The 57,009-nt window shown below is 50.5% G+C and carries 56 protein-coding genes (1 of these 56 only partly in view); 36 read left to right on the forward strand and 20 right to left on the reverse strand.

Features of this window, described 5'->3' with window-relative positions:
- Positions 1-205 precede the first annotated feature (205 nt).
- Positions 206-691 carry a (2Fe-2S)-binding protein gene (locus ACYVBJ_RS10630; RefSeq protein ID WP_460982277.1) on the forward strand — a complete coding sequence of 162 codons (486 nt, stop codon included), beginning with the start codon at positions 206-208 and terminating at the stop codon, positions 689-691.
- A 2-nt stretch (positions 692-693) separates the two neighbouring features.
- A complete protein-coding gene (locus tag ACYVBJ_RS10635; RefSeq protein WP_460982453.1) occupies positions 694-2,850 on the forward strand; it encodes a xanthine dehydrogenase family protein molybdopterin-binding subunit in 2,157 nt (718 codons plus the stop codon).
- Positions 2,851-2,934: 84 nt separating this feature from the next.
- Here the strand turns inward: ACYVBJ_RS10635 and ACYVBJ_RS10640 are convergent, their stop codons facing one another.
- Positions 2,935-3,309: a hypothetical protein gene (locus ACYVBJ_RS10640; protein WP_460982278.1), complete on the reverse strand. Its 375-nt coding sequence runs from the start codon at positions 3,307-3,309 to the stop codon at positions 2,935-2,937.
- A gap of 241 nt (positions 3,310-3,550) precedes the next feature.
- Here ACYVBJ_RS10640 and ACYVBJ_RS10645 point away from each other — a divergent pair, with 241 nt between their 5' ends.
- Both ACYVBJ_RS10645 and ACYVBJ_RS10650 read left to right on the forward strand, forming a co-directional pair.
- Positions 3,551-4,069: a GNAT family N-acetyltransferase gene (locus ACYVBJ_RS10645; RefSeq protein WP_460982279.1), complete on the forward strand. Its 519-nt coding sequence runs from the start codon at positions 3,551-3,553 to the stop codon at positions 4,067-4,069.
- A gap of 75 nt (positions 4,070-4,144) precedes the next feature.
- Positions 4,145-4,666, forward strand: a complete 522-nt coding sequence (locus tag ACYVBJ_RS10650) for a RidA family protein (protein WP_460982280.1) — start codon at positions 4,145-4,147, stop codon at positions 4,664-4,666.
- Between the two features lie 101 nt (positions 4,667-4,767).
- Here the strand turns inward: ACYVBJ_RS10650 and ACYVBJ_RS10655 are convergent, their stop codons facing one another.
- Positions 4,768-5,088, reverse strand: a complete 321-nt coding sequence (locus ACYVBJ_RS10655; protein ID WP_460982281.1) for a 2Fe-2S iron-sulfur cluster-binding protein — start codon at positions 5,086-5,088, stop codon at positions 4,768-4,770.
- A gap of 61 nt (positions 5,089-5,149) precedes the next feature.
- A complete protein-coding gene (locus tag ACYVBJ_RS10660) occupies positions 5,150-6,154 on the reverse strand; it encodes an NAD(P)/FAD-dependent oxidoreductase (RefSeq protein WP_460982282.1) in 1,005 nt (334 codons plus the stop codon).
- Positions 6,155-6,710: 556 nt separating this feature from the next.
- Here ACYVBJ_RS10660 and ACYVBJ_RS10665 point away from each other — a divergent pair.
- Positions 6,711-7,475 carry a cupin domain-containing protein gene (locus ACYVBJ_RS10665; protein WP_460982283.1) on the forward strand — a complete coding sequence of 255 codons (765 nt, stop codon included), beginning with the start codon at positions 6,711-6,713 and terminating at the stop codon, positions 7,473-7,475.
- 17 nt (positions 7,476-7,492) lie between these two features.
- Here ACYVBJ_RS10665 and ACYVBJ_RS10670 read toward each other — a convergent pair whose 3' ends face one another.
- Entirely contained in the window at positions 7,493-8,638 is a 1,146-nt protein-coding gene (locus tag ACYVBJ_RS10670; RefSeq protein ID WP_460982284.1) for a glycoside hydrolase family 5 protein, read from the reverse strand.
- Between the two features lie 72 nt (positions 8,639-8,710).
- Positions 8,711-10,846 carry an alpha-amylase family protein gene (locus ACYVBJ_RS10675; protein ID WP_460982285.1) on the reverse strand — a complete coding sequence of 712 codons (2,136 nt, stop codon included), beginning with the start codon at positions 10,844-10,846 and terminating at the stop codon, positions 8,711-8,713.
- Positions 10,847-11,143: 297 nt separating this feature from the next.
- On the opposite strand from ACYVBJ_RS10675, the gene ACYVBJ_RS10680 reads away from it, so the two are divergent.
- Positions 11,144-12,511 carry a PQQ-dependent sugar dehydrogenase gene (locus ACYVBJ_RS10680; protein ID WP_460982286.1) on the forward strand — a complete coding sequence of 456 codons (1,368 nt, stop codon included), beginning with the start codon at positions 11,144-11,146 and terminating at the stop codon, positions 12,509-12,511.
- Between the two features lie 81 nt (positions 12,512-12,592).
- On the opposite strand, the gene ACYVBJ_RS10685 is transcribed toward ACYVBJ_RS10680, so the two are convergent.
- The gene (locus ACYVBJ_RS10685) at positions 12,593-13,237 is read right to left on the reverse strand and encodes an HAD hydrolase-like protein (RefSeq protein ID WP_460982287.1); all 645 of its coding nucleotides are present in this window, start codon (positions 13,235-13,237) and stop codon (positions 12,593-12,595) included.
- Positions 13,238-13,668: 431 nt separating this feature from the next.
- On the opposite strand from ACYVBJ_RS10685, the gene ACYVBJ_RS10690 reads away from it, so the two are divergent.
- Entirely contained in the window at positions 13,669-14,046 is a 378-nt protein-coding gene (locus tag ACYVBJ_RS10690) for a T9SS type A sorting domain-containing protein (RefSeq protein ID WP_460982288.1), read from the forward strand.
- A 276-nt stretch (positions 14,047-14,322) separates the two neighbouring features.
- Entirely contained in the window at positions 14,323-14,574 is a 252-nt protein-coding gene (locus tag ACYVBJ_RS10695; protein WP_460982289.1) for a hypothetical protein, read from the forward strand.
- 63 nt (positions 14,575-14,637) lie between these two features.
- On the opposite strand, the gene ACYVBJ_RS10700 is transcribed toward ACYVBJ_RS10695, so the two are convergent.
- A complete protein-coding gene (locus ACYVBJ_RS10700) occupies positions 14,638-15,048 on the reverse strand; it encodes a DoxX family protein (RefSeq protein ID WP_460982290.1) in 411 nt (136 codons plus the stop codon).
- 225 nt (positions 15,049-15,273) lie between these two features.
- Between ACYVBJ_RS10700 and ACYVBJ_RS10705 the strand changes: the two genes are divergently transcribed.
- The 10 genes from ACYVBJ_RS10705 to ACYVBJ_RS10750 all read left to right on the forward strand — a co-directional run bounded on the left by ACYVBJ_RS10705 (position 15,274) and on the right by ACYVBJ_RS10750 (position 25,035).
- Positions 15,274-15,729, forward strand: coding sequence for a GNAT family N-acetyltransferase (locus ACYVBJ_RS10705; RefSeq protein WP_460982291.1), 456 nt, complete (start codon positions 15,274-15,276; stop codon positions 15,727-15,729).
- Positions 15,730-16,008: 279 nt separating this feature from the next.
- Positions 16,009-16,329, forward strand: coding sequence for a hypothetical protein (locus tag ACYVBJ_RS10710; protein WP_460982292.1), 321 nt, complete (start codon positions 16,009-16,011; stop codon positions 16,327-16,329).
- A gap of 179 nt (positions 16,330-16,508) precedes the next feature.
- Entirely contained in the window at positions 16,509-16,748 is a 240-nt protein-coding gene (locus tag ACYVBJ_RS10715; protein WP_460982293.1) for a hypothetical protein, read from the forward strand.
- 120 nt (positions 16,749-16,868) lie between these two features.
- A complete protein-coding gene (locus tag ACYVBJ_RS10720) occupies positions 16,869-18,467 on the forward strand; it encodes a serine hydrolase domain-containing protein (RefSeq protein WP_460982294.1) in 1,599 nt (532 codons plus the stop codon).
- Positions 18,468-18,671: 204 nt separating this feature from the next.
- Complete coding sequence (locus ACYVBJ_RS10725; RefSeq protein ID WP_460982295.1) at positions 18,672-19,226, forward strand: GreA/GreB family elongation factor; 555 nt, start codon at positions 18,672-18,674, stop codon at positions 19,224-19,226.
- Positions 19,227-19,300: 74 nt separating this feature from the next.
- Complete coding sequence (locus ACYVBJ_RS10730; RefSeq protein WP_460982296.1) at positions 19,301-20,824, forward strand: T9SS type B sorting domain-containing protein; 1,524 nt, start codon at positions 19,301-19,303, stop codon at positions 20,822-20,824.
- Positions 20,825-20,921: 97 nt separating this feature from the next.
- A complete protein-coding gene (locus ACYVBJ_RS10735; RefSeq protein ID WP_460982297.1) occupies positions 20,922-22,244 on the forward strand; it encodes a PQQ-dependent sugar dehydrogenase in 1,323 nt (440 codons plus the stop codon).
- Between the two features lie 126 nt (positions 22,245-22,370).
- On the forward strand, positions 22,371-23,450 hold the full coding sequence (locus ACYVBJ_RS10740) for a Gfo/Idh/MocA family protein (protein WP_460982298.1): 1,080 nt from the start codon (positions 22,371-22,373) through the stop codon (positions 23,448-23,450).
- A 151-nt stretch (positions 23,451-23,601) separates the two neighbouring features.
- On the forward strand, positions 23,602-24,600 hold the full coding sequence (locus ACYVBJ_RS10745) for a phosphotransferase enzyme family protein (RefSeq protein ID WP_460982299.1): 999 nt from the start codon (positions 23,602-23,604) through the stop codon (positions 24,598-24,600).
- 138 nt (positions 24,601-24,738) lie between these two features.
- Positions 24,739-25,035, forward strand: a complete 297-nt coding sequence (locus tag ACYVBJ_RS10750) for an antibiotic biosynthesis monooxygenase family protein (protein ID WP_460982300.1) — start codon at positions 24,739-24,741, stop codon at positions 25,033-25,035.
- 55 nt (positions 25,036-25,090) lie between these two features.
- Here ACYVBJ_RS10750 and ACYVBJ_RS10755 read toward each other — a convergent pair whose 3' ends face one another.
- Complete coding sequence (locus ACYVBJ_RS10755; RefSeq protein WP_460982301.1) at positions 25,091-25,753, reverse strand: Rossmann-fold NAD(P)-binding domain-containing protein; 663 nt, start codon at positions 25,751-25,753, stop codon at positions 25,091-25,093.
- A 221-nt stretch (positions 25,754-25,974) separates the two neighbouring features.
- Positions 25,975-26,337 carry an MmcQ/YjbR family DNA-binding protein gene (locus ACYVBJ_RS10760; protein WP_460982302.1) on the reverse strand — a complete coding sequence of 121 codons (363 nt, stop codon included), beginning with the start codon at positions 26,335-26,337 and terminating at the stop codon, positions 25,975-25,977.
- Positions 26,338-26,591: 254 nt separating this feature from the next.
- Between ACYVBJ_RS10760 and ACYVBJ_RS10765 the strand changes: the two genes are divergently transcribed.
- A complete protein-coding gene (locus tag ACYVBJ_RS10765) occupies positions 26,592-28,589 on the forward strand; it encodes a S9 family peptidase (protein WP_460982303.1) in 1,998 nt (665 codons plus the stop codon).
- A gap of 85 nt (positions 28,590-28,674) precedes the next feature.
- On the opposite strand, the gene aac(6') is transcribed toward ACYVBJ_RS10765, so the two are convergent.
- Complete coding sequence (gene aac(6') / locus ACYVBJ_RS10770; protein ID WP_460982304.1) at positions 28,675-29,118, reverse strand: aminoglycoside 6'-N-acetyltransferase; 444 nt, start codon at positions 29,116-29,118, stop codon at positions 28,675-28,677.
- 433 nt (positions 29,119-29,551) lie between these two features.
- On the opposite strand from aac(6'), the gene ACYVBJ_RS10775 reads away from it, so the two are divergent.
- The 6 genes from ACYVBJ_RS10775 (at position 29,552) to ACYVBJ_RS10800 (ending at position 37,411) form a co-directional block, all read left to right on the forward strand.
- Positions 29,552-30,973, forward strand: a complete 1,422-nt coding sequence (locus tag ACYVBJ_RS10775; protein WP_460982305.1) for a Gfo/Idh/MocA family protein — start codon at positions 29,552-29,554, stop codon at positions 30,971-30,973.
- 240 nt (positions 30,974-31,213) lie between these two features.
- Positions 31,214-32,185 (forward strand): methylenetetrahydrofolate reductase, encoded by a 972-nt coding sequence (locus ACYVBJ_RS10780; protein WP_460982306.1) that lies wholly within the window; start codon positions 31,214-31,216, stop codon positions 32,183-32,185.
- Positions 32,186-32,321: 136 nt separating this feature from the next.
- Positions 32,322-32,477 carry a RagB/SusD family nutrient uptake outer membrane protein gene (locus ACYVBJ_RS10785; RefSeq protein ID WP_460982307.1) on the forward strand — a complete coding sequence of 52 codons (156 nt, stop codon included), beginning with the start codon at positions 32,322-32,324 and terminating at the stop codon, positions 32,475-32,477.
- Complete coding sequence (locus tag ACYVBJ_RS10790; protein ID WP_460982308.1) at positions 32,467-32,712, forward strand: RagB/SusD family nutrient uptake outer membrane protein; 246 nt, start codon at positions 32,467-32,469, stop codon at positions 32,710-32,712. The genes ACYVBJ_RS10785 and ACYVBJ_RS10790 overlap by 11 nt, the downstream gene beginning before the upstream one ends.
- Positions 32,696-33,916 (forward strand): GDSL-type esterase/lipase family protein, encoded by a 1,221-nt coding sequence (locus ACYVBJ_RS10795; RefSeq protein ID WP_460982309.1) that lies wholly within the window; start codon positions 32,696-32,698, stop codon positions 33,914-33,916. Before ACYVBJ_RS10790 ends, ACYVBJ_RS10795 begins: the two co-directional genes overlap by 17 nt.
- Positions 33,917-33,925: 9 nt before the next feature.
- On the forward strand, positions 33,926-37,411 hold the full coding sequence (locus ACYVBJ_RS10800) for a PVC-type heme-binding CxxCH protein (protein WP_460982310.1): 3,486 nt from the start codon (positions 33,926-33,928) through the stop codon (positions 37,409-37,411).
- A gap of 51 nt (positions 37,412-37,462) precedes the next feature.
- Here ACYVBJ_RS10800 and ACYVBJ_RS10805 read toward each other — a convergent pair whose 3' ends face one another.
- Positions 37,463-37,570, reverse strand: a complete 108-nt coding sequence (locus tag ACYVBJ_RS10805) for a hypothetical protein (RefSeq protein ID WP_460982311.1) — start codon at positions 37,568-37,570, stop codon at positions 37,463-37,465.
- Positions 37,571-37,892: 322 nt separating this feature from the next.
- Here ACYVBJ_RS10805 and ACYVBJ_RS10810 point away from each other — a divergent pair, with 322 nt between their 5' ends.
- Both ACYVBJ_RS10810 and ACYVBJ_RS10815 read left to right on the forward strand, forming a co-directional pair.
- The gene (locus ACYVBJ_RS10810; RefSeq protein ID WP_460982312.1) at positions 37,893-38,621 is read left to right on the forward strand and encodes a membrane or secreted protein; all 729 of its coding nucleotides are present in this window, start codon (positions 37,893-37,895) and stop codon (positions 38,619-38,621) included.
- A 170-nt stretch (positions 38,622-38,791) separates the two neighbouring features.
- A complete protein-coding gene (locus tag ACYVBJ_RS10815) occupies positions 38,792-39,592 on the forward strand; it encodes an arylamine N-acetyltransferase family protein (protein ID WP_460982313.1) in 801 nt (266 codons plus the stop codon).
- A gap of 132 nt (positions 39,593-39,724) precedes the next feature.
- Here ACYVBJ_RS10815 and ACYVBJ_RS10820 read toward each other — a convergent pair whose 3' ends face one another.
- The 3 genes from ACYVBJ_RS10820 to ACYVBJ_RS10830 form a co-directional block, all read right to left on the reverse strand.
- Complete coding sequence (locus ACYVBJ_RS10820) at positions 39,725-40,099, reverse strand: hypothetical protein (RefSeq protein WP_460982314.1); 375 nt, start codon at positions 40,097-40,099, stop codon at positions 39,725-39,727.
- A gap of 499 nt (positions 40,100-40,598) precedes the next feature.
- Positions 40,599-41,054 (reverse strand): hypothetical protein, encoded by a 456-nt coding sequence (locus tag ACYVBJ_RS10825; RefSeq protein WP_460982315.1) that lies wholly within the window; start codon positions 41,052-41,054, stop codon positions 40,599-40,601.
- 136 nt (positions 41,055-41,190) lie between these two features.
- Complete coding sequence (locus tag ACYVBJ_RS10830; RefSeq protein ID WP_460982454.1) at positions 41,191-42,426, reverse strand: multidrug effflux MFS transporter; 1,236 nt, start codon at positions 42,424-42,426, stop codon at positions 41,191-41,193.
- Positions 42,427-42,666: 240 nt separating this feature from the next.
- Here ACYVBJ_RS10830 and ACYVBJ_RS10835 point away from each other — a divergent pair, with 240 nt between their 5' ends.
- Positions 42,667-43,458 (forward strand): 3-keto-disaccharide hydrolase, encoded by a 792-nt coding sequence (locus ACYVBJ_RS10835; protein ID WP_460982316.1) that lies wholly within the window; start codon positions 42,667-42,669, stop codon positions 43,456-43,458.
- 61 nt (positions 43,459-43,519) lie between these two features.
- On the opposite strand, the gene ACYVBJ_RS10840 is transcribed toward ACYVBJ_RS10835, so the two are convergent.
- Positions 43,520-43,735, reverse strand: coding sequence for a DUF4926 domain-containing protein (locus ACYVBJ_RS10840; protein ID WP_460982317.1), 216 nt, complete (start codon positions 43,733-43,735; stop codon positions 43,520-43,522).
- Positions 43,736-43,745: 10 nt separating this feature from the next.
- Positions 43,746-44,084: a DUF6883 domain-containing protein gene (locus ACYVBJ_RS10845; protein ID WP_460982318.1), complete on the reverse strand. Its 339-nt coding sequence runs from the start codon at positions 44,082-44,084 to the stop codon at positions 43,746-43,748.
- A 126-nt stretch (positions 44,085-44,210) separates the two neighbouring features.
- Between ACYVBJ_RS10845 and ACYVBJ_RS10850 the strand changes: the two genes are divergently transcribed.
- Together ACYVBJ_RS10850 and ACYVBJ_RS10855 are read left to right on the forward strand one after the other, a co-directional pair.
- Positions 44,211-45,227: a glycoside hydrolase family 5 protein gene (locus ACYVBJ_RS10850; protein ID WP_460982319.1), complete on the forward strand. Its 1,017-nt coding sequence runs from the start codon at positions 44,211-44,213 to the stop codon at positions 45,225-45,227.
- A gap of 184 nt (positions 45,228-45,411) precedes the next feature.
- Positions 45,412-45,882 (forward strand): VOC family protein, encoded by a 471-nt coding sequence (locus ACYVBJ_RS10855; protein ID WP_460982320.1) that lies wholly within the window; start codon positions 45,412-45,414, stop codon positions 45,880-45,882.
- 249 nt (positions 45,883-46,131) lie between these two features.
- On the opposite strand, the gene ACYVBJ_RS10860 is transcribed toward ACYVBJ_RS10855, so the two are convergent.
- On the reverse strand, positions 46,132-47,106 hold the full coding sequence (locus ACYVBJ_RS10860) for a helix-turn-helix transcriptional regulator (RefSeq protein ID WP_460982321.1): 975 nt from the start codon (positions 47,104-47,106) through the stop codon (positions 46,132-46,134).
- Between the two features lie 105 nt (positions 47,107-47,211).
- Here ACYVBJ_RS10860 and ACYVBJ_RS10865 point away from each other — a divergent pair, with 105 nt between their 5' ends.
- On the forward strand, positions 47,212-47,976 hold the full coding sequence (locus ACYVBJ_RS10865; protein ID WP_460982322.1) for a cupin domain-containing protein: 765 nt from the start codon (positions 47,212-47,214) through the stop codon (positions 47,974-47,976).
- A gap of 133 nt (positions 47,977-48,109) precedes the next feature.
- On the forward strand, positions 48,110-49,216 hold the full coding sequence (locus tag ACYVBJ_RS10870; RefSeq protein WP_460982323.1) for an alpha/beta hydrolase: 1,107 nt from the start codon (positions 48,110-48,112) through the stop codon (positions 49,214-49,216).
- Between the two features lie 74 nt (positions 49,217-49,290).
- Here the strand turns inward: ACYVBJ_RS10870 and ACYVBJ_RS10875 are convergent, their stop codons facing one another.
- On the reverse strand, positions 49,291-50,421 hold the full coding sequence (locus tag ACYVBJ_RS10875) for a hypothetical protein (RefSeq protein WP_460982324.1): 1,131 nt from the start codon (positions 50,419-50,421) through the stop codon (positions 49,291-49,293).
- Between the two features lie 177 nt (positions 50,422-50,598).
- Here ACYVBJ_RS10875 and ACYVBJ_RS10880 point away from each other — a divergent pair, with 177 nt between their 5' ends.
- A complete protein-coding gene (locus ACYVBJ_RS10880) occupies positions 50,599-50,940 on the forward strand; it encodes a DoxX family protein (RefSeq protein ID WP_460982325.1) in 342 nt (113 codons plus the stop codon).
- Positions 50,941-51,456: 516 nt separating this feature from the next.
- Positions 51,457-53,046, forward strand: a complete 1,590-nt coding sequence (locus tag ACYVBJ_RS10885; RefSeq protein ID WP_460982326.1) for an ABC-F family ATP-binding cassette domain-containing protein — start codon at positions 51,457-51,459, stop codon at positions 53,044-53,046.
- 67 nt (positions 53,047-53,113) lie between these two features.
- Here ACYVBJ_RS10885 and ACYVBJ_RS10890 read toward each other — a convergent pair whose 3' ends face one another.
- Together ACYVBJ_RS10890 and ACYVBJ_RS10895 are read right to left on the reverse strand one after the other, a co-directional pair.
- Entirely contained in the window at positions 53,114-53,506 is a 393-nt protein-coding gene (locus tag ACYVBJ_RS10890; protein ID WP_460982327.1) for a DUF5991 domain-containing protein, read from the reverse strand.
- A 40-nt stretch (positions 53,507-53,546) separates the two neighbouring features.
- Positions 53,547-53,807 (reverse strand): hypothetical protein, encoded by a 261-nt coding sequence (locus ACYVBJ_RS10895; RefSeq protein ID WP_460982328.1) that lies wholly within the window; start codon positions 53,805-53,807, stop codon positions 53,547-53,549.
- 311 nt (positions 53,808-54,118) lie between these two features.
- Here ACYVBJ_RS10895 and ACYVBJ_RS10900 point away from each other — a divergent pair, with 311 nt between their 5' ends.
- A complete protein-coding gene (locus tag ACYVBJ_RS10900; protein WP_460982329.1) occupies positions 54,119-54,760 on the forward strand; it encodes an FISUMP domain-containing protein in 642 nt (213 codons plus the stop codon).
- 449 nt (positions 54,761-55,209) lie between these two features.
- Positions 55,210-57,009, forward strand: the 5' portion of a protein-coding gene (locus ACYVBJ_RS10905; RefSeq protein WP_460982330.1) for a family 20 glycosylhydrolase. 765 nt of this gene lie beyond the right edge of the window; only the first 1,800 of its 2,565 coding nucleotides appear in the window; its start codon is at positions 55,210-55,212; the stop codon falls past the right edge of the window.

Raw genomic sequence — 57,009 nt, forward strand, 5'->3', positions numbered from 1 at the left:
GTTAAGCCCCGTACTGCCGATGGTACTGCTGTCACAAGCGGGAGAGTAGGAAGGTGCCACCTGGTGTCATTGTAAAGGCGATAGCCCATCCCGGAAGGGGTGGGCTATCGCCGTTTATAGGGTTTTGTGAAGAAACAGAGTGTATGTGTACAAGCCGTTTTATCATTATTTTGTATCTTGCTTCATATTAAACCCTGTCAGACCGATGGCTCTTTTCAAACTACAAGTAAATGGTAAAAGCTATCAAGCCGATGTTGAGCCTGATACACCACTTCTTTGGGTACTTCGTGATCATTTTGGACTTGTTGGTACTAAATATGGCTGTGGCATTGCTCAATGCGGAGCTTGTACAGTGCATCTAAACGGAGAAGCTACTCGCTCTTGTGTGCTACCAGTATCTGCAGTCGGCACGGGTAAAGTTACTACCATCGAAGGTTTATCGAAAAATGGTGATCATCCTGTGCAACTTGCCTGGGATAAGGTCGATGTACCTCAATGCGGATATTGTCAGGCTGGCCAGATTATGACGGCAGCTGCTTTGTTAAAACGAACTCCGAAACCAACTACTGAGCAGATTGATGCTACCATGACAGGTAATCTATGTCGGTGTGGCACGTATCATCGCATCCGTGAAGCCGTTAAAGTAGCCGTAGCCTCTACAGCAACAACGAAAACCACTAAAGCCAAATAATGATGCAAACCCTATCTAACCCAAGCCGGAGAAATTTTTTGAAGCTTGCGGCTGCAGCCGGGGGCGGTCTGTTAATTGGATTTAACTGGCTCGAATCTGAAGCCGCTACATCGGCGGTGCTGCCTGCCGGAGGAGTTGCCGCAGGTACTGATTTCAACAGCTACCTTTCAATAAATTCTGAGGGGATTATCACAATTTTTTCGCCTAACCCGGAAGTGGGACAGGGGATAAAAACCGCTTTCCCGATTATTGTTGCCGAAGAGTTAGATGCTGACTGGACAAAGGTAGTTGTTGAGCAGGCTCCTTTGGACACGAAAAAGTTTGAACGTCAGGTCGCCGGGGGAAGTGGTTCCATACCGCATTCCTGGGAACGGCTGCGCAAAGCAGGTGCTACGGCTCGATTGATGTTGATGGAAGCAGCCGCTAAACGATGGAATGTGCCGACTTCGGAATGCTTAACAGATAAAGGATTTGTACTACATACGTCGAGTAATCGTAAATTAAGCTACGGTGAGTTGGCAACAGAAGCTTCTCAGGTAGCCGTACCGGCCAATGTGAAGTTGAAAGATCAGAAAGATTTTAAGCTGATAGGCAGTACTGTAAAGAACGTAGATAATCCGAAAATCATAACGGGTAAGCCTTTGTTCGGATTAGACGTTTACCGCGACGGAATGCTGTTCGCCATGATTCAGCGCCCTGGGTTCGGTTACAAGCTTAAATCTGTTGACTCGAAAGTTGCTAAAACGATGTCTGGTATTGTCGATGTTGTTACGTTCGACAATAACGTTGCGGTCGTTGGTAAATCTACCTGGCAGGTAAAAAAAGCCAAAGACGCGCTGAAAATAGAGTGGGAGAAAGCCGATACTCTTGAAAGCACGGCTGATCATAATCGGTTGTTTAAAGAACTGCTCGATAGTAAAGAAGCTACCGTTCGACGTAAAGACGGGGATGTTGATGCTGCGTTTAAAGGAGCAGCCAAGGTAGTCGCTGCTGAGTACCAGTGCCCATTTCTGCCTCACAATCCGTTGGAGCCCATGAACTTTTTTGCCCATGTGCGACCCGATGGGGTAGAATTGATTGGTCCAACGCAGACACCAGAACTGGCCCGTAATGAAACGGCCAAGCTGCTAGGTATATCACCCGATAAGGTAACCGTTGAGCTAACGCGAATGGGCGGTGGATTTGGGCGTCGGTTAAAGGCGGATTACGTTATTGAAGCTGTACAGGTATCGAAGCTGGTAAAGGCACCGGTAAAACTGATCTGGACGCGTGAAGACGACATGACCGGCGGTAGCTACCGACCGGCCGTTCGGTATCGCTTTGAGGCTGCTCTGGACGAACAGGGCAACATGATCGGCTATAAGCTGCGTGGGGTAAGCATTAATGCTGGTAATTCTACTCGCGAAGATAACTTCCCCTCGGGAGCGGTAGACAACCTGCTGATCGATAGTGTTGACCATAAATCGCCAATTACAACCGGTCCCTGGCGGGCTCCAATCACAAATTTCTTGGCCTTCGCTGAGCAATCGTTCATTGATGAAGTTGCGCAGGCTGCTGGTAAAGACCCGGTTCAGTTCCGGCTGGAATTACTCGATAAAGCTAAGCAAAAGCCAGTCGGTGCTATTAAATACGACATCGACCGGATGAAAGGGGTAATTCAGCTAGCCGCTGAGAAATCTGGCTGGGGTAAGAAAAAAAGTTCGGACGGGCGGCCCGTGTCACAAGGCTTCAGCGTCTACTTTTCGCACCGTTCCTACGTGGCGCAGGTGGGCGAAGTGGTGATGGAAAAAGGAAAACCAGTTCTGCAAAAAGTGTATTCAGTCGCTGATTGCGGTGTTGTCATCAATCAGAGCGGAGCCCGGCAGCAAGTCGCGGGTTGTATCGTCGACGGAATTGGGCACGCTATGTACGGCAACATTACGTTCAAAGACGGAATTCCCGAACAGAAGAATTTCAATGAATTTCGCCTGATTCGGCTCAATGAAATACCCGAAGTAGAAGTTCACTTTGTGGATAATGGAATTGAGCCTACGGGTTTAGGCGAACCGTCGCTGCCCCCAGCAGGGGGAGCCGTTGCTAACGCAATTTTTAAAGCAACGGGTAAGCGGTTACGCAGTCAGCCTTTCGTTGAGGAAAATATATTCAAAGGCGTATCATAAAAAACTCGCGTAATGCTTAAACGAAAAGCGCCAGGAAAGATTTCCTGGCGCTTTTCGTTTAAGCATTATGTTCAGATGGTACGTTTACTGAATCGCAACCAGACGGGCGGCCGCCTGAACCGGAGCCGTCGCTATTTTTAGTTGTTTACGTATGCTTCCCTCGGCGGATTTCACCTCAATTTCGTACTCGCCGTCAGTCAGGTCGTTCAAGTGGAACAGAATTGCGTAGTTTTCATGCTTTTTGCCGAGCTTCTGCTGATATAATACCTCGTTTTGCTGATTGCGAAGCAGAATAATAACAGGCGTATCGACTGCCTTGGCGACGGAAAGACGGATCTGGTTATTAACGGTTACAAAAGCACTGGTATTAAAAGACAGCGCCTTTGGGTTAGTGGGGTTCATCAACGTAGCCGTGCTTAGAAGAATTGAACTAACTAGTGTAGTGAATGTCGGGAACATGAGCGTGTAGTGTTTAAAGTCTGGAGACGTTTGGTTGTTTACTGTTCGTTTAGGGTAATCCAAACGTTGTGCCAGTTAGTTAAGATTCTGACTACCAATAAATTAAAAATGCACCACTTCGATACAGTTGTACGTATCCGGACGAGAACTGTTCACTTGCGGACAAACAGGCGTACATCTTAACGCTATCTTTTCCGTCGTGTATACGATTGTGCCGGGCTGGTGAATATCTTTGCCCGCTATGAACACTGAATTGATTAGAGCTTCTATCGAACAGGATATTCCGGCCTTGAATGGCCTGGTAAACAGTGCGTATCGGGGAGATAGCTCCCGGAAAGGCTGGACAACCGAAGCTGACTTACTCGGCGGCATTCGAACCGATGAAGATGGGTTGCGGGCTATGTTACAAAACCCTGCGGCCACTATTCTCAACTATGAAAAGGATGGGCAACTGCTCGGGTGCGTGTACCTGGAGAAAAAAGCAGATGAACTTTATTTAGGTATGCTGACCGTTTCGCCCGAAGCGCAGGCCAACGGTATTGGTAAACAATTGCTGTCGGCGGCTGAGCAAGTAGCCCTTGCGCAGGGGTGCCAGCATGTGACCATGACCGTGATCTCGCAGCGGCACGAACTGATTAGCTGGTACGAACGACGAGGGTATGAGCGAACGGGCGAAGTTCAACCGTTTCCGATGGACAACCCCCGTTTTGGCTTACCCAGGCAACCTCTGGAGTTTATTGTGATGAAAAAAAGGCTTTGATTAACGGAGCTACCCAGATCATTCACCTACTTCGTTCGCTACGTCGTTAACGACCTTATCTACTTATTATTTATAATGCTTCTCCTGCGTAGTAGTCTGTTGTTTGCCTTGATTTTGGTAGGGCAGACAGCCATGTCGCAAACACCCGAACAAAATTTAAAAAGCCTGGGTATTACGTTGTACCCGCCCAGTAAACCGTTGGCTAATTACGTAAAAGCTGTGCAGACGGGAAATCTTGTATTCCTGGCCGGACACGTATCCACTCGGGCCGATGGCTCAGGGATTACGGGAAAGCTAGGGAAAGATGTAACCGTTGAACAAGGCTACGAAGCCGCCAAAATTGCGACTGTAGGACTACTGTCGACGCTGAAGGCTGAAATTGGTGCTCTTAACCGGGTTAAGCGGATTGTTAAAGTGACTGGGTTTGTAAACTCTACGCCTGATTTTGTCGATCAGCCTAAGGTAATTGACGGGTGTTCTGATCTGCTGGTAGCGGTATTCGGCGAAAAAGGCAAACATGCCCGGTCGGCGGTGGGTATGGGATCGCTTCCCTCCAATTATGCAGTAGAAATTGAACTGATTGTAGAAGTTGAGTAAGCGGCTACGATACGTAACAATGGAATGAATACGTACCTGTAACTCATGAAAAAGGAGGTCATAAACGACCTCCTTTTTTCATCCTTCGATGGGATAAACGCTTATTGTTCTTCGCCCCGAATTCTGAATATACCACCCTCCAGCGACTCATCGACCCGAATCTGGCACGCAAGCCGGCTGTCAAAACCAGCGTCGGGGAGGGTGTCGAGCATATCTAACTCGGCATCTTGGGCTGCGGGTAAAGCGTCGAAACCTTCCAGTACCTGAACGTGGCAGGTTGCGCAAAGTGCTATGCCCCCGCAGGTTGCCAGAATATTGTATTCCGACGCTTTCAGCACTTCCATCAGGCTCAGATTGATACCTTCCGGAATTTCTAGAGGCTGGCGTTCGCCGTTACGGTCTTCTACTATGAAATTTATCATGTCATTGCTTGCCGTCAGGTAGTCATTTATCATTTACAATGCATGATTACCTGATGAGTAGTTAGAATGTTGGTACGCCGTTGACGGTCGTGTATTTAAAGCTTAATTTCTGATTCGGATACACGTATCTAAAGGCGCTCTGGCACATCAGGGCGGCTTCGTGGAACCCACACAAAATCAACTTGAGCTTGCCGGGATACGTATTGATATCACCAATCGCGTAGATCCGCTCGACATTGGTCGAATAATCAGTCGTATCAACGGTAATTGCTGCTTTGTCAATATTGAGTCCCCAGTCCGCAATCGGTCCCAGCTTTGGCGTAAGGCCAAACAAGGGAATCAGGTTATCGGCAGGGAGGTTTGTTACGGTCTTGTCTTTCGCCGTGATGCTGACCTCCTGCAGGTGCCCGTTGCCATGAATGCTGGTAATATTCGATTGCAAAACCAGGTTGATTTTGCCTTCTTTCGCCAATTCGAACACCTTTTCAGCCGAATCGGGAGCACCCCGGAACGTATCGCTCCGGTGAACGAGCGTAACTTCCTGCGCTACGTTGGCTAAGAAAACAGTCCAGTCGAGAGCGGAGTCGCCACCGCCCGCCAGCACGACCCGACGATCGCGCAACTGCTCAGGATTTTTGACCATATAAGCTACGCCCCTACCTTCAAACTGCTCCAGGTTTTCGATTTCTGGCTTACGAGGCTCAAAACAGCCCAGACCACCCGCAATCACAACGACCTGGCTATGTACGGCTGTTCCATCGTTCGTTGTGATGATAAAGGACTCGTCGGGCTGGCGCTCCAGCGTTTCTACCCGTTCGCCTAACGTAAAGGTCGGATGGAATGGCTCAATCTGCTCCATCAGATTGTCGACCAGCACCTGGGCATTGATGGACGGATAACCCGGAATATCGTAGATCGGTTTTTGCGGATAAATCTCGGAAAGCTGACCGCCAACCTGTGGTAAGGCGTCGATCAAATGACAGCGCATTTTTAGCAGCCCCGCTTCAAAAACGGCAAACAGACCCACCGGGCCCGCGCCAATGATGCAAATATCTGTAGTAACCATGTTGTTTACGAAGTTCAAAAATGAGGCCTAAGACACCTTTTATACAGCAGTTGTCCCGTAAGCCCCATACTTTAGAACGAGCTAGTGACGTGAATAATTCGAGGGCAAAGCTAGAGTTGAAGGCGCTTTTAAGGATATGATAAATCGTGATGAGGGATAACCGGAGGGAATGATTACGGGACCCAAACGGCAACGGCTATATGTATTTAGGCAGCATCTGGGGTGGTCAGCTGCAAAAGGGCGACCGTACGAATTCATTGATCCGATGGGCAAGTGAGGGCATACAGCAGTGCAGACGACAGGCTGAGGTACCTACCTCCTTGTTTCGTTATATGACGAAAATTATTGTGAAAAATAGCATGAACCCCATTTCATCCTGCACAATAAAAGCTCAAACGAAGCGTTCTAGATCTGTTGTGCTTCACTTACCTCAGCGAATTTATTGCTGAGGCTTTTTTATGCCTAATTTTCGGGACTTAGTTCATCACTATTTTTTGCTGTGGTTAGGTTAAAGCGCGTAGCTGCTTTCTGGATCAATCACACTTCCCCGACGTTTATGAAACCCGCCCTGTTGTTCTGGATATTCGTTTTGATTGGGCGTTCCGCTTTTTCGCAGGTCGTTGCCTCAACGATGTACACCTGGGGTGAAGCGCCGGTCGGAGACCAGACGGGTTATGCCGAACGGATATTCCTGGAGGGAACAGCGAAGGGTTTTTCGGCTCTAAGTCTTCAGGCGATAACGGTGCCCGCCAATCAGCCCGCGCAGCCTGACCAACAGCTTGATGAAGAGGCTTTGCTCATAGTTAAAGAAGGCGAACTGGCTCTGACCCTCGATCAGACAAAAAAAACGCTCGGGCCGGGCAGCGTGGTCATCGTAATGCCCGGTGATTTTTTCCGGATAGACAACAAAAGTACGCAACCGCTGACGTACTACGTTCTGCGGTCCACGTCGAACGAAGTGCCCGATCTGGACTTGTACCGGCTGGCTGGCGGCTCATTCTGGGTCGACGGGCGTGAGGTAGCTCCCGGTTCTCTCAGCCAAAGCAGTATTCGCCCACTGTTCGAGGGGGGGACCATAATGGCCAAACGCCTTAAGGTTGATAGGGCAACGCTTGCTCCGGGGGCATCCGGCAATACGTCCCCAGCCAAGTCCGCCATAAAAGTGATAGTCATAAGGGAAAATTCGGTTCTCGCTACGATTGATGGCGTATCGCACAAGGCGCAGGCGGGTGATGTTGTGTTTATAGGAGCCGACGTAACGTATTCGGTCCAGAATACCGGCCAGGCCCCCTGCACGTATCTGTCCCTCGAGTTCGAATAGCCGCACCAACAGGATTCTCAGTATTTCATCAGCAAGTTCAAGAGTTTACGGTCTAGTTTATGACCGTGCCAGTCTTCGTACGCTACGTCGGTGCGTTTAGAGTCCAGAATACCGAAGTCGCCGATATACTCCCAGAGCGCAAAGCCAATGCCATTGCTCGACAGAATATCGAGCACATCGCCAAACCAGGCCAGAAATACGTCGTGGGGCGTTTTGTTCCAGCTGCCACATTCGCCACAGTGAACACCAACCCCTTGTTTGACTAAATCGATCCAGGGCTTGTAATACGTTTCGAGCATCTGTCGGCTCAGGTACTGATCGCCAACCTGCCCTGGCCATGTAGGCGTCGGCAGATGATCCGGGTCCTTATTAGCCCAGGGCGCTTTGTAGTGAGAAATAATGCCCGGATGATACCCCCGGCAGCTCTGCGCGATGTTCAGATCCGTGATTTCCGGGATGACTGAGTTTCCCACATTGTTTCCATCGGCGATGATGAGATGATTCGGGTTTTCTTTCCGGATCGCCTGAGAAGCCGCCAGCGCCAGTTTTCGATAAGCGTCGCCGGGTACCGAGCTGCGCTTCGAATGCTGATCGTTCATGTCGGCCCGCATACTCGGCTCGTTGAGGAGGTCGAAGCTGATCTTTTGAGAAGAAACATTTTTATACAGTTTTGCCCACATATTCCAGTGAAAACAGAAGGCGTCCAGCGCTGATTGGTCGGTCCACAGGTTATAGGGTTCGTTGAATCCGGCATTGATGCAATAACCAGGAGCGCGGTGGAGGTTCAGACTGACGTGTATTTTTTGCTGATGCGCCAGTTCGACCAACGTAGCGATACGGTCGACAGCCCGCTCGTCAATGTGGTATACTTCGTCGGGCAGAATATTTCGGCTCCGGTCAAAATTGAGGTAGTACGGGTAAGCGATGGGGATGCGAACGAAATCGAAGCCCCAGTCACTCAGCCACTGTAGCTGTTCTTTGGTCGTAGGCCGACGTGTAGACGCTGGGTTCGGCGAAAAGAAGTCCAGCAGGTTAAAGCCTTTCCACTTGGGTAACTTGTTTTTGCTGACCTGCTGAAATGGTAATGCGTGCAGGTCAGCAAATGGTGCACTTAAGGCAGTGGCCAGAGCGCCCGAGGTTTTTATGAATGTTCTTCGTTGCATGTTGACGACAAATTAGCAGGAGAGAAGTAAGCTTTAACCGGAATGATACGTAACGCATACTGGACGAAGCGATCAGCGATCCATCACCAGGCCATCAAAGCGCTCTAATTTTTTCAGCGTAAACTTCACCAGACCCTTTTCCCACGTAAACTTTATCGGCTGACCCGTAGCCATCGAGAACACCTTCGCTGGGTTGAAATCACTACGTACCTGGAACGTAAGGTCGTAGAGCGGTAACGGCGCAAAGTACGTAGTGCCACTGAAGCCGGTGAGATTGACCAGGTGCAGAATCAGTCCATCGGCGGTTTTTTTATCTGCCGTGCCCGGTACATTTTTACGGTACTCCTGCAAAATCACTTCAACACGCTCCGGTGCGTTGGTCGTTACCAGGGAATGGGCGTCGGGCAAAATGAGGTCAATGGCATCCAGAAGCAGATTTTTGTGTTCCTGATAGCCGTGCATATAATACAATCGGCCGAGGTTTATGGGCAGGATAATGTTCTTGCTTGGGCCGTACTGCTTTAGCGCCATGGCCTGATAACCGGTTGGATCGTGGCCGCCAATGATCTCCGGCGGTCCGGGTCGGCCTTTCGCCAGGATCGGCAGATACGTAGCGTCCGCTCCTTTGAAGTCATACAAGCCCAGATTGAACTTCCAGAAAAGCATCTTTTGCTGCCGGAATCGCTTGAACACAGCCTTGTTATCCGGATTGAGGTAGAACCCAGTACCGTCGTGATCTTTAGTCACGACTTTGGCCCCGAACAGTTCAGCCAGCACTTCGGGCTGGTCGAAGAGCGTCCGGTTGGTGGCAATCAGGCTCGTTCCCTGGCGACTGGCTTCTCTGAGCACCCGAACCGATTCGGCGTTGAGGTACGTAATCTCCGGTAAAATCAGCAGCCTGTATTTTTTCAGTTGCTGAGCCAGTTTCCCAAGCTGAGCGTCTTCGATAACGTCGAACGGAATATGCGCTTCTTTCAGCATCAGCTGAATGCCCCGGTATTCCTGCATCGGCTCTCCACTGGGCCAGGAGCCTGGCGCGATCACGGCGATGTTCGCCACGGACGTATAGCGGCCAAAATACGGCTCATGCTTTTTGTGGTAGGCATAAATCTGCCGGATGATGTCATAATTCCGCTCGTCTTCGTAGCCGCGCATATCGCCCATCATACTCATGTCGAGGCCGGAACCATTGGCAATATTTTCATAGAGCCGTATGGCCACTTCTTCGGGTTCAACCGCATTGTAGCGCGACTGAAACGAAATCTGCTGAATGCTGGCGTTGCTGATTACGTGATCGGGAAAGGAGTGCACCGCGTTGTTTACGTTGTCCGAAGCGGTATAGGGCCAGTAGGGCAGGCTCGTGTTCGACTGGGATTCGTGCCGGATGATATCGACGTATTTGTCGGAATAGGTACAGATGGCAATCTGATTACTCTTCGCGTGAACCAGTTCATGGAGCCGTTTTGACCACGCTTCGGTCGTAAACTTTTTGAATTCCTGGTATTTCTGAAAGATTGGATCGGCTTTGTTTTCCTCGACCGGCAGCGTCAGGCCATTACTGTACTCGGCGAAGCGTTTTTTATCATACTCATTCTGGTCGATACCGTGGTATTTGCCTTCGTACGGGTTATTGACTTGGTAGCCGGGCATGTTCAGAAAAATACCGTCGATTGGGTACCGGTTCATCACTTCTTCGATGATGCGGAATGCCCGATCCTGTACGTAGGGCGCGTTGATCGACACGACATACATATCCGTATTGATGATCCGTTCGCCTTTGGGCGATACGTAACACCAGTCGGGATGAGCCTTGAAAATGCTTTCGTGGACACGGCTGAAGTCAAACCGCACAATTACCCGAATTCCATTCTGGTGGCATTTGCTGATAACGTCGCCCAGCATGTTGGGCTTCATGTATGGATTGGTGTAGTGAAAGTCGAGCTGAGTCGGAAAAAAGGCCATAATACCGCCCGCGTTGATCAGCAACGTATTGGCCGAAGCCTGCTTAAGATCTTGCAGCAGTGAGTCCGGATTCAGAGTAGCGGCTTCGTAGGCGGGCAGATTGGTTTGAATAACGCGCAGGTTGTTCTGCTTCCACCAAGGCGTATCCGTCGATTTTTTAGTTGCCGGGTTAGTCTTCTGCTGGGCAATGGCGGGGATGCTGAGAGACAGCAGAAAAGAAAGATAGATACAGACGAATTTACACATAGTAGGTTCGGGAAAAGGGTGAAATTAAGGGTATGTCTTCCTGAAAACAAAGCAGCCTCCCGATACGCAGCCGGGATTGGCCGGATTTTAAGCAGCAAACCCAACCTCATTCTGTCATTAGCAATGGATAGTGTAATGAGAATTAACGGAGCAGTATAAATCTGATTGGGGCAATAGATAACTATTAGTTGGATAGGTTTTTGAGATTTCGTAAACTTAAGCGTAGCTGAAACCGCTAAGCGTTTCCGAAACGAACGAAGTTTCAATGCAGATTAGGAATAAATGGTACTCCGGGTTATGAAAACTAGTCACGTCCGTACACCGTGGTCGATCCATCCACGCAAATCTATTTTGGAGCGATTCGGCTGGTTATCGGGTTTGTTTGTTGCTTTGCTCCTGCTGGCTCGGGTTAGCCCCGGACAAACTTTACCCGCTAACTTTAGCCAGGTAGCGGTGGCGAGTGGATTAGGTGCACCAACCGTTATTGTATTTGCTCCCGATGGGCGTCTGTTCATCGCGCAGCAGAATGGCGTACTACGCGTCGTTAAAAACGGTACGCTGCTTCCCAACCCATTCCTTCAGCTTCCGGTTGAAGCGGTTGGCGAACGGGGCTTGCTGGGCATTGCCTTCGATCCCGATTTTGCCACCAACAATTTCATCTATCTGTATTACACCGTCCCGGCGGGGGCCGCAGCAGTTCATAATCGAATCAGTCGGTTCACGGCCAACGGCGACGTAGCGCTGGCGGGCAGCGAGTCAATCATTCTGGAGCTGAATTCGCTCAGTAGAGCCACCAATCATAATGGCGGCTCGATGGTGTTCGGAGCCGATAAAAAGCTATACGTGGGTGTTGGCGAAAATGCCTACCCGCCCCACGCGCAGGATCTGACTAATTATCTGGGCAAGGTATTACGGATTAATCCGGATGGGAGCGTACCGGCGGGTAACCCTTTTACGGACGGCAATGAAGCCCGGCAACGAATCTGGGCGTATGGCCTGCGAAACCCCTACACGTTGGCGGTGCAACCCGGAACGGGCCGCCTTTTCGTGAACGATGTGGGGCAGGAAGTCTGGGAAGAAATCAACGACGCCACGACCGCCGGAGCCAACTTCGGCTGGCCTTTGGCGGAGGGCGTCAGCACAAATCCAGCGTTTAAGAACCCGGTCTACGCCTATACGCATGGCGGGGGCGACGGAACCGGTTGCGCCATTACGGGCGGAGTATTTTTCAATCCTGCGTCCACTACGTACCCCGCCAGCTACATCGGTACGTATTTCTTTCAGGACTTTTGCAGCAACTGGATCAACGTACTCGATCTGTCGGGTCCGGCAGCGGTCCGATCTTCGTTTGCCACCAATGTGCCCGGCAACGCCCTCAGCGTTACGGTTGGCCCCGACGGGAATCTGTATTACGCAAGCCGCGTCGCCGGTAGCGTTTTCAAAGTGATTTATACGGGTACTGCCTGCCAGACCATAAACGATGGCAACTGGCACGACGCTACGGTATGGTCATGCGGGCGGGTTCCGACGTTGAACGATAAAGCAACCGTTCGGCACGCGCTGACCATTGGTCCGAGTGCAATTGGGCAGGCGCATCAGGTGCAGTACGAAGCCGGTGGGCGGTTGGCGTTTGCCGCCGGTGCTCAGCTTACACTCGGTAAGTGAGGTACGTAGCGCACTAATCTTCAGGGTGTAACAAACAGGTGTTCAGCAAAAAATAGCCAGGAGCCAGCCCGTATAGATTTGTTAGTTCGTTTTCGCATCGCCAAGCACCGTCGACAGAATTTCGTCTACTGAGGCAAAAAACAGCGTGTTCGACTGCGCTTGTAGAATGTCGGCGCGGGTGTAGCCCCAGGCAACCCCGCCAAAGGTTAAAGATGCTTTGCTGGCGGCTTCAATATCCCGAATCTCATCGCCGATGCAAAGGGTTTCGGCCGACGTAACGCCACTTTTCGTTATTACTTTTTTGAATTTGCGCGGTTTGCCGAACAAAGCCGAACCACATTCATAGTGGTTGATGAGGGCAGCATGACGGGGGCCTAACACCCGACGAACGTTTTCGGCGGAGTTCGAACTCACGATTGCCAGCTGAACGTCCTGCGCTGACAGTTGCTCTAACAAAGCCGGGATACCTGCAAACAACGTAATCTGGTCAATATCCTGGGCCATCAACTGAATAAACGACCGGGCCACAAACGGAATCTTCCAGGCAGGAAGCTTACTGTGCTTCATCATCTGACGCGCATCAAGTCCACGTAACTGGTCGACCTGCTCCAGCTCAATTTGTTCAAAATTGTATTTTCTAGCCAATACATTCACGGTGCGCAGGAAATAAGGAAACGAGTCGGCTAACGTACCATCAAAATCGAAAATGACTAGTTTGTAATTCATTGTAGTGTTCACTTGTAATGCTGTGTATTAAAAACGTCTTGAAAGAAAGTAAACAAACTGGCTAACAGGATTAGGCAATATGGCCGTAATAAGCTGAATTAAACCGGAAATAATCAGCTCAACGTAACGTACCAGTTCGGTAAGACAGGATTGATCGGCCACAAAATTATTGGGTTTCTCCCAGACCTGGATAGCTTAACGCGCCCCAATTTCCACGTCAGTTAGTAAACGGTTTTGCCCGTCCGACGCCCGAAACAGTTCAAGTGCCAAAAACGACCATTCTTCACGGGAAAGGTCGAATTCAACCAATATCCGTAGCACGTGCCGGTGGCTCGCTATAGTTTTGACTCATCAATCGGGCACAACCAATCGCCCCCGATCCGATCTGAAAACTAAATCTGCCACAAGGCCAACCTTTAACAACAATCACAATGAAAACGCTATTCGCTTCCTTTCTTATTGCTTTGACTACCAACGCCTTCGCTACGTCTGACGATAAGGCTACGGCTCCAGCTTCGTTCCAGTCCTCCGTGTACGTATCGACAACCAGCAGCATCCGCGTAGCGATTGATAAAGAGAAAGGTCAGACCGTGCAGATTCGATTAGTTGATGAAAAAGGCCGCGTAGTTGCGACCGAATCAATCGCCAAAAAGCAAAGCCAGTTCCGGGGCCGTTTCGACGTAAACAAATTGCCAGACGGCCACTACACGCTGGAAATTACTGATGGTACGTCCGTTGAGACGCGGGGCATTGATGTGGCCACGAACACGCCGACACCCAGTGCCAACCGGGTTATATCGCTCCTGTAACGGTCGGGCCTAGTGTTCCGTAATCGCCAACGTTCGGCGTACCGATCAGACATGATAAGCAGACAGCTACATGAACAAACGCCAGGCAGAGCCGAAACTCTTTACCTGGCGTTTTCTGTGAAAAAGCAGATAGTTCGAAAGAAATAGAAACGAATACGCTACGTACTGCTTCGGAACGTTAGTAAACAAAAGAAGTTCTTGCTGCTTATCAGGCTCCACCGTTTAGCGGGTTTCTCCACATATGCTTAGCTTTGTTGCAATCGATAAACTTTATTTATGATTACTAAAGTATTACGTTTTGGCGTGCTCGTCCTGATGATCGGCTGTAAGAAGGATGATGTCTGTTACGAATGTGTTACAACCACATCCCGATACGTATCGGCGACTAGTCCTAATGCTATTACGCGGGATACGGTCATTCAGTGCGGTAAGTCGAATATGGAACAGTATAAGCTGGCTAACTCGCTGGCAACGCCCGGTGGCGGATCAACCGTTTCCAAAACTGTAGACTGCACCCAGAAACCATAGCGCCGAACCGGTTCTATACGTAGGGTGAACGTTTGGTAAGCATCCGTCCAGGCTGCTCCTGCCTTACCGCGCTCCCGCCATACTAACGGATTGAGGGATGTTTACGTCGGCTGACCGAATTAGTTTGTGGTGATAGACGTAAGAACTTACTACCAGAAGTACCAGGATCAGAAGCGGCAGGCCCATAGTGAGTCCGGCGCCGACCGAAATATGTGAGTAAATGGCCCCAATCAGGTCGAACAGTAAACCAGCGTAGGCCCATTCTTTGAGTCGTAGATAACCCGGAATCAGGATCGCCACAATGCCCAATAATTTCGCTACGCCCAGAAACGGAACCAGGTAGGCGGGATAACCCAGCTGCGTTACGTGTGCAACGGCCTCAGGTGCCGACATGGCATCGAAAACAGAGCCCAGGCCCAGCACGGCTGCCATCAATCCGGTTACTATCCAGTACACTACTTTCGTCGTTTTCATGATCCTTGCGTTTAGTTTTATAAGGCTAAGGTAGGCTCATTTCTGCCCGAACAGGGGGGACAATTCCGGCAATTTGGCGGGGTAATTGCGACACTGAAACATAGAGGAATGAACGGTCAAAACAAGCTAAACGGGGTCGGTCTGGCAGGCAAAATGAACGCATTTTGCTAGTCGCTTCAAACGAAACGAATTGGCTGGTGAGTAATGTAATACGTATCGTAAAGTATGGAACTAACCTATAGATTGGCCCAGGAGTCGGACCTGACCGATATTGTCAGTATGCTGGCCGATGATCCCTTAGGAGCGCAGCGCGAAGCCGTTGATACGTCGTCGCTGGATGCTTACCGACAGGCGTTTAGAATCATTGCCAGCGACAGGCAGCAGGAGTTGACCGTTGTTGAAGTCAATCAGGAAATCGTTGCGACATGTCAGCTAAGCTTTATTCAGTACCTAACGCATCAGGGTGGCATACGGGCGCAGATTGAAGCGGTTCGTGTCAAAGCAACGTACCGAGGGCAGGGGATAGGAACCCAGCTTTTTGAGTACGCCATTCAGCGGGCAAAGGAAAAAGGGGCCCACCTTGTTCAGCTAACGACGGATAAGAAACGACCTGAAGCGAAGCGATTTTATGAGTCACTAGGCTTTATTGCCTCACACGAAGGGATGAAACTTCACTTGTAGGTTCTCTTGACTTGCAGCGTGTGAAATGTGTTCGAATGTCGAATCAGTAAAAATGAGTACTGCTGGAAATCGAAAGCAAACCCATGGGCTACGGTCTACTCAATAGCATGGTAGGTTAGAAAGCGGACGACGGCAAATCCATACGTACAGACAGCTGACCACAGGCCAGTAAATCAGATTTTGGGTTTCACAGAAGATTCTCCTTATAGTTACAATATATTTAGGTCCTGCACCGAATACCTCCCGTAAGGTCTGTTTACGTTGTTTAGTTCTTTCGTTATGGAAACATCTGCCAGCCGGCCTATGCTCTATTTTGCGGTAAGTGAGCCTTCACCGTCTCCGTTAAACACCAAAATGCAAGCCGGAGCGAGTTGGCGCTACGGTTCGTATAAGGTACGTAACCTCAACCATGCCCTCGAGTTTTTGAGTGCTTTTAAATCGCTGGACTGGCTGATTCACCAGGCCTGGGTAATCGATACCGACGGGTTTAAGCTGACCATTCCTCCGGAGCATATTGACGAGCGACTAGTTAATCAAGCGAATAATCTGCCTGATCTTCAGCATAATATTAATAGTATTGTTTTTCATACGCTATATTAAAATAGGGCCTCGTTCAACAGATCCAGTATATTGACTGTTAAAACTAATTCAGGTGTTTAACGACGGACGCTGATGATTGGGCGTTGCCTGGAACGATTGATAACCAGCCGACTACATAATTTTACGGCTTGCTCACCGGGTGAACCGTTTAGACGTCCCGCCACTTAGAAAGCCTCAGAATGGCCGTCGATAGTTCGGGCAGGGTGCTTGCCCGGCAAAAGTTAAAAGAAGCTGAGCAAGACCTGTGGCAGGCGGTCGATCTGGCGGAGTTGGGTACGTTTGTCATTGATCCGGCCGCGAACCGCATTGAGATGTCACCCCGCTTCAAAAACTGGCTGGGCTATAAACCGGAGCCATCACCGCCACCAGCCAGCCGGGGCAGGGTACCGCCTTGTACGTACTTGCCAATAGACGAGTAATCGATCAATGCCAGGAATTCGCTACGTAGTACGTCTAATTAGGGGTTTAAGTTAATCGCTTTGCCGCCAGGCGCGTCTTTAGGCAGCAATCGCTTATCTTGGCCCTTATTCTCGTAGGCCATGATCAAACGAATACTTCCTGTCAGTCTTTTCCTGTTTGCTACGTTGGGCACCCACGCTCAGACCAAATCTGCCAGTGGCCGGGCGCCCTCCCGGACTGTTACGTCGGTTAGTACGTATCAGCCACCTGTGTTTGCCGATGCCGACCGGCTGAAGAAGATTGAAGCGGCCTTTCCCGTTATTGACAAGCTCTTCAAGGACCACGCAGCCCGGCGCAATTTTCCGGCTTTAGCCTATGGCATTGTGGTCGATGGAAAGCTGGTGTATGCCGGTAGTACAGGCTATACCGACGTAGCGAAAAAGACACCGGCTACACCTAAGTCGCTCTTCCGGATTGCCTCCATGACCAAGAGCCTGACGGCTATGGCTATTCTACACCTGCGGGATCAGGGCAAACTGCGGCTCGACGATCCGGTTGAGCAGTACATTCCTGCCATGAAGCAGATGACGTACCTCACCGCCGATTCGCCGTTGATAACGATCCGCAACCTGATGACCCATTCGGCCGGTTTCCCCGAGGATAACCCCTGGGGAGATCGTCAGCTTGCCGATTCGGACGCCGACTTGATTAATCTCATTAAAGGGGGGCTGACGAATTCCAACGCGCCGGGCGTAGCGTACGAGTACAGCAACCTGGGTTTTGCCATGCTGGGCAACATCATCACGAACGTATCGGGTAAGCCCTATCAGCAGTATATCACCGAAACCATCCTGAAGCCATTAGGCATGAACCAGACCGTTTGGGAATATACAAAAGCTCCCGCCGATCTGCTGGCGCATGGATACCGATACGTCGATGGTCAGTGGGTTGAAGAAGCGCTTTTGCACGATGGCTCCTGGGGGGCAATGGGTGGTCTGATTACGTCGATTGAGGATTTCAGCAAATACGTTGCCCTGCATCTGGCCGCGTGGCCACCCCGCAGCGACGCCGACAATGGCCGTAGCGACGGACCGCCCGTTAAACGCAGTTCGGTACGCGAAATGCAGCAGCCGTGGATGTTCTCAGGCCTGTATCCGGAGGCCAAAACGCCTTCGGGAAAGGTTTGCCCTACCACAACGGCTTACGGCTACGGACTAGGCTGGGGTAAGAACTGCGAAGGCAAAGTGAACGTCGGTCACAGTGGCGGTTTGCCGGGTTTCGGCAGCCAATGGCGCATTTTGCCCGAATACGGAATCGGGGTTATTTCGTACGCCAACCTGACCTACGCCGGAACCGGGGGCGTCAACACCGCTGTGCTCGATACGCTGGTGTCGATAGCTGGGTTAAAACCGCGCCAGTTGCCCGTTTCGCCTATTCTGAACCAACGCAAAGCTGAGCTTGTAAAGCTGCTGCCTGACTGGACGAACGCCGAAAAGAGCGGCATCTTCGCCGAGAACTTCTTTCCCGACCAGTCGGCGGAACGGCGTTGGAAAACGCTTCAGGAACTCTACGCGAAGGTTGGACCGATTAAGAAGGTAGGGGAATTAATCCCCGAAAATCAGCTACGAGGCCATTTTCTGCTGGAAGGTGAAAAGGCGAACATCGACGTGTTTTTTACCTTAACACCCGAACATCCAGCCCTTATCCAGCAGCTCGACTTCCGCGAGGTGAAGCCGTAGTTTCGACTTCCTGTCGTGTAACAATGGTCGGCTTGCGGCACATGGTTACACGACAGGGCAGGTATCAAATCCATTTGCAAAGTTGCTGCAGAAGATTACACGCTCCCGATCGCGATGCTCCAACGCAACCCCATCGCGTTGCGTAGTCTGTTGATGCTAAACAACCGCTTGCTGGTATCGTTTTAAGAGAAAGCGAATATCCGTATGAGCAGGGCATTCTTAAAAAACGAAACGGCCGATGATCCGGTTGTGATTCCGGCGCGGGCACCCTTACCGCCCGGTGTTCCAAACTATGTTACGCCCCGTGGTCTCGCCCTGTTGCGAACCGAGCTGAGTGAACTGGAAACAGAACGGGCGCATCGGCAAGCCGGTGACGTGGACGACAGTGACCGAACGCGGCAGCTGGCTGAACTGAATGGACGTATCGGTGCCCTCAACCAGCGTATCGCCAGTGCCAAGCTCGTCGATGCCCACACGCAGCCGCACGACGAGGTTCGTTTCGGGGCAAGCGTTACGTTGCGAACCCGGCAGGCCGGAGCATCGGGCACGACCGCTACCGACGCAGAACGTCAGATCACCATTGTCGGCGTTGATGAGGCTGATGCTGCACAGGGGCGGGTTGCGTTCACGGCCCCCATTGCCCGCGCGATGCAGGGAAAGCGGGTCGGTGATGAGGTGACGCTACGTACCGGACGTGGCGAACAATTCATGGAGGTAATAGCCATATCTTACCTTGAATCAGATCTTAGTTCGCTATAAATCACGTAATTTAGAGGCTTAGTTGCTCAACAAAGTTGCATTGTATCTGAACGCAGAGCTGCAAACCTCCCACTATGTCAGGAACGCTGATTCGGACGATTTTTTGGCTGTTCGCGCTGCTGCCCGGCGTGGCGATGAGTCAGGAGTTCATTCCGAACGGAAGCTTTGAAACCTACGACAACTGCCCCCGTCAGGACAATCTGCTCAGCGAAGCCGCTCCCTGGTACAACCCTAATCAGGCAACTCCCGATTTTTACAATCAGTGTTTTCCAACCAACCAGATTGTGATACCGCCCCGAACCGGGCAAGGGTTAGGCCGCTTCTTTTTCGATCAGGGATGGGCCGAGTATATGGGAACACCGCTGACAAAGCCTTTGGAAGCCGGCGAGTGCTATTTCTTTCGAATGTACGTAGCGTCGGTAACTCCAAACCAATATGTCCCTCAGACGCTCGGAGCTTACTTTTCAGATGCCCCCCTTGTCAGAAAGGATAAAGGGCTGCTGGGCGTGAGACCGCAAATTGTGGATGCACAGTCGAAAACAATCACGGCTCCATCTCGATGGGAGGCCATAACAGGCTACATCAGAGCTTCAGGAACCGAGCGTTACGTAACGATTGGTAGCTTTAATCAACTACCCGCTTTTCTGGGCTTTTATTACGTCTTCGTTGATGACGTATCACTGGTTCCAATCCGGCTTGACCTGGGCAAAGACACTACCTTATGCGGCCGGAAAAGTACATATCTGTTAAACGGAGAAACCCCCGGCGCTACCGAATACCGCTGGCAGGATGGCAGCCGGTCGTCTACATTTTTAGTGACCCGGCCCGGTAAATACTGGGTTACCGCAACGACACCCTGTAAGGTTGTCTCCGATACGATTAACGTCGAATATAGCCTTGATTTTGACCTGGGCCCCGACACGACCCTCTGCAATGAACAGTCCATTACGCTCAGTGTGCCACCCGGAGCCGCTACCTACCGCTGGCAGGATGGATCGTCGCAAAACACGTACCAGGTCAGTCAGTCGGGGCAGTACAACGTACAGGTAACGCAGGCGAGTTGTGTGGTAAAAGATACAATTCAGGTTCGGTTCATTCGTCGGCCGCAGTTGGAGCTTGGTCCGAACAGAGAGCTTTGTGGGGCGGAGGTCTTTACCATCAACCCCACTTATGCCGAAGGGACGTTCAGCTGGCAGGATGGCATTACCTCGGCCGAGCGGGTGGTGAAAAGTTCGGGTGTTTACCGGGCGAGCGTCCGTAACGATTGTGCCACCGTTACTGATTCGGTTGAGGTCGGCTATGGCGACTGTGATTGCGTGATTTACGCGCCCAACAGCTTCACCCCAAATGTCGACGGCATAAACGACGTTTTTTTGCCGTATGGCTGTGGCGACATTACGATTACGTCCTTAGCGGTTTTCAACCGCTGGGGCGAGGTTATTTTCCAGACCAGTACCGAGCCTTTCCGTTGGGATGGGCTGTATCAGAATCTGCTTTGCCCGAGCGGGGTCTATGCCTGGCGGGTCAATTACGACTTGCGGCAACGTAACACCGTGAGTCACAAACAGCAGCAGGGGTCCATTACGCTTATTCATTAGTTTTCGGGGCTACCCGCTAGTATTTTCCACCCCAAAATCGCTTACTAAGGGTGACGTAAACTCCCTCGCAGCTTGCTGTGCCCAATTAAACCAATGTATGAATAAACCTTCGTTGACGCTCACCTGCCTGCTGGCAGGTCTGACCGCTTTGAGCAGTCTGGGCGCTACGCATGCCGGCAAACATCCTCGCCCGGTACCTACCAAAAAGAACGCAATCGCGGCCGCCGACCTGAAATTGCCCGCTGGTTTTGCCGCCACGATTGTGGCCGAAGACTTAGGCGCTACGCGGCACATCGCCGTGACTAAATCCGGCGATATCTACGTAAAGCTGGGAAAGCTGAAAGATGGTAAAGGCATTTACCGTTTGCGGGATACCGATAAAGACGGGGTTATTGACGAGCGCGTTGGTTTCGGCGATTACCCCGGTACCGGAATCTATATTAAAAACGGCTACCTCTACGCATCGTCAAACTCAGGTGTTTATCGATATAAGCTAAACGACAAAGGCGAGGTTAGCAGCCCCGACCAACCCGAGTTGCTGGTATCCGGGCTGCGCGTGAAAACCCGGGACCAGTCGAAGTCGATTGCCATTGACGATAAAGACAATATCTACGTAAATATTGCGTCGGATAATGACGCGTGCCGCGAAGCCGGAACCGGGAAAGGTATGATGCCCTGCCCGTTGCTCGATTCGGCGGCTGGTATCTGGCAGTTCAAAGCAAACAAACCGAATCAGGCCTTTTCTGATGGTGTTCGTTACGCAACCGGCTTAAAGAACGTAGTTGGCCTTGATTGGAACGCCAAAACCAACTCGCTGTTTGTCGTACAGCACGGGCGGGGCCAGTTCCATGACTTTTATCCACAATACTACACGGCGAAGCAAAGTGCTGAATTGCCGGCCGAGACGATGTACGAAGTGCATAAGGGCGATGATGCCGGCTGGCCGTACATCTACTACGATCACATCCAGAAAAAGAAAATCGTAGCCCCTGAATACGGTGGTGACGGCAAGAAAACCGGGGGCGGGAAAACCATCAATCCAGTCGCTGCCTTTCCGGCGCACTTAGGACCAAACGGCCTGCTGTTTTACACGGGTACGGCGTTTCCGGAGAAATACCGGAATGGCGCGTTCGTTGCTTTCCACAGCCAGTCGGCCGAGTTGCACAAAGGGTATATGGTTGCCTTTGTGCCTTTCAAAAACGGGAAGCCGTCGGGTAACTGGGAGGTTTTTGCTGATAACTTCGCCGGAACAGATCTCGTCAAACCAACCGGTCCGGTTCAGCACCGCCCCTGCGGACTGGCGCAGGGCCCCGACGGTTCGCTCTACGTAACGGACGACATGAACGGAACACTGTTCCGGATCGCTTATAAAAGACCGGTCGCCAGCTCAAAAGCGTCGGCTGCGTCGAACAAAAAATAAACCCGCTAACCAGTACCTGGCGGCCGTAAAGCATCAACTCCGAACAGTGGTATAGTGCCTCTGTTCGGGGTGTTGCTTATTTTTGTCCATCAGCATTCTTTCATTCGCGAGTCAACATCAATTCTCATGTCAAGTACAACCCCGATTCGGGTCCTTGTTGTCGGTTGCGGTAACATGGGCGCGTCGCACGCACAGGCGTATCAATTGCTGGACGGTTTTCAGATTTGTGGAATCGTATCCACCGGAAAAAGTAAAGAAGTACTCAACGAAAAGCTGGGGGGCGGTTATCCCCTGTTCAGTGATTACGCCACAGCCCTGGCCGAAACGAAGCCTGATGCCGTTTGCATTTCAACGTATCCCGATACGCACGAAGCCTTCGCCATCATGGCCTTTGAACAGGGTTGCCATGTCTTCATCGAAAAACCCGTTGCCGATACGGTTGAAGGCGCTAAGCGTGTTTTAGAAGCCGCCAATAAGGCCGGTAAAAAACTGGTGGTTGGCTACATTCTGCGCCATCATCCCTCCTGGGAAAAGTTTGTTGAAGTGGCCCGGAGCCTTGGTAAGCCGCTGGTGATGCGGATGAACCTCAACCAGCAAAGCCACGGAACCATGTGGACCGTTCACCGCAACCTGATGAAATCGCTGAGCCCAATCGTCGACTGTGGTGTACACTACATCGACGTAATGTGCCAGATGACCCGCTCGAAACCGCTTCAGGTGAATGCCATCGGTGCCCGGTTAACCAACGACATTCCGGCCGACAACTACAATTACGGCCAGTTACAGATTCGCTTTGAAGACGGTTCGGTCGGTTGGTACGAAGCGGGTTGGGGACCGATGATGAGCGAAACCGCCTTTTTCGTGAAAGACGTAATAGGGCCGGATGGCTGCGTGTCGATTGTGGCTAAAAACGCTGGGGCCGCTGGTAAATCGGACAATGTTGATTCACACACGAAGACGGAATCGCTGCGGGTGCACCGCGCTAAATTGAATCCGGACGATCAGTTTGCCGAAGCTGATACCTGGATTGATATGCAGGACGAGCCCGATCACCAGGAGCTGTGCAACCGCGAACAACGCTATTTCCTGAAAGCCATCCAGGAAGACATTGACCTGACCGATCACATGCAGGATGCCGTAAACAGCCTGCGGATCGCTTTCGCCTGCGACGAGTCAGTGCGAACTGGCCAGCCGGTGATGTTATAACTGACGTAGTTTGTGAATAAGTTGCTGACGGGTGGCGGGGCCCAGCGTCAGCAGCTACGTACCTTCCCATAACACCGGTCGGCAGTGTAGTTGAGCCTTCGGTCGATAACGGCCGGAGGCTTTTTGCTTGTTACTACCTCACTATTCCACTATGCAACTTTTTCCTGCTCAATACTCTACCTTGTCAGCTTCGGCCTTAAGAGACAGTCTCGAAAAAAGCTATGGGTTTCAGGGAATGAACTGTCGGCTTCTGCTCCGGGGTGTCAGCGATACTTATGTGCTGGAAGGGGCTGAAAGCAAATACGTTTTCAAAGTGTACCGCAATGCGCACCGGAGTCTCAACGAGATAAAAGGGGAGGTGGAACTGCTGAATATATTAAAAGGAAGAGGAGCGAACGTATCGTACCCCATCCGTGATCGGAACGGCCAGCAAATCCAAGCCTTTAACGCTGCTGAAGGCGTGCGACATGGTGTTTTGTTTAGTTATGCCATCGGGGAAAATGTGTATGATCTGTCGGACAATCAATTACGCGTTGTGGGCCGGGAAATGGCTTTTAACCATACCATTACGTCACAGATTGACGTACCGCACGAACGTAAGCCGTACACCATTGAGACTACTCTTACCCGGCCACTTAAACTCATTGAACCGGCTTTTGCCGATTACCAGGAAGGATATGCCTACCTCACCGAAATTGCTCAGCAGGTAATCAAGAAAATGGAGTCGTTTGATACATCGATCTTCAGCGTTGGCTATTGCCACTACGACTATCTTCCCAAAAACTTTCATTTCGATCAGGATGATACGTTCACCTTGTTCGACTTTGATTTTGCGGGTAAAGGCTTTCTGGTTAATGACTTGACTTCGTTTCTGGTTCACTTCTTCTTCCACTCGATTTATGGCAAAATCAGCAAAGAGGAAGCCGACCGCCAGTTTAACGTGGCTCTTGATGCTTACAGAGAAGTAAGGCCGTTATCAGACGAAGAGGTTGAAGCCATTCCGTACCTGGGCATCATGTTCTGGGTCTTCTACCTGGGCTTTGCCTACGAAAACTTTGATGATTGGTCGAATACCTTTTTCGGACTGCGGTATCTGCGCGAGCGGGTGGGTATCATCAAACGATTTGCGGAATTGTACTGCCGGTTTTAGTGGTAGATTATACTAACTGAACACCAGATTGACCGTTACGTAAATGCCTGATCCTCCTGTTGGTAAGGTTCCTGTTTTTGCTTTACTTTATGGCTTCCATCAAATAATTTTCTCCTCACCTTCTCCTCTTTTCCGAATATGTTCGCACGCGTTATTCAAGTTCCGCTGAAGCCTGACAGTATTGACGAGGCTACCAATTATTTTCGAGATGCCGTTGGGCCAGCGCTCAAGCAGCTCGATGGCTTTAAGAATAGTCGTTTCCTCACAAACCCATCGACCAATAAATGTCTGATGGTGACGCTGTGGGAGTCGGAACAGCATCGGCAAGACGCCGAAGCCAGTGGTTTTCTCCAGGATGTGCTCAAGAATATGGGACAATATTTTGCCGGTTCGCCAACCGTCGATTATTACGAGGTCGGCGTTCAGGTCATGTAAGCCGGGGCGTTGTGCATGACCTGTGGAACAACTGACAAAGCAGGCTATGACCCCTCTACGCTTTCGCTAACTGGACAATGTCTTTTACTTCGAGGATCGGCTTTGCGTAACCTTTTGTTACGGTGTTGATCATGGCTCGCCCAAGCTCCTGTAACGTAGAGAAGCCCGCCGGGTACACCGCTCGGCCAATGGGGTAAATCCATTCCAGAAACCGGTAATAGCTTTTCACGTTTCTGGCCCCTTCGGAGGCTTTCAGAAACCCTGGCCGGAAGTTGTACACGGTTTTGAACGGCAGCCGCATCAGGTCGTTTTCGGTTTTGCCTTTCACCCTGGCCCATCTAAGCGAGCCTTGCTCGGTGCTGTCGGTACCCGCTCCCGATACGTAGCAGAACGTCATATCGGTGTTGAGTCGTGAGAGGGTCTGGGCGACGTGCAGGGTTAAGTCATACGTCAGACGGTAATACTCAAGTTCTTTCATGCCTACCGACGATACGCCCAGGCAGAAAAAGCAGGCGTTGTAGCCGGTCAACTGGCTCTCGATGGGCGAGAGGTCAAAAAAATTAGCGTGAACTACTTCTTTTAACTTCGGATGCGATACGCCACCCGGTTTTCGGTTAATAATCAGCACCTGCTCGACATCGGGATGCCGAAGACATTCCTGTAATACGCCCTCACCAACCATGCCGGTTGTGCCGGTAATTATTGCTTTAATCTTCATAGCCGCGTATTGAACTAATTGCGTAAGTCGCTCGGTCTAAACAGATAAACAAAACTTTATGGATCGCTCTACTTTGTAACGTGATTTATGGCTAAACGGCTGACGCAGCAATTCTTTGTCTGTCAATCAGCTAGCCTGCAACGATCGCCAACGCACGCTACGTGCTGAAACGCCAGCCTATGAACTCCCTGTTGTATCCTTTGTTTTCGGGCTTGCGTCGGTTATTCCTGGAGGTGTTCGTCTTCATCGGTTCGGATGAGGAGTGCCAGCTTTTTGGGGGCGACTTCACAATAAGCGGCTTTTAACGCGTCGAGCAGCGTTTCTTCGGGAACTTTCGGCAGGCTTACGAGGGTCCAGCCCGATTTGCCCCATTTGTTCGGAACGGGGTAGATAACGGTTTTATCGAACGCACAGAAAAGATCCTGATCCACGGAAGATAGCTTCAGACAGGCCCGCTGTTCATTTTCGTTGAGGGTCGCAACAACCTTTTTCGCCACTTTGAACGACGTAATGCCCGAGTGGGGTTGTTCCGTAATTTGGGGAAGCGACAAAACCAGTTGCCGAAACGTATCAATGTCAACCATATTAAAAGAACGTTGGAGGATACCGGTGAAGCAGGTAAGTGGCATGCAGGTGTAAATAGCTGATCGCTGCCAACCTCTGCTTCGACCGGAAGATAAGCCGGAAAACGCGAATGGCCTAGCAATGAACATATAATGTAAACGCGCTGTAGACATTAGCCTGCGGAACTCCAGCCCAGGAGAATACCGGGCGGGCAGTGCCCGAAATTTACGGCGACGTTGTATATTTAAAGCTTAATCCCGTCTTACGCAGTTCCATGAAACGACTTTTTCTGCTCTTATTAGCAGCCGGTCCGGCTCTGGCGCAGTCGCCAGCCAAACGTCCGATCAATTCCTCGGATGTGTATCGTTTGCAGACTATCAGCGATCCGCAAGTGTCGCCCGAAGGTGATTGGGTAGCGTTTGTCCAGTCGTCGGTCGACAAAGAGAAAGACAAGCGGAATGCCGACATCTGGATGATTAGCTGGGATGGCAAGCAGTCAGTGCAGTTAACCAGCAGCCCCGATGGGGAATCGTCACCCCGCTGGAGTCCGGATGGCCGGTACCTGTCGTTCATTTCGGGAAGAAACGGTGAGAAAAATGCGCAGCTCTGGCTGATGGATCGGCGCGGTGGTGAAGGTAAAAAGCTAACCGACCTGAAAGGCGATCTGGAAGGCTACGAGTGGGCCCCCGATGGTAAAAAAATTGCCCTGGTCATTCGCGATAAGGACTATTCCGATTCGGCGAAAAGCAAGGTACGGACGCCGTTTGTGATCGATCGCTATAAGTTTAAGGAAGATATGAAAGGCTACCTCGATCGGCGGGCCGCGCATCTGTACCTGTTCGACGTAGCGGCAAAGACGCTGGATACGCTGACCAGGGGACAATACGATGAGGCCACGCCGGTTTGGTCGCCCGATGGGCAGCGCATTGCGTTCAGCAGCAACCGCACCTCCGATCCGGACCGGAATGAAAACACCGACATCTGGGTCATTGATGCAAAGCGGAATGCGGCTCCGAAGCAGCTGACCAACTGGCCGGGACGTGACAATCAGCCTGTCTGGAGCCCTGATGGGCAGCGCATTGCGTACGTACGGTCGACGGCGTCTACTAATTTCGTCATGTACGATCAGCCAATTCTGGCGGTGGTATCGAGTCAGGGCGGAGAGCCGACATTGCTGTCGACGTCATTGGACCGGCCGGTACGTAACCCGCACTGGACCGCTGATGGACAGTCGATTGGGGTGTTAGTCGACGATGACCGCCGGACGTATCTGGGAACGTACTCGCTGGATGGTACACTAACCAAACTTGGCCTTGGCGACCGGGCCTTCTCTGATCTGGAAGCGCACCCAAAAGGCGGCTGGGCCACGTTGATGAGCGAGCCACAACTACCGACGGAACTATATGCGCTCGAAAACGGAAATATCCGTCGGCTGACGACCATTCAGGATGCGTTTGTAGCGCCTTTGGCTCTGGCGTCGGTGGAAGGGTTTACGTCGAAAAGCAAAGACGGTACGCAGGTGTCGAACCTGTTGTTTCGCCCGGCCAATGCCTCGGCTGGCCAGAAACTACCGACAATTATGTTTATCCACGGTGGACCCGTATCACAGGATAACTTCGCTTTTGACCTGACTCGTCAGATTCTGGCGTCGGGCGGCTATGCGGTTGCTGCCGTGAACTATCGGGGCAGTAACGGGCGCGGACTGGCGTATTGCAAAGCGATTTATGGAGACTGGGGAAACAAAGAAGTAGCCGATATTCTGGGCGCTGCCGATTACCTCGTTGCTAAAAACATTGCGGAGCCAACGAAGCTGGGCATTGGTGGCTGGAGCTACGGCGGCATCCTCACTAACTACACCATTGCGACTGACTCACGTTTTAAAGCGGCAGCCAGCGGGGCTGGTAGTTCGTTGCAGACGACGATGTATGGCTCTGATCAATACGTGAACCAGTACGAGAACGAGTTAGGTTTACCGTGGAAGAACGCTGAGAAGTGGGTCAACCTGTCGTATCCGTTCTTTAAAGCGGATCGCATCAAAACACCGACGTTGTTCATGGGTGGCGAGAAGGATTTTAACGTACCGGTGGCTGGCAGCGAGCAAATGTATCAGGCGCTTAAAACGCAGGGGGTATCGACCCAGCTCATTATTTACCCCGGTCAGTACCACGGTATTACGGTGCCAAGCTATCAGAAAGACCGGTTCGATCGGTATTTACAGTGGTTTGATCAATACCTCAAAGCACCGGTTGCTGCGTTACAAACTCAGAAATGACAATCTGACGTAGCGTAAGGCATATACCCCTCTCGTTGAGTACCCCTCCCAACTTCTCCTTGTAGGGGAGGTTGGGAGGGGTACTTTATAACACCGGTTTAATGAAGAAAATGGTGCGTTCCTCTTCCCGAAAGCCGACTTTATTATGAAACTCGGCGCTGGCAACGTTGTCGAGCAAGGCGTCGGAAGCTAACTCACGGCATCCCTGCTCGCGGGCCCATTGTTCGGCTCGCTCAATAAGCTGCCGACCGATACCTTGCTGTTGATACGCTGGTCGAACGTAAAGACCTTCTACGAAAGCCACGGGTTTGTGGGTAGCTCCCGGTACGTAATCATGACGAAGTGAAAGATTCAGAAAACCAATCGCTGTGCCCGACTCGTCGCGAACGATAAACGCTGTCTCCTTTGGCGATTGGGCAATGGCATTTGTTACGTCCTCCATTTCTTCAGGTTCGTAATCGGGCCACAATTCAAGGGCTAGTTGTAGCCAGTCGTATGCGTCGGTTTGGGTTACAGGCAGAATGGTCATCGGACTATCTGGTAGATTGATACTCGATTTGGCTGGTCAAGATAGCGCATCGGTAGCTTAGCTCATCCAGTTTTTTCGGAATGGTCTGCCAGTCGGCGCGTAAGTTCGCTGAATGGTTAACGTAACGATTCCAGCTTCCGGGCTTTTAGGTGCTCTGCGTCTTTTAGCCTCCATATTGTCTGGTTGGCCTAGTATATGTTTTTTGCCGGAACTGTCCTGGAGAGTAGGCAGTAAGACCTTGTAGTTGTTTACAGCGGTTGAGTGTATGTCGGTATTCTGGCTTTATCGGTGCCTGATCAAGGATGGCAGTAAGCAGAATTAGGTGGTGAAAGGTAGGTCGGCGGCAAATATTTAGTTATTTTGGGACGTCTTTTGGCGCAACCCTGACCTGACGGTTGTGACTTATCTTGATTATCCCAAACCGAATACCCTAATGAAAAACAAGGAACAGGAGACATCCGGTAACGCGGCCTCCCGGCGGTCGTTTCTTAAGACCCTTGGTATTGCCGGCACTGCGGCAGCCACTGCTCCGGCTGCACTGGCCGAGACAAAGGCTTCAGCCCCTCAGTATTTGAACCTGATAAAAAGCCACGCCAGCACGGCTGCCAACGAGAAGGTACGTATTGCCCTCATCGGAACGGGGGGAATGGGCATCGGCGACACGCAGACGGCGCTGATGGTGAATGGCGTTGAGATGGTAGCGGCCTGCGATCTGTACGATGGTCGTTTACGGCGGGCGAAAGAGCTTTGGGGCGATGGCCTGACCGTTACCCGCGATTACCGCGAACTACTGGACCGGAAAGACATTGATGCCGTTATCAACGCGACAACGGACCACTGGCACGAGAAAATCTCGTCCGACGCCATGCGCAAAGGCAAGCACGTATACTGCGAGAAGCCGATGGTGCAGAAGTTCGAAGACGGCCATACGCTGATTAAAGTGTCGAAGGAAACGGGCAAGGTGTTTCAGGTGGGTAGCCAGTTCGCCAGTTCGATCATTGTGGCCAAAGCTAAAGAACTGCTGAAAGCGGGCGATATTGGTGAACTGGTATTTGCCGAAGCGCAGTATGACCGCCATAGTGCAATGGGAGCCTGGCAATATTCGATTCCGCCCGATGCTTCCCCGCAGACGGTCGATTGGGATACGTACCTGGGTTCTGCCCCAAAACGTCCCTGGGATCCGCTCCGGTTCTTCCGCTGGCGGAATTATCAGGATTATGGGACGGGTATCGCCGGAGACTTGTATGTACACCTGCTCACAACCCTGCATACCATTACGGGCTCGAAAGGGCCAAATCGTGTGTATTCCAGCGGAGGAACGCGCTATTGGAAAGACGGTCGCGACGTACCCGATATCCAACTGAGCATTTACGACTATCCCAAAACGGCTGAGCACCCCGAGTTTAATCTCACGACCCGGTCCAACTTCGTGGACGGTGGGGGCGGTGGCTACCTGGTTCGTCTGGTCGGTACCGAAGGGGACCTGTCGCTGGGCTGGGACAGCCTGACGGTACGTAAGAACAAGTTTCCGAAAGCTCCGGGCATGTCGGTCGACAATTTTCCGAAAGACCAGAAAGAGCTGTTCATTGCTGAATACAATAAAATGTATCCGCAGCATTCCGAAATGGAAGGGCCGAAAGAGTTCAAGTATACCGTGCCTAAAGATTACAAAGGAGACCGGTACGAGCACTTTGTGAACTTCTTTAATTCGGTACGCGATAACAAACCGAATATCGAAGATGCTACGTTCGGCCTCCGTGCCTGCGGGCCAACGCAGTGCGGCAACATGAGCTTTGCCCAAAAGAAAGTGGTGAGCTGGGACCCCGTCAGCATGAAGATCGGGAACGCGGTTTAACCCCAGTCAATACCAACGAACAGCGCCTTGTGAATCTCATAAGGCGCTGTTTGCTTTATTAACACCAGAAGTAAACGTCCGATAACAATCATTTTCAGCAAACGAATCGTTCGGAATGCGGATTGGGTTTGATAAAAAGCTACCGCTATCCCTATTTTTGTTTTTCACGCATCAGCGAAGTGCTACGTGTGCTTCTCCACCTGACGCTGACCCAAGCTTACCGAAGACAAACGCCTGATAATGTTTCTAGACAAGATTAAATCCGCAGAATCGGGTGTGCTGCTTTATGGCATCACGCCACCCAAAGACAGTACACCACCTGAACGAGTCGCCGAGATCGCTCAAAAAACCGCTGAACGACTCGCCAGCCTAGATATTGATGCACTCGTGGTGTATGATGTACAGGATGAATCAGCCCGGACGACAGAAGAAAGGCCTTTTCCGTTTTTAACAGCGCTTGATCCGCTTAGTTTTGCTTCCGGCTATCTGGGGGCTTTACCCATTCCCAAAATAATCTACCGCCCTGCCGGTAAGTTTACTGCTGAAGAGCTAACGGATTGGCTGGAAGAAATTCACGAGCACCGCTTTTATCCTGTTTTTGTGGGCGTTCCAGCCCCCGACTTTCCGGTAAAAACCAGCCTTGCGCAAGCGTACGAGATCTGGCGCAAGCACCAGGATACGTCTGTTATTGGTGCCGTAACGATTCCTGAACGACATAATCTGCTGAACGACGAGGATGTCAGGATACTCGATAAGATGAGTTGTGGGGTATCGTACTTTATTTCCCAGTGTGTGTTTAATCTTGACTACGCCAAACAGGTCGTTGACGACCTGTCTCTCCGCTGTAGCCGACAGCAGACCCCACCACCGACGGTCATTTTCACGCTTACCGCCTGCGGATCGGTAAAAACGCTTCACTTTATGGAGTGGTTAGGTATTCACGTACCGGATGAATTGAAGGAAGAGCTAAAGGTGTCGGAGGATATTCTTGAGAAATCGGTCAGGTTATGCTTTGATATTGCCTCTGCGCTGACCACGTTCTGTATCGAACGCTCTATCCCTTTCGGCTTTAACATTGAAAGTGTTTCTATTCGGAAAGCAGAAATCGAAGCTTCTATCGATCTGGCAAATCGAGTAGGGCAGATGCTTAAGGATAAAGGCGTCAGGAAGTCGGCTGGAGAACGTGAAGTAGCGACTGTTAATCCGTTGTAATGATTGTTGCGTTGACATGATAGGCGATGTCATAGTTGGGAAATAGGGAAAGACGCAGGACCAACTTTTCATGAAAAGCTATACAGGGGGTTTGAAGGTCAGAACCCATTTAGAGCTTTTTGCATACACAATTCCTTTGAGAAACGGCAGCGTTACGTTCCTGCTGCTCCGCTATGCCGAAGTGCTCAACGAACAGGGTAAAACCGCCGATGCGTTGCCTTATAGCAGTTTGGTAAAAACGCGGGCAAAACTCCCTGATCTGACCAGCACCAGCCAGGCCGATGTACGATGACATCAAAAAAGAGCGGCAGGTAGAGTTTCTCTATGAAGGCTATCGCTGGTTCAATCTGGTACGTACTGGACGGGCACAGGTGGTGATGAACGCCCACTACGCCAGTTGGATGATTTTGAGCTTGTTTTCCCGATTTTGCAAAACGAAATCGATCTTAACCCGACACTGGTCAGGTAAAATCCCGGCTATTAAACCAACCGAACACACGCGAATTACCTATGCGGAAACCGACTAAATCAGGCTTACTTTTCTTTTTGCTGATCAGTGTTTTAAGTAGAATGAGCTTAGGCCAGGCCCCGGAAACATTTGAGTTGAAAATGGGCGACAGAGTGGCTTTTCTGGGTAATTCGCTGATGGAAGATGACGTACAGTATGGCTATCTTGAACTGGCCCTAACAACGCGGTTCCCGAATCGGAACGTAACGTTTCGAAACATTGGCTGGTCGGGGGATAACGTATTTGGCGAAGCGCGCAGCTACGTAACAACACCGCCCTCGCCCTACGAACTGCTCATTCAGCAACTCACCAATACCAAACCCACGGTGGTGTTTCTGGCCTATGGCGGGGTTGAAGCGCAGGATGGCGAAGCTGGGTTAGGCCGGTTCAAACAAGGATTGAATCGATTGCTGGATAAAATTGATTCGCTGGGAGCTCGAACGGTGTTAGTGTCACCGATTCCGGTGTTGCTGCCCACGTCGACAAACGTAACGCAACGGAACGCGGCATTGGAAACCTACGCGTCGGCCATTGCACAAACGGCGGCTGAACGGAAAAAACGATACGTTGATCTGTTCAAACCAATTCAGGAAGCTGCCCGACAGGCGGTAATTACCGACGACGGTATTCACCTCAACGGAACGGGTTACTATTACCTGGCTACGGCGCTGGAGAAAGCACTGGGGCTGCCTACACGTAATGCCGGAATTACCATCGACGCTGCAAAAAAGACGGTTGAATCAGCCACCCCGACGAAGTTGCTGAACGTTGATGGATCGGGGGCGAACGTAAGCTTTATTGTCGATGAATCGTACCTGCCGCTGCCAGCGCCGAAGCAGGATGGAAAAGCCATAGCCGTTGATAACGGACGGAAACTGACGATAACGGGTTTGAAAAAGGGATTTTATACGCTTACCGTTGATAACGACGAGGTAATTACCGCTTCGGCTAAGCAATGGGCCGACGGGATTACGCTCCGGCAGGGGCCTTCGTTTACGCGGTCGGCCGAATTGCAGACACTCATCCAGAAAAAGAACGAACTGCATTTCTTCCAGTATCGTCCGCTCAATCAGACCTATATAATCGGTTTTCGTTCCTACGAACAGGGGCGTCATAAAAAAGGGCTGGAAGAACAGAGCTACATCATTACGTGGCTCGAAGGGCAGATTGCCGCCACCAACCAGTCCAACCCCGCAACGTATCAACTTACTCAGCTAAAGTAACCCGCCATCATGCTACGTATTCGTTCCATACGACCCTTAGCCTTACTTCGTAAAAGCCTGATCATCCCGGCGCTCGTGCTGACAACGGCGCTGGTCAATCAGGATAAAAACGCCGACGTACCCGATCCTGATGTTCAGAAAGAACTCGAATCGTTCAAGGTTGCCGAAGGGTTTGAGGTGACCTTGTTTGCTGCCGAACCGCTGGTTGCCAAGCCGATTCAGATGAACTGGGACGCCGAAGGCCGGTTGTGGGTGGTGAGCAGTACAGCCTATCCGCACCTGAAAACAGGCGAACAGGCCAATGATAAGATTTTTGTGCTGGAAGATACCAATGGCGACGGTAAGGCGGATAAGTCGACCATTTTTGCCGAAGGTCTGCTCACGCCAACGGGAATTTTGCCCGGCGATGGCGGGGTTTATGTGGCCAACTCGACCGAAATTCTGCATTTTGCCGATACCGACGGCGATGGTAAAGCCGACAAAAAGCGCCGGGTTCTGAGCGGTTTTGGTACGGCCGATACGCACCACCTGATTCATACGTTTCGCTGGGGGCCAGAAGGGAGTTTGTATTTCAACCAGTCGATTTACATTTACAGCCACGTCGAAACGCCGTCGGGCATCAAGCGTCTGGAGGGCGGTGGGGTCTGGCAGTTACGTCCTAACGAACGTGAACTCGATGTATATGCCAAAGGGCTGATCAATCCGTGGGGGTTGCAGTTTTCGCGCTGGGGCAATTCATACCTGACCGATGGTGCTGGTAGCGAGGGGATTAACTATGCCTTTCCCGGCGCTACGTTCGTAACGGCACCGGGTGCGGAGCGAATCCTGCGCGGGCTGAATCCCGGACAGCCCAAACACAGCGGACTGGATATCATCACCGGAAAGCACATGCCGGATGCCTGGCAGGAGCGATTGATTACAAACGACTTCCGGGCCAATCGCATCAATAGTTTTAAGCTCGAAGAACAGGGCAGTGGCTTTGTGTCGAAACAGCAGGACGATCTGCTCTGGACCAACCACGTAGCGTTTCGTCCGGTCGATATTTCGATGGGCCCCGATGGGGCGATCTATGTAGCGGACTGGTACAACCCCATTATTCAGCACGGCGAAGTTGATTTTCACGACCCGCGTCGCGACCAGCAGCATGGCCGTATCTGGCGGATTGTGGCGAAAAACCGACCACTGGTGAAGAAGCCAAATCTCGTAACCGCGTCCGTTGCTGAATTGCTTGACGCACTACGCCAGCCGGAAGACTGGACGCGCTTGCAGGCCAAACAAACGCTGAAACGTCGGCCCTGGCAGGAGGTTATTCCGGCGCTGGATAAATGGGTGAGCGATCTGGACAAAAACGCGGCTGATTACGAACACTTGTTGCTCGAAGGGCTTTGGACGTATCAAACGCTTAACGCCGTTAACGAATCGGTGCTCCGTTCGCTGCTCAGTGCCAAAGACCACAATGCCCGGGCGGCTGCGTTACGTGCCTTTCAGCTGTGGCATGGTAAACTAAAGGATGAATCGACGTTGATTTCGAAAGCGGTGCAGGACCCGCACCCACGCGTTCGGCTCGAAGCGGTAGTGGCGCTGCGCAAGGTCAATTCGGCAGATGCGGCCCGTTCGGCCCTGACGGCACTCGACCAGCCGATGGATGAGTTTCTGGATTTTGCCCTCTGGCAAACCGTTCGTGAACTCGAACCGAAGTGGGCCAGCAAGTTAAAAAGCGAACCGGACTTTTTGGGCGATGGTAAAAAAACAGTATTTGCGCTTAAATCGGTGAGCAGCGCCGAAGCCGTTGCACAACTGGCGCAGCTTTATCAGAAAGGTCAGGTGCCCGAAGCGTATCAGAACGATGTGCTGGGATCGATTGCTAAATGGGGCGGGGTGGCTGAACTGAATACGGTATTCGACATGACCGTTCAAAACGCGCAGGACAAGCAAACCGCGGCTCGGTTGGCTGCACTGGCTGATGCCGCCCGCCAACGGAACCTGAAACCATCGAACGGGCTAAATCGTATTGCTGATTTTTTGGGCAGCAGCGATGAAGCGGTGGCTGCCAATGCGATTGGGCTGGTGGGTTTGTGGCGGATGGACGAGTTGAGCGACCGACTCGTTACGTTGGTTCGCCAGGGCGATAAGCCTGTTAGAAAAGCGGCTCTGGGCGCGCTGGCAACCATCGGTACTGATAAAACGCGCAAGCTTCTTGTTGATATGAGCGGCCCGAAAAATGCGCCCGACTTACGGATGCTGGCTACGGCGCAGCTGGTGTGGTCAGATCCAACAGAAGCGGCACGTATCGGCAGTGATTTGCTACGTACCCTCCCCGCCGGAACTGATGCAACCGACTTGTTTCAGGCGTTTTTTGCGTCAAAAGCTGGCACGCAGGCCCTGGCCGATGCCATAGCCGCCAGAAAGATTTCAGAGTCGTTTGCCAAAACAGGCCGGCAACTGATGGTGCGCGGAATGCCCTGGAACCGGCAGAAAACCGATGAGACGCTGGCGTTGCAAAAAGCGCTTGAGAACTCCGGTGGTACGTTGCCCATGGAGCGCATGCCGCAGCAACTGAACGATCAGGAAATCACGTCGCTGGCCACTCAGGTTCGGCAATCGGCCGATCCGATGCTGGGCGAGAAAGTGTTTCGGAAGCAGGAATTGCTTTGCCAGACCTGTCACGCCATTGGCGGAGCTGGCGGACGCATCGGGCCGGATTTAAGCAGTCTGGGCACCAGCTCTCCCATCGAAACCATTATCCGGTCGGTGCTGTATCCAACAGTGTCCATTAAGGAAGGTTACGAACTGCAACGTATCGTAAAGAAAGACGGTACCGAAATGATGGCCTATCTGGTCAGTAATGGTACGTCGGAAGTGGTGGTGCGGGACGTATCGGGCACGGAAATCGCCATCCCGAAAAACCAGATCACCACCGTCGAAAAAACGCCCGGTTCGCTGATGCCTCCCGGCTTAACGGCTGGTCTTGACAGGCAGGAATTTATCAACCTAGTTGGCTTCCTGTCGAAAATTGGCGAGTCGGGGCAATTCCGCGTACCAACAACCCGGCTTGTCCGGCGCTGGAACACGATCCCGGACAGTAAAGACCTGGCCCGGAAAGTGGCGCAGGATGCGGGTTACGTAGCGAAAGACAACGGTAAACTACCGACCATGCCCATTTATAGCAACGTGTCAGGCGGATTGCCCGTCGATGAGCTTCCGGTCGTGGAGGTAAGTCCGGGCAAACGCTATAGCTTTGTCCGGTTCGATATGGAAGTGGTCAGCAAAGGGAATGTCGAACTGGATTTCAGTTCGACCGTGGGTGTAACGGCCTGGGCTGGGCAAAAGCCGTTGAAAGTGAGCACGAAAGGCGTAACGGCGGACCTGCCGCAGGGAATGCAGACCATTACGCTGGCCATCGACAGAGCGCAGTTTAAAGGCGGGCAACTGGCTATTGAGCTTCAGGATGCCCCGCAATCGCCCGCCCAAATTCGACTCACTATGGGACGCTAGAAGCCGCTACGCTTAACTGGTTTTTTGCGTCTTGCCCTTAATCCGGCGTGCTCAGCCCTTCGACTCAATTTCGAGCAGGGTTCTGCGGGCGGTTGTGTTGCTTATGTTAAAGGTTTTGATAAGTTCATTTTTCGACGGAATCGGGTCTCCTGGCTTCAATTCTCCCGTTCTTATTTTTTTTCGATACTAGTTTCACTAAATGCGATAAACTCTGCTTTTCCTGTTGTCAGGAGATTTTTATTTTCTATCCAGTTTGATCACCAACGGAAGCAAGTTTAATACGTTAATGGGTGCTTCTGTTTAACGGGATCGTTTTAAGAGGTATCGGTAGCTGAAAGTAACGAATATTGGGTTTAAATGCTTCCGAGCAGGACCCGACTACCTGAAGTGCGCCCACATCTGAAATGCGAACGTATTGATTTGAGTAGCCAATCCAAGATTTGTGCCTTTGAGGTAGACAGCGAACTAAACTTGATAAACTATGAAAGCACAGTTGACACTGGCGTTGTTGTTCCTGATCGGGGTAGGTGCATCGTTTAAACCAATTAAGACAGACGTAGACGGGGCCTGGCGAATGACTGACGCAACCGGAAAAACGGTGATGCTGACAATCATCGATAACTACCTCATGCAGACGATCTATGAACCGACTCGCTTTATTGGTACGCGAGGAGGTGTCTGTCAACGGAACGGCGATGCCCTAACGCTAACCGTTGAATTCGATTCGCAGGATAGCAGCCGGGTCGGGCAGGCGGAATCGTACAGGATTGGCCTGCAAAACGGGAAACTAACCATAACGGGTCAGGCCGGTGCGCAAACGTTTACGCGCGTTGACGAGCCTTCGGCGCAGACACCCCTGGCAGGCTTATGGCGAATCACGGGTCGGGCGAACGAGACCGGACAAATCACGGCTATGCAGCGGGGTGCCCGAAAAACGATCAAACTCCTGACAGGCAGCCGTTTTCAGTGGGCAGCTATCAATCCACAAACCAAACAGTTCTCGGGTACTGGTGGCGGTACGTATACGTTTACGAATGGGCAGTATACCGAAACTATTGATTTTTTTTCCCGCGACAACAGCCGGGTTGGTCGTTCGCTTAGCTTCACCGACAAGGTAACCGGCAGCGAATGGACCCACACTGGCCAGAGTTCGACCGGCGGACAGGTTAACGAAATCTGGACCCGCGAACCAACCGGGAATACGCGTTGATCAGGGGCCGAATATAAGACGCTGACCCGGATTGATTAGGGGTACTCGGTAACGATTCAGGCGGTAGGATTGTCAGTTTACCAGTTAGTTAGCACAGTTCAGCAAAACAGTTCTGGATGTTTATAGCGGTTTATTCCAATTTTGGCCGGAATTAATGAAAAACAGCGGCTATGAACGTCAGTGCCTATCTCGAGCGGCTTCACTATACCGGGGTGGTAGATACAACACTGGAAACTTTGCAGAAACTGCATTACCAGCACTTGTTAACGATACCTCTCGAAAATCTGGATATTCACTACGGCCAGCCGATTGAGCTGGACCGAGATACGCTGTTCGATAAAGTAATCACCCGAAAACGGGGCGGTTTCTGTTACGAACTCAACGGCCTTTTCTACGAACTCCTTCGAACGATTGGTTTTCAGGTAAAGCGGGTATCAGGCCGTGTTTATGAGCCGGGCAAAGGCTACAACAACGAATTCGATCACTTGGCGATTATCGCACACATTGATGGTACGGACTGGCTGGTTGATGTTGGGTTTGGTCGTCGGTTTCCACTACACCCGCTGGCGGTAACGTGCGATGTGCCCCAGTCCGACAGAACCGGCTGCTACGTAATCACAAAACACGATGACCAGTACCTGGCCGTCCGGCAGAAGGATGAAGCCGGAAACTGGATTGCCGCGTATATTTTTTCGCTGACGCCACGGGCGATTCATGAGTTTGAAGCGATGTGCCACTATCACCAAACTTCGGAGCACTCGTATTTTACGCAGAACATGTTATGTACGCTCGTTACACCCCAGGGCCGCATTACGTTAACGGATAATCGGATGATGATTACCGAAAACGGACGTATCATCAGAAAGGATGTGATAAACCGTCATGCCTTTGAGTATCTGCTGGAAACGTATTTCCTCATTCAGTTCGATTCCGAAGCCTGCCGTTTGCAGGGAATAGCGCCGAAAAGATGATTGGCGCTACGTTGCCTGGGCCCGAAGTTGTATAAGCGTACTAACATAATCTCATAAAACAGGCAGCCCGAACGTACCGTACGTTCGGGCTGCGCAATTCAGGTGTGGTATTCAGAAGCTGTCTGACAAAGGTTACTCAGCCTGCATGGTGATCAGGCGCTGTGGCTGCCGTGAGGTCATCAGCTTCACCTGCTTGCGGATGCTGCCCTGAGCTGAGCGGATTTCGATTTCGTACTGACCGTCGGCGAGTTCGTCAACGTTGAACAGAATAGCGGGTTTGCTTTCGTATCTCGGAATGAATCTTTCGTACAGAACATGGTTCTTCTCATCCCGCAAAACCACGGTAAGCTGCTCGGTTGTTGGCTTTACAACCGATAACCGGATTTGGTTTTTAGCGGTAACAAAAGCGCTGGCGTCGAACGACAAACCCTTTGGATTGGTAGGGTTGCCCAGGGTGGCTGCTGATACTAAAATAGCGCCGATCAGATTACTCAGTACTGTGAACATGATGGTAGTGTTTTAAAGGTTGTATTTGTTGTGTTTGATACAGGCAGTCAATCAACTGCTCAATGCCAGTGAGCCAAACGCTGTGCCAATTTAACTGTCAATTGACAATCAGATAGTTAGCTTTTTGGGGCTGTGCCAAACTTGTACGAAACCGGACAGGCGCTGTTCACTTGTGGACAAAAGTAGCGGACAGTTGATCGTAGCGAAAAGCAGATAAGTACGAGTCGCCGGAAATAGAAGATGAAGCGTAAGAAAGCAACGCTGACTTGAAAAACGAACCATTGCTCTGTCAGAAATTGCTAATAATCAGTTATTTATAATTGAAAATTTGTCTGTGTATAATGCAAAAGCCGCCAGCATAGTCTGGGCGGCTTTCGTAAAGCGCTTGAACAACGTGAGTTGTGAATACAATGCTGACGCCGTGGCGAGGCCCAGCGTCTCGTTGCAAATGAGGTGGTTATATTGGATGTTATCCAGAATTCACCTTAACTAAAGAACATTACCTGTTCGCAATGAAAGCGATCTCCTGCGATGCGTGGGTGGCCGGATCGGTTGCCGAATAGTTGAAGATGATCAGGCTGCCTTCTACATCCGCAATACGTACGCCCTCAGCGTAAAGGCCATACTCTCCACCTTCCTGCTTAATGGCCAGATCATCGAGCGAGAACGTAACGTCTTCGTTGCCCTGAGTCTTTAGAAGAAATGCCAGATTAAGCGCTGCCTCACCCGCTTTGGAGAGTTTAACCGTACCGGACGCCACCGTCTGGCCGTTATCGACCATGGGCAGCGTGGAGAAATTCACCTTAACGTCACCGCTGGTGTAGCGAAACGAACTGAGTTTGTACGTGCCTGTAAATTTATCGGCAAGGGCAGTTGACTGGGGTTGAACGTCGGTGTCTTTCTTACAAGCTGCAAGTGAGGCAACTACGAAGAGGAGTACTAACAGTTTTTTCATAGCAATCGTGTATTTGTGTTTACGATTGCAAACATAGCCTGACCCGTTTGGCAGACTAAGGACAACCCGGCTCAGTTGTTGATTTTACGGGTTCAGTCGTTCATAGCAGTCGCCGGACCGGTGAAGCGAGTCAATGCTAAAGCACCACTTCGGGCGAAGGCTCTTCGGTTGTCAATCGCTTGCTCCGATACTGGATGGCTCGCTCGCCGATCAGCAGCACCAACAGGCCGCTGATTACGCAGGCCGTCATAACGCCGACCATCGGAAGGGCCGTATTGTTGTGGAGTATACTGACTACGCCCGATACCAGCGCTCCAAATGCCATCCGAAAGCTGCCCATCAGAGCCGCGGCACTGCCCGCGTGCCGCACGAACGGAGCCAGCGAAAGCGCCGACGCATTGGGATTGCTCAGCCCCTGACCGCATAAAAACAGAAACAGCATCCCAATCAATCCATACAGCCCATACCAGCCTGCCCACACACCGATAATCAGCAGTACGCCTACCGCCGACTGATACAGCAAAACAGCGTGTACAATCCGCTCGCTGGTATACCGCTTCAGCAGGAAGTGGTTCAACTGTGTTGGGCCAATGATACCCACTGCCAGAAAGGCAAAGATCCAGCCGTAGTGCTGCTCACTTACCCGGTAAATTGTCATGAACACATCGGGGGAGCCAGATATATACGCGAAAGGAGCCGAGGTCGCCAGGCCACCCGCTAAGGCATACGTGAGAAACTGCGGCTGTTTGAGCACCATCAGGAAATTGCCTAACACGGCCTGCGGTTTAAGCGACAGCGACGGATCGGCTCGTCGCCCGTCGGGTAAAAGGTAGTAGATGGCCACCAGAATAATGGCCGTAATAGCGGCCAGGATGATGAATATAGAATGCCAGCCAAAGGCGACCGTAGCGTAACCACCCACCGTTGGTGCAATCATTGGCGAAACGGCAACAACCAGCGTGAGCAGCGAAAAAACCTGGGCCGTTTTATCGACGGGAAACAGATCACGGACCAATGCCTGAGCCGCTACCAGGCCAACGCATCCACCCAAAGCCTGAAGCAACCGCATCAGAATCAGGGTCTCGATAGAGGCTGTTGATGCACACCCAATTGATGCCACCAGATAAACCGCCAGACCGGCATAAAGCGGCAGCTTCCGGCCATAGCGGTCGAGCAGAGGACCGTACAGAAGCTGGCCCGCCGAGATACCGACCAGATAGGCCGTTAACGATAACTGAACCTGAGCAATGGAGGTGTGCAGACTTTTCGCAATAGCCGGAAAACCCGGCAAATACATGTCGATGGAAAACGGACTGATCGTAGAGAGAGTCCCTAAAATCAGGATAATGACAAAATGCTGCCGACGGGTCATGAACTGCAAAAAAGGTACGTACTCGTATAGACGCGCAACCAAAAGCGATTGTTCCTGACCAACCCGAATGATTTACTTACTGAGTATACGGCTAATGGGTGGTGGCCTAACTAACTCCCAGCCTGCTTATTTCAGCGAATAGAGCGGTAGATGTTCGCCATGAAGTGCTTACTTTTAATGTCGCGACCAAGTAGCTGGTACGTCTATACGCAGGAACCTAACTAACCCCCTTATACGCTCATGAAGTCATTTACCCGTGCAGCCATTTATACACTTGCTACGTCGACGATGTTGGCTGTTAGCCTGGCAATGATGCCTGAAGTGAAAGAGCCAGTCGGCATTGGCGTGAAACCGCCGAAAAGCGCTGAGGTCCTGTTCGACGGCTCCCGCAAGATGCTTGACGAGAAATGGACGTACTGGCAAGGTCCCCGGCTGGCCGCTACGCTGCCCATCAAATGGGAGGTCCAAAAAGACCCAACGGGGAGTGGGATGGTTTTAAATACCAATGACCCGGCAGCTGCGGGTGGTAAATACGGAGCCGCTGATATTGTGACCAAAAAGCCGTACCGCGATTTTCGGTTGCACGTCGAATTCTACATCAGCAAAGCAGGCGGCAATAGTGGGGTTTATCTGCAAAATCGCTACGAGATCCAGGTCGTCGATGGCGACACAACTTCGCACGGCATGGGGGCTGTTATCAACGAATCTCCATCGCCGTATTACGCCTACAATGGCATTGGCAAATGGAATGCTTACGACATCCAGTTCCGGGCGGCTCGTTTTCAGGATGGCAAACGTACGGAGCCCGCTATGGTCTCGATGTACTTCAACGGCAAGAAAGTGTATACCAACCAACGTATCAATCAGGTATGGGGTGGGCCAAACTCCGGCATCGATGGCGGTAATGACGGCGGCAAAGGCGTTACCGATACGCCCGGCGGCCTAAAGCTACAAGCCGAAGGGCACGATGTCTTGTACCGCAACATCTGGATCAAAGAGATGGACTTCAAAAAGGCTGATACAGATTTTTAGGTAAAGTCAAGAATGCTTGAGCAACCCGCTTATAGTGTATGTTCACAAGAGCACAGGCAAGTTACTCTACTATATCAGCGTGCAGATAGACTTTCATGATATCGTTTACTGAGACAGTGGGCGTTGCATAGGGTATACCATTGCGGCCGGAAAACTCTACTAAATACTGATCCCGGGGGCCTGCATCAACAATGACACCAATTTCACCCCGGCGAAGATTGAATTCTGGTAGCGGCTTTATAAGTGCAATTGTGTCGTGCAGTTTTAGAATGTCCATGTTAGCAGTATCAGTAATTAATTATGTAACAACTTGTCAGCCGGGGAAAGTTTTCATTATCATGGATAGTCCAACTTGTGCGTACAGTAGCCGTTTTGTTATTATATGTCATGACGAAATCAACAGCGTATAATTTGCCATAGCTGTTACAACCTCCGTATTCCGCAGGATTTAACAAAACGGCATTTAAAACAGCTGTTTTAAGAGCTTCCCAGTTCGCTAACGTTATACCTAAGGCTACATAAAACACTTTGGCTTTATGCTTACCATATGGGTGATTTGGATTTAAGCAGTAACCTGTAAATTTAGAATCATCGGCATAAGCACGTTCAGCAAACGGTAGAAGCATATTGCAAAATAGTTGATTTGCTTGAATCGTTCGTATTCAACTGTCGAAAGAATGGCTCACACTGATTGAGAAAGTATAACTTTGAAGTTGCTGACAACTTAACTATCGCCCTTGCATATACACTTAATGAAACTCTCGTCACTTTCTTTATTCCTCTTACTCTCCTTATTCACTAGTCAATCTCCGGCGCAGACAGTTGCCAAGCTCAGTCAAATACGCGTTGAGGGAAATAAGTTAGTTACGGCCGATGGCAAGACGCTTGTTTTTCGCGGACTGAACGCCAGCGATCCTGATAAGCTGGAAAAGAGCGGCCATTGGGATAAGTCTTATTTTGAAGAAATGAAACGCTGGGGCGCAACCCTCGTCCGGTTTCCGGTGCACCCGGCCGCCTGGCGGAACCGGGGGAAAGCCCAATACCTTCAACTGCTGGATAAGGGCGTGAACTGGGCCAGCGAACTTGGTTTATACGTCATCATCGACTGGCACAGCATCGGGAATCTGAAGAACGAGATGTATCAGAACCCCATATACGAAACCACACAGAAAGAGACGTTTGAGTTCTGGCGCACGATAGCCGATCACTATAAAGACAATTCGACCGTTGCCTTCTTCGAGCTATTCAACGAACCAACGGTGATGGGTGGTAAACTGGGCACCTGTAGCTGGGATGAGTGGAAAAAACTCATGGAAGAGACCATCACCATCATCCGGGCTAATGGAGCCAAAGCTATCCCACTGGTAGCTGGTTTCAATTGGGCGTATGATCTGAAAGAGGTAGCGAAGAACCCGATTAATGCCGAAGGAATTGCCTATGTGAGCCATCCGTATCCCATGAAACGCGAAAAGCCGTGGGAAGACAAATGGACGGCCGACTGGGGATACGTAGCGAAAAAGTATCCGGTCGTGTTAACGGAAATCGGCTTCTGCGGGCCCGACGATAAGGGCGCTCACGTACCGGTAATCAGTGATGAGTCGTACGGCGATGCCATCACAAAATACTGCGACACCAACGGCATTTCGTACGTAGTTTGGGTATTCGACCCGCAGTGGGCACCCATGATGTTTACGGATTGGAACTACACACCCACCCGTCAGGGACAGTATTTTAAGAAGGTAATGCAAAAAAGTAGCAGTAGTCGTTAGGTCATTCGTTGTCATCAGGCGTCATTAAAGCCTGTTTATAGTGACTATCAATGATAGCAAATAGCCAATGGCTAATGACCAGGCTGTTTGTCGCAATACCCCCGTTCATTGGCGGATTTGACCTCCTTCGCTTGCATGTATAGCTGGTATCTTTGTTTAGTCGCTAACCAGAACAGTAAACAACATGCAAACGATCACAACATTCCTGACGTACAACAATCAGGCGGAAGAGGCTGCAAACTTCTACACCTCCATTTTCCCCAATTCAAGAATTGTGCGCGTCACTCATTATGGAGAAGGGGCACCTATGCCGAAAGGAAGTGTTATGTCTGTTACCTTTCAGTTGGATGGGCAAGAGTTCTTTGCGCTAAACGGTGGGTCTTATTTCACCTTTTCGGAGGGTATATCTCTCTTTGTCGATTGCAAAAGTCAGGCAGAAGTAGACACGTATTGGGAAAAGCTTTCGGAAGGTGGCCAAAAAGGTCCGTGTGGCTGGCTCAAAGATAAGTTTGGTGTTTCGTGGCAAGTCGCTCCGTCTGCTCTGGATAACTTGTTACAGGATGAAGACCCCGAGAAAGCCCAGCGCGTTATGACCGCTATGATGAAGATGTCGAAAATCGACATTCAGCAGTTAGAAGAAGCATACTCAGTTTAAACAAACTAGTACAAGTAGTACTCCGCCGTATTCTGAAGCTAAGAATGGGGCGGGGTATTTTGTTTTCTATAACTTCAAATTATGCTAAACGAGAGCCGTAAAATTGCAGTAGTTCTCTGTAATAAATAATTGTTATTCAATTGGTTATACTTTGATAGGGTTAGAGATAAGGGCCAGTTCGCCATCTGCTTACGGATACGCTGCTAAGACCAGGCCTGAGCGAGTGTCATCAAATAAAACAACGGGTGATTACCGGCTGGGGGAGTAGCCAAATCGTTTTTTGAATTCGGCAGAAAAACTGCTGACGTTGTTATAGCCAATGTAATCGGCGGTTTCCGAAACATTCATGACCTTCCCGGCCAGAAGCTGCCGGGCTTTCTGCATGCGGAGGTGATGAATATGGCCGAAAACGGTAGTATTGAACAACGTCTTGTAGCCCTTCTTCAATTTAAACTCATTCAGGCCAAACTGATGGGTGATCTGAGTCAGCGTAAGCGGTTGGAGGTAATTTAATTCGATAAACTCCCGGACAGCGCTTAGTTTCTCTTTATCGGCTCGATTCCATTGAGTTTTGGCCGGAAGCCGACTGGCCTGCACTATGTGATCAACCTGTAAGGCAAATAACTCCAGGAGTTTAGCTTCAATAAACAGGTACCGAGTGAGACCCTGGAATATGCAGTTTTTAACAGCACAAATGATTTCGGCCATCCTTGGCTGCACTTTCAGTTGGTTGGGAGAGGCAAAAAAGACGGCTTTGCGCTCCATGCTCTCAGCCACCCGATCTAACGCGCCGAGTTCAGAGGAACCAATCAGATTTTTGAAAAAGGCGAGATTGTACGAAATCTGAAACGCATCGAAGTGACCCGAATGAATAATGTGGTCAGCCTGAAACGTGGGGTTGTACTGGAACCCATGCCGGTTACGCTTGAAATCGACGTGATTCTTAATGTTTGAGAAGCGGGACTCGATACCTCCACTCAGGATATACGCCGAATTTACGTCCTCAACCGGCTGCGTATCGCACAAAAGCAACGGACGCTCCGAACGAATTGAAACCTGCATGAGCGCCATGTTCGGCGTTATGACCTGACCAATGCTGCCGACCGCCAGATTCGGTTCTTCAAACGTCATAACGGCTTCGGTATACCGGTCACTGCTGTGGACCAGCCGCTGATCCACACGACTGAAAATACTATCCCAGTTGTCAGTAACAAGTTTATCCATTTAGCCTAAATCGTTATCCGTTTTCCCTAAACTGCTGAGGCTTAGGAAGGACCAACTTTGCATAAACAAAGAACAACAAATTCGAACAAAACAAAAACAGATTTTATGCAAGCGTTAGCGACTTCCTCGTCAAATCAAAATGTACTCATCCACGTACTGTCTTTCGTGTTTTATCCGACCGGCGTCTACCGGGTCTGGACAAGAGATCATGCCCTTTGGTTACGTTTACTGTACACGTTAGTCGGTTTACCTGTGTTTCTGGTCGTATTCACTTTCCTGAGCATCATCACGTTTGCCGTGTTTCTGCCTGACCTGGACATGAGTATGGGTGACCGGAGCGATCGAACCATTGTGAATAAAGAAGGAAATTACGCCAGCACCTTCCTGAAAACGGCCCACGATACAAAAGGAGCGTATGAACTGGTGCGGGTCGAAGTAGAGCCGCATGGGGGGAATGGCTGGCACTACCATAAAACGTTCGATGAGTTTTTTATGGTTGAACAGGGCGAAATGACCATCGGGCTGGAGGGGACAGAACTTAAACTACATCCGGGCGAACAGGCATCGGCCAAGAAAACCCAGCTGCATTTTTTTCAGAACCAGACCAATACAAAAGCTATTTTGATTGTAAAAACAACCCCAGCCCGCGGTCTTGAGAAGTCGGTACGTATAGCCTACGGCCTAGGGAATGATGGGCAGTTCAACGGGGAGTTGCCCAATAACCCCTGGCATATGGCCCTGCTGCTGGGGTATAGCGAAACGTATCTGGATGGTATCCCTGCCTTCATTCAGGAGCCGCTGGTGAAAAGCCTGGCGAAGATTGCCCAGTGGAAAGGGGAAGATAAAGACCTTAAGAAGTATTTTGAGTAGTATAAATAAGTTTGCTGACGCTCAGCCCCGTAACGACGGACCACGCGTCAGTAACACTGCGTGTCAGCGAATACTTAAACAACACAACCTCACCTCAGATAGTAAAAAAGGGTGTTTGCTTGCTTCTGTTCTCATGAATCGAAGCTGTACATACTCGCAACTACGACTGGTTAGTCGTTTCGTTTATTCACTCTTATTGGTGGGCGCTTGTCATTTGCTAAGCTACGGGCAGGAGGGTGGCACGAAGGCCGGAAAGGTAGAACGGATCAAAGTACATGGGAAAGGGCTGGAGGGCAATCTGGCGGGTGACTCTCCTGACCGGGACGTATCCATCTATCTGCCGCCGAGTTACGGGACTGATAAGAACCGTCGTTATCCGGTCATTTACTTCCTGCACGGTTTCACGGACAGCGATGATAAATGGTACGGCTTCACCAAACACTGGATCAACCTGCCCGCCGTGGCCGACAAAGCACTGGCCGAGGGAAAATCGAAAGAGTTTATCATCGTGACGCCCAATGCTTACAACCGGTTTTTTGGGAGTATGTACTCGAACTCGGTGACGATTGGCAACTGGGAAGATTACGTAGCCAGTGAACTAGTCGCCTATATTGACAAAAACTACCGCACCATTCCGCAAGCCGCCAGCCGTGGACTGGCGGGGCACTCAATGGGTGGCTATGGCACAATCCGCATCGGGCAGAAGCACCCCGAGATCTTTTCGAGTCTGTATCTGCTGAGCCCCTGTTGTATGATACCGGCTTCGAACGGGACGGGTAACGCCGATATGGCTGCCAGGATGGAAGGCATCAAAACGCAGGCCGACTTAGAGAAAGCCGATTTCTTTACGAAAGCCATGTTTGCGTCGGCGGCTTCCTGGTCACCAAACCCAAATAACGGGCCCTTTTACGTCGACCTGCCCACAAAGGACGGCCAACCCCAGCAAATGGTGATCGCGAAATGGACGGCCAACGCCCCGCTGGCAACTCTTGATCAATACATCGGCAATATTAAACAACTGCATGCCTTAGCCTTCGACGCGGGTAATAAGGATGTTAGCATTGCCGCCAACAACAAAGTACTGGATAGTGTGCTGAACGAGTACAAAATTCCGCATACCTACGAAGAATACGAGGGCGATCACATCAACCGCATTGGTGAACGTATCGAACAGAAAATGCTTCCGTTCTTTACAAGTAATTTATCGTTTGAGCCGGTGAAGGTGGCAAAGAAGCGATGATTAAATGTTGCTTATCTATACCGGGTTTGACATTTTTTTTTAAAGCTTCCTCATTAGTAAGGGAAGCTTTTGTTTTACGTAACCTCAACAGGTAAAACAATTTCTCCAATTGATTTTTTTGTTACTTCCTCAATTTTATCAATATTCGCTTGGATATGGCTAAGGTCGATACGGTTAAAATTTAGATCATTCTCTGTATAAGGATGTTTGACTAGCCAATGTTTAGCGACCTGTAAATTAGTTGGCATTACCTTGGTAATGAACACCCCCGAAACGTTGCTATATGAAGGAGTTGAGTCTTTGGCAAAAAGGCCATCATAGCTTGTTTGAAACTTTTGACATCTATCGTTTCTGTATTCAAACGGCTGACTCCTTTTACTTCCGAATAAAGCATCGTATACATCCTCCGTATAAGTTTGCTTAATACTCAAAGAATTTATACAAATAATGTAAGGCTTATCGAGCGTCCCATAGCGGTAGGCTTTTGCTTTGATAGCATCTCTAATCGCTTGATCACTACCACCAACATAACTTCCTCCTAGAGAGGAGATAATGGGGCGAGTCAAATCGAAATCTACTTCCCCTAATGATATTGATACTCTTATATCTTCGTCATTATAAGTTATATATTTTTCAGGCCAATAAGTATTTGTATTTTTATTCGAAGCATAAGATTTAGCATGTTCGTCTATGATTTTTTGGAAGTGATCTCTTATTTTTCTTAATCTAGCTTGCCTGGAAGAAAGGAAAATTATTTCTATAACCTTTATTCCATAACGTTTTGAATCTATTGAGTTTAGAGCATCTTGAATAACATCTTGTCTGCTTTCCAATAATTTTTCTTCCTTTGATTTATCATGTGATACTCTGGCTTCTAAATAGATTTCTAATGATCCTTTCTTAGCTAGAAAGTCAGGATTTTTAGTTGAATTTGAAATAGTAGGGTGTACTAATAAGGTAAAGCCTTGTCGAAAGAACAATTCATGCACAAATAATTCGAAGAAAGCTGAGTCAAACTGTGATTTGAAATCGCCTTTTAATTGTCTTTTGCCTGACTCTGGAAATCTATTATACCATTCGTTTAACTTTTCTCTAATGATTGCAAATTTCTCAATAGCCGAGTTATCGTAAAAATCGTAGGTGTCATGCTGATAGTTTGCATAGTTGAAATTTGTCCTTTCTTTATCTTCAAACAACTTTTCCATGTTCATTATACCGCTGATTATTTGAGAGGTTTTATTTTTGTTTACAGAATATATTTCAATACTTATTTGAGGATATCTGAATAAGATCTGGGCTAGCCTTGGTTATTAGTTGATTATCATCAGCTCGACTGCTTTAAATTACAAGAAAACTGCTTTTCAATCAACAGCTGAACAGTTATGGCATTTTTTACGGGTTTGGTATCTATCGCGGCCTTGCTGTATGGCATTGGCTGGGTTGCACAATCCGATTATTTCTTGTTCATTCGGAACGATATACTGTTGGCAACTACGGCTATGTTTGTCCCGATTGGACTAAGCCATTTACGTAAACCCGAACAAATGATGTACATGGTGCCAAAGTTCCTGCCTAGTGCGCATGTGATGGTGTTGCTATCGGGCATGGTCGAAATTATGTTAGGAATTGGTCTATTGTTTGCCGAAAGGCGTACGCTAGCCGCCTGGGGCCTTATCCCGTTGCTGATCGCCTTTTTCGGCCAACATCAACGTTGCTATTCATAACCTACCGCCACCGGGCGGCTTACCGGATAAGCCGTGGTATATCTGGTCGCGGTTGCTGTTTCAGCCGGTGTATATGCTCTGGATTGTGTACGCCGTCTGGATATGTAGTGGCTAACTACTGTTGTGCCAATTGATAAGCTATGTTGTTACGTAACAGTGTCCTGCTTGCATCCTAAAGCCGTTACGCTTTATCTTTGTGCCAACAACGACTGATTTTTCTTTACAATGTGAAAGTTAAGTAAGCAGGATGGTCGAAAACCATCGCCCGTTCCGACCTCATAGAACGGTTTGGCAATCTTTCTTGTCAACGTATCACGTACAACGCATACGCGTATCGTGACTGCACTTAACATTATGTAAGCCACTTCATTTCTCCAGCGAGCACAGCTAGCTTGCTCCATACACCAGATCGCCACGTCTGTCAGGGCTACCCACTGCGGGCCGCGCCTTGCGGGTTTGTTGCTATCTGCGTCTCTCTTCTTCCCATTCGTTCATCCGCTTATCCATTAGTACAATATGAGTATTGTCGCTAAATCACTCGCCTATATCCATCCCGATCGAGAGGTGTTGTTTCATCATATCGGCCTGACCATACCAACGGCTACAAAAGCCGCTTTGGTGGGCAACAACGGCTCCGGGAAATCAACTGTACTGCAACTGGTAGCCGGACGGCTGCAACCCGCCGAGGGCGAAATTAGCCTATCGGGTACCGTGTATTACGTCCCCCAGCACCTGGGCCAATACGATGCCAATACCGTAGCGCAGGCATTGGGCGTCCAGGAGAAGCTGAATGCATTGCACGCCATTCTCGGTGGAGACGCGTCTTCTCAGTATTTCGTAGATCTGGACGATGACTGGGACATTGAGGAACGGGTACAAAGCGCATTTGCTTACTGGCATCTAAAGCACATTGATCTCGCCCAGCGCATGGACTCGTTGAGTGGGGGCGAGAAAACGAAGGTATTTCTGGCTGGTATAGCCATTCACGAGCCGGCTATTGTCCTGCTGGATGAACCGTCTAACCATCTGGATTCGGCAAGTCGTGATTTACTTTACGCGTTCATTACACAACGTAAGGAAACCATGCTGGTGGTCAGTCACGACCGCGCCTTGCTCAACCAGCTGGACATGACATTGGAACTGAGCAAAAGTGGCATTGAGGTCTACGGCGGAAACTATGATTTCTACCAGGCGCAGAAAGAAGGTAAACTGGCGGCCTTGCACGATCAATTGGACGAGCAGGCGAAAACCCTCAAACAGGCCCGGCAAAAAGCCAGGGACGTAGCTGAACAGCGACAGAAACAGGAGATACGGGGCAAGGCGCATGGTCAGAAGCAAGGGCTGCCGCGCATTGTTGCCGGTGGACTTCAGCGCAAAGCCGAGCAGAGTACCGCTAAACTGAAGGACGTGCAAACCGATAAAATTAATGATATAACCGATCATCTTCAGCAGATCCGGTCGCAGATTCAGGAACATCTTGTACTAGCGCTTGACTTCAGGAAGTCAGATTTGCACAAGGGCAAGGTGCTGGTGAAGGCCAAAGCAATCAACTTCGCGTACAGCGAACATAATCTCTGGCCCTATCCTCTAACCTTCCAGATTCGCTCGGGCGACCGAATCCGAATCACCGGGAACAATGGCTCCGGTAAGACGACACTGTTAAAGTTGATGACGGGATCCTTGCAACCGTCGGAGGGAACGCTTTTTCGGGCCGATTTTCAGCCGGTGTATATCGATCAGGAGTATTCGCACATAAATAACCAGCGTTCTCTTATTGAACAGGTCGAAGCGTTCAATTCGCGCTTGTTACCCGAGCACGAACTGAAAACGCTGTTGGTGCAGCACCAGTTTCCCCGCGAAAGCTGGGATCGGTCCTGTGCGGGGCTTAGCGGTGGCGAGAAAATGAAGCTCCTGCTTTGCTGTCTGGCTGTCAGCACGGCCGCCCCCGACGTACTCATCCTCGACGAGCCCACCAACAACCTGGATGTGCTGAGTCAGGAGATACTTACCAAAGCGATAAAAGATTTCAACGGTACGGTCCTCGTCATTTCGCACGACCAATACTTCGTTGACGAAATCGGCGTCGATTCAACGATTCGATTGTAAATTGGAAAATTACGTGTTGCGTGGTGTTGCTGACGCGTCAGCAACACCACGATCAAGCACACAACAGCTACTTCGCCTTATGCACAGGAATGCCTCCGCTAAATATCTGTTTCCACTGCCAAACGACTTTGCCCTTGTCGCGCTTTAAGCTGAAAAGCGGTTTGTTAATATCCACTCGGTCTTTGGCGTGGAAAGCACCGTCGGTGGCGGAGCGGTAATACACGTCTAAGGTTGTCGGTGTGCCGGTGGCTACACACTCCAGGGTATAGAATGTCTGGATACCTTCGGCATGGACTTCACATACATTCATACCCCTGTACTTGTCTTTTACCCGAATGGTATATGTTACGCCTTCCTTGTGCTCACCTGTCCATTTACCCATCCACCCGTCGGTTTGCTGAAAGCCAACAAACACCATGGCCATTAGCAGTAAGCCTATAACAGAAACTAACTTAGTCATATCGAAAACGTGTTTATAGATCGCGTTGTGGAATACGCGGTCAGGACCGCAAAAAGACATACACCATAAAACCGACCAGAATGGATTCTATGATCCAAACCGACAGCGTATTGTTGTGGGTCATACGGCGGACTACCCAATGAAGGCCGAGCGCACCAGCCATGATGGGAATACCAAACAGAAATTGCAGGATGTTATTGTCTTGCTTGGGGTTAACGAACCCGTATCCGATCATGATAACGCCCATGATGGCCACACCGATCAAGGGCGTGAGCAGATTGAAGAACTTTGAAATATCCATCTGTACGAGAAGTAGTTGAGTAGAAGGATATGCATAAGGCTCTGTTCACTAGCGGTCTAAGAGTTAAACGGGTGTCTATTTTCAACAGCAAACAATGACTATATGTTTTGAGCAGATACCTTCCCGGCTGGTTATGAACGTGCTCTGTTGACAACTCAAACGGCTTTTTTACCAGTTGGGTAAGCTTGTCTTTCGATAGGATAGCATTACTGATTTGGTTTGTGGTGTCTTCTGTCGAGAAGGCGTAGCCGCGCTGCCTTGAGATACCACGCGAGGAGAGCGGTCAAGGGATTCCACTTAACACGACGCGTATGCTTACGAAACAAACCGCATCATTTTTGACTGTTCTTTTTTCACTGGTACTGATGGGAGCCGTTACGTCCTGTAAGAAGGATGAGCAGAACCAGCCGGAGCCAATGCCACAAATCAGTATGGTCCTTATCAACGGTAAAGAGTATGCTACCGTTACAGTCGGCAATCAGATTTGGACGGCAACCAATTACGAGGGTGCGGGTGGTGTAGCCTACAGAGCTACGAACGAGAAACCCGAATATGGACGCTATTATACCTACGAAGAAGTAAAAGCGATTACGCTGCCCAGCGGGTGGCGGTTACCAACCGTACAGGATTACAAACGGCTTGCCGAAAGCCAGGGACTGGTCTTTTCGGACGATCGGGCTACGGGTCAGGTGGCCAGCAGGAAACTGGTGTCGAAAACCAACTGGCGGACAGTACCAGGTACGAACGCATCGGGTTTCAATGCGTATCCGGCGGGTTACATGTTCAGAGGGGCCGATCCGCTCGATGGCGACATCAGCGAGTTCTGGACGGCAGATGGCCATACCTTCAGTATTCTGGAAAGCGCCAACGGTAAAGCCCACAACATTATGTTTTACAAGAACAGCGACGATCCGGAGTACCGCTTCAACGTACGGTTTATTAGAACGAACTAGTTTAACATTGACACCTCAAGTGCCAGTCTGCCAACAGTCATAACCGGGAAATGGTATGATGAGACAAGAAAGCTGTGCGTGCAGTACGTATACCTGGAGGGTTTCGCTCCAACGCTTTTCCACGCAATACGTCTTCTAATCAAGTTCATTGGCTACGACGAGAACAAACGCAAAAAGACATGTTCAGCAGGTCGGGAAAAAGGTATGAAAATAAGTGAAAAATAAGCGCCGACTTGATTCAGGACACACAATAAAACGTAGTATCGCCCGTTTATAAAATAATTGATTTGGCGAAAGCCTCATGGTTGTCAACCGTGAGGCTTTTTTTGTGGCAAGTTTGATCGCCTGCCTGATTTCAACTTAGTTTGTTGCGCAATGACCGTTAGTTGAAACGTGCTGATTGTACTCCGGTTGCGTTATATCTAGTGTTCTTCTCCCTTTTCACCATTATGAAAACCTGTTACCTTGCCGCCTTCGCGTTTTGCCTGTCCTTCTTTGTTAGCTGCTCCCAGACTTCGAAGAACGAAACCACAACGTCTGAGTCGTCGGTCGCTGAGGCCGAGTCGAAACCGCTGAAAATAGCGCTGGAGCTAACCGATAATAATTATCAGGATCAGGGTCGTTCGCGCTCGGTGCTAACCCTGACCAATACGAGCGATGAAGACCTGCCCGCTACGGGCTGGAAGCTCTTTTTCAACGGGGGTAATCCGGCCAGCTTGGATTCAACGGTAGCCCGTGTAACCCATTTCAATGGTGATCTCCATTACATCAGCCCCGGCCCTAAGTTTGTGGCTTTGTCGCCCGGCAAATCGACAACGATTGAGATATTAGGTGGGCGGCTTCGGAACAAAACCGATTTTCCGGCTGGCTTTTATCTGGTGCTGGATAAAGACCCGAAGCAGGCGTTTCCGATAGCGGTGACCATCGGGTCCGGCAAAATCTTTGAGAAGTCGGATCGGAGCCTGGCCGAACGAACCTACGACGAAAACGCAGCCATAAAGTCTATTCCGGATACCCAGTTGCCGCCCGTATTTCCAACCCCTGTTACGTATCAGGCGCAGGGCGCTCCCTTTGTTCTGGATGATCGGGTCGTTATTGTAGCGGAGCAGGTATTTACCCCAGAAGCTCAATTCCTGGCCCGGAACTTGTCGACCGCACTCGGTAAGGAGCCGGCTGTTCAGGCCCAGGGCTCCGGAAAAATGATTACCCTACGTAAAAATGCGGCAATCGCGGCAGAGGGCTATGAGCTTACTGTGAGCCAGACTGGAATAAACGTATCAGCCTCTACCCGCGCGGGTATGTTTTACGGGCTTCAGTCGCTGTATACAATGCTTCCGGCAACGGCTCTCTCCGGCAAATCGGGACCGATCAGCTTGCCCGGCGTTGCGGTGAAAGATGCACCCCGGTTCGCCTATCGGGCACTTATGGTCGATGTAGCCCGTAATTTCCAGCCGAAATCAGAAGTTCTCAAGGTGCTGGACGTAATGGCGTTATATAAGCTGAATACGTTTCATTTTCACTTTAGTGACGACGAAGGCTGGCGGGTCGAGATGCCTTCCTTGCCTGAACTAACTACTGTAGGGTCAAAGCGAGCGCACACCGTTGATGAGCAGGAAAGCATAGTGCCGTCCTATGGATCGGGGCCTGCTACGGATAATCGCGCGGGTACCGGTTTCTTCAGCAAGGCCGATTTCGTCGACATTCTGAAGTATGCCCTTGCCCGGCATATTGAGGTAATTCCGGAGATTGAGTCGCCGGGACACGCCCGGGCGGCTATCAAAGCGATGGATGTCCGCTATAACCGACTGCTGAAAGCAGGAAACAAAGCCGACGCCGAACGCTATCTGCTGCGTGATCTGAACGATAAATCGGTTTACCGGTCGGTACAAGGCTGGAGCGACAACGTAATTGACGTATCGCTGCCGTCGGCCTACACCTTCATGGAGCGGGTGGTCGATGATCTGCGGGACATGTATAAGGAAGCCGGGGCACCGCTGAAAACGATTCATTTTGGGGGCGACGAAGTCCCGGAAGGCGTCTGGGCGAAGTCGCCGTCTGTGCAGAAGCTAATTGCCGGGAATTCTGCGGTCAAGAACACCGATGATCTGTGGTATTATTATTTTGGTAAGATCGACCAGTTGCTCAAATCCCGTGGATTGTTTTTGTCGGGCTGGGAAGAGATTGGTCTGAAGAAAGTCACTCAGAATGGCAAGGTCGTCTGGGTGCCTAACGAAGCGTTTGCGTCAAAG

The sequence above is a fragment of the Spirosoma fluminis genome, from assembly GCF_054778895.1.

Coding starts and splice junctions, on each gene's coding strand:
- ACYVBJ_RS10895 (WP_460982328.1), bottom strand. CDS start 53,807: ATGGATATTTCAAAGTTCTTCAATCTGCTCACGCCCTTGATCGGTGTG.
- ACYVBJ_RS10725 (WP_460982295.1), top strand. CDS start 18,672: ATGAGCAGGGCATTCTTAAAAAACGAAACGGCCGATGATCCGGTTGTG.
- ACYVBJ_RS10885 (WP_460982326.1), top strand. CDS start 51,457: ATGAGTATTGTCGCTAAATCACTCGCCTATATCCATCCCGATCGAGAG.
- ACYVBJ_RS10865 (WP_460982322.1), top strand. CDS start 47,212: ATGCAAGCGTTAGCGACTTCCTCGTCAAATCAAAATGTACTCATCCAC.
- ACYVBJ_RS10835 (WP_460982316.1), top strand. CDS start 42,667: ATGAAGTCATTTACCCGTGCAGCCATTTATACACTTGCTACGTCGACG.
- ACYVBJ_RS10755 (WP_460982301.1), bottom strand. CDS start 25,753: ATGAAGATTAAAGCAATAATTACCGGCACAACCGGCATGGTTGGTGAG.
- ACYVBJ_RS10820 (WP_460982314.1), bottom strand. CDS start 40,099: ATGTTCACAGTACTGAGTAATCTGATCGGCGCTATTTTAGTATCAGCA.
- ACYVBJ_RS10635 (WP_460982453.1), top strand. CDS start 694: ATGCAAACCCTATCTAACCCAAGCCGGAGAAATTTTTTGAAGCTTGCG.
- ACYVBJ_RS10680 (WP_460982286.1), top strand. CDS start 11,144: ATGAAAACTAGTCACGTCCGTACACCGTGGTCGATCCATCCACGCAAA.
- ACYVBJ_RS10640 (WP_460982278.1), bottom strand. CDS start 3,309: ATGTTCCCGACATTCACTACACTAGTTAGTTCAATTCTTCTAAGCACG.
- ACYVBJ_RS10630 (WP_460982277.1), top strand. CDS start 206: ATGGCTCTTTTCAAACTACAAGTAAATGGTAAAAGCTATCAAGCCGAT.
- ACYVBJ_RS10705 (WP_460982291.1), top strand. CDS start 15,274: ATGGAACTAACCTATAGATTGGCCCAGGAGTCGGACCTGACCGATATT.
- ACYVBJ_RS10765 (WP_460982303.1), top strand. CDS start 26,592: ATGAAACGACTTTTTCTGCTCTTATTAGCAGCCGGTCCGGCTCTGGCG.
- ACYVBJ_RS10710 (WP_460982292.1), top strand. CDS start 16,009: ATGGAAACATCTGCCAGCCGGCCTATGCTCTATTTTGCGGTAAGTGAG.
- ACYVBJ_RS10825 (WP_460982315.1), bottom strand. CDS start 41,054: ATGAAAAAACTGTTAGTACTCCTCTTCGTAGTTGCCTCACTTGCAGCT.
- ACYVBJ_RS10875 (WP_460982324.1), bottom strand. CDS start 50,421: ATGGAAAAGTTGTTTGAAGATAAAGAAAGGACAAATTTCAACTATGCA.
- ACYVBJ_RS10750 (WP_460982300.1), top strand. CDS start 24,739: ATGTTCGCACGCGTTATTCAAGTTCCGCTGAAGCCTGACAGTATTGAC.
- ACYVBJ_RS10845 (WP_460982318.1), bottom strand. CDS start 44,084: ATGCTTCTACCGTTTGCTGAACGTGCTTATGCCGATGATTCTAAATTT.
- ACYVBJ_RS10735 (WP_460982297.1), top strand. CDS start 20,922: ATGAATAAACCTTCGTTGACGCTCACCTGCCTGCTGGCAGGTCTGACC.
- ACYVBJ_RS10685 (WP_460982287.1), bottom strand. CDS start 13,237: ATGAATTACAAACTAGTCATTTTCGATTTTGATGGTACGTTAGCCGAC.
- ACYVBJ_RS10870 (WP_460982323.1), top strand. CDS start 48,110: ATGAATCGAAGCTGTACATACTCGCAACTACGACTGGTTAGTCGTTTC.
- ACYVBJ_RS10795 (WP_460982309.1), top strand. CDS start 32,696: ATGCGGAAACCGACTAAATCAGGCTTACTTTTCTTTTTGCTGATCAGT.
- ACYVBJ_RS10780 (WP_460982306.1), top strand. CDS start 31,214: ATGTTTCTAGACAAGATTAAATCCGCAGAATCGGGTGTGCTGCTTTAT.
- ACYVBJ_RS10850 (WP_460982319.1), top strand. CDS start 44,211: ATGAAACTCTCGTCACTTTCTTTATTCCTCTTACTCTCCTTATTCACT.
- ACYVBJ_RS10660 (WP_460982282.1), bottom strand. CDS start 6,154: ATGGTTACTACAGATATTTGCATCATTGGCGCGGGCCCGGTGGGTCTG.
- ACYVBJ_RS10670 (WP_460982284.1), bottom strand. CDS start 8,638: ATGCAACGAAGAACATTCATAAAAACCTCGGGCGCTCTGGCCACTGCC.
- ACYVBJ_RS10645 (WP_460982279.1), top strand. CDS start 3,551: ATGAACACTGAATTGATTAGAGCTTCTATCGAACAGGATATTCCGGCC.
- ACYVBJ_RS10900 (WP_460982329.1), top strand. CDS start 54,119: ATGCTTACGAAACAAACCGCATCATTTTTGACTGTTCTTTTTTCACTG.
- ACYVBJ_RS10830 (WP_460982454.1), bottom strand. CDS start 42,426: ATGACCCGTCGGCAGCATTTTGTCATTATCCTGATTTTAGGGACTCTC.
- ACYVBJ_RS10695 (WP_460982289.1), top strand. CDS start 14,323: ATGATTACTAAAGTATTACGTTTTGGCGTGCTCGTCCTGATGATCGGC.
- ACYVBJ_RS10890 (WP_460982327.1), bottom strand. CDS start 53,506: ATGACTAAGTTAGTTTCTGTTATAGGCTTACTGCTAATGGCCATGGTG.
- ACYVBJ_RS10810 (WP_460982312.1), top strand. CDS start 37,893: ATGAAAGCACAGTTGACACTGGCGTTGTTGTTCCTGATCGGGGTAGGT.
- ACYVBJ_RS10650 (WP_460982280.1), top strand. CDS start 4,145: ATGCTTCTCCTGCGTAGTAGTCTGTTGTTTGCCTTGATTTTGGTAGGG.
- ACYVBJ_RS10745 (WP_460982299.1), top strand. CDS start 23,602: ATGCAACTTTTTCCTGCTCAATACTCTACCTTGTCAGCTTCGGCCTTA.
- ACYVBJ_RS10790 (WP_460982308.1), top strand. CDS start 32,467: ATGTACGATGACATCAAAAAAGAGCGGCAGGTAGAGTTTCTCTATGAA.
- ACYVBJ_RS10880 (WP_460982325.1), top strand. CDS start 50,599: ATGGCATTTTTTACGGGTTTGGTATCTATCGCGGCCTTGCTGTATGGC.
- ACYVBJ_RS10815 (WP_460982313.1), top strand. CDS start 38,792: ATGAACGTCAGTGCCTATCTCGAGCGGCTTCACTATACCGGGGTGGTA.
- ACYVBJ_RS10730 (WP_460982296.1), top strand. CDS start 19,301: ATGTCAGGAACGCTGATTCGGACGATTTTTTGGCTGTTCGCGCTGCTG.
- ACYVBJ_RS10715 (WP_460982293.1), top strand. CDS start 16,509: ATGGCCGTCGATAGTTCGGGCAGGGTGCTTGCCCGGCAAAAGTTAAAA.
- ACYVBJ_RS10655 (WP_460982281.1), bottom strand. CDS start 5,088: ATGATAAATTTCATAGTAGAAGACCGTAACGGCGAACGCCAGCCTCTA.
- ACYVBJ_RS10775 (WP_460982305.1), top strand. CDS start 29,552: ATGAAAAACAAGGAACAGGAGACATCCGGTAACGCGGCCTCCCGGCGG.
- ACYVBJ_RS10700 (WP_460982290.1), bottom strand. CDS start 15,048: ATGAAAACGACGAAAGTAGTGTACTGGATAGTAACCGGATTGATGGCA.
- ACYVBJ_RS10665 (WP_460982283.1), top strand. CDS start 6,711: ATGAAACCCGCCCTGTTGTTCTGGATATTCGTTTTGATTGGGCGTTCC.
- ACYVBJ_RS10860 (WP_460982321.1), bottom strand. CDS start 47,106: ATGGATAAACTTGTTACTGACAACTGGGATAGTATTTTCAGTCGTGTG.
- ACYVBJ_RS10840 (WP_460982317.1), bottom strand. CDS start 43,735: ATGGACATTCTAAAACTGCACGACACAATTGCACTTATAAAGCCGCTA.
- ACYVBJ_RS10855 (WP_460982320.1), top strand. CDS start 45,412: ATGCAAACGATCACAACATTCCTGACGTACAACAATCAGGCGGAAGAG.
- ACYVBJ_RS10690 (WP_460982288.1), top strand. CDS start 13,669: ATGAAAACGCTATTCGCTTCCTTTCTTATTGCTTTGACTACCAACGCC.
- ACYVBJ_RS10740 (WP_460982298.1), top strand. CDS start 22,371: ATGTCAAGTACAACCCCGATTCGGGTCCTTGTTGTCGGTTGCGGTAAC.
- ACYVBJ_RS10675 (WP_460982285.1), bottom strand. CDS start 10,846: ATGTGTAAATTCGTCTGTATCTATCTTTCTTTTCTGCTGTCTCTCAGC.
- ACYVBJ_RS10800 (WP_460982310.1), top strand. CDS start 33,926: ATGCTACGTATTCGTTCCATACGACCCTTAGCCTTACTTCGTAAAAGC.
- ACYVBJ_RS10760 (WP_460982302.1), bottom strand. CDS start 26,337: ATGGTTGACATTGATACGTTTCGGCAACTGGTTTTGTCGCTTCCCCAA.
- ACYVBJ_RS10720 (WP_460982294.1), top strand. CDS start 16,869: ATGATCAAACGAATACTTCCTGTCAGTCTTTTCCTGTTTGCTACGTTG.